Origin of the sequence: Alcanivorax sp. HI0007, from assembly GCF_001635525.1 — a bacterium.
Taxonomy (GTDB): domain Bacteria; phylum Pseudomonadota; class Gammaproteobacteria; order Pseudomonadales; family Alcanivoracaceae; genus Alcanivorax.
The window spans coordinates 1-57,044 of record NZ_LWEJ01000262.1; the positions used below are offsets into that span (position 1 = coordinate 1).

The following is a 57,044-nucleotide window of genomic DNA, read 5'->3' on the forward strand; positions in this document are numbered from 1 at the left end:
CGAGCACCATGTCCGCAGCCGAAAAACCCATCATCCTCGTCGATGGCTCCTCCTACCTGTACCGCGCCTTTCACGCCCTGCCGCCGCTCACCACCTCCAGCGGCCAACCCACCGGGGCGGTGCGCGGGGTCGCCGCCATGCTGCGCAAACTGATGAAGGACTACGACCCGGAATACATGGCGGTGATTTTCGACGCCAAGGGCAAGACCTTCCGCGACGAACTGTTCGAGGAATACAAATCCAACCGCCCGCCCATGCCCGACGACCTGCGCGAACAGGTGCAGCCCCTGCACGACCTGATTCGCGCCATGGGTCTGCCGCTGATCATCGAAGAAGGGGTGGAAGCGGACGACGTGATCGGCACCTTTGCGCGCATCTTCGGCGAACAGGGCAAACCGGTGCTGATCTCCACCGGCGACAAGGACATGGCCCAGCTGGTCACCGACCAGGTCACCCTGATCAACACCATGAACGACGCCCTCTACGACATCGACGGCGTGGTGAAGAAGTTCGGTGTGGGCCCGGAACTGATCATCGATTTCCTCGCCCTCATGGGCGACAAGGTGGACAACATCCCCGGCGTCCCCGGCGTGGGCGAGAAGACCGCCCTGGGCCTGATCCAGGGCCTGGGCTCCCTGGAAAACATCTACCAGAATCTCGACAAAGTGGCCGAACTCAGCTTCCGGGGCGCCAAGACCCTGGGCAAGAAACTGGAAGAACACAAGGAACAGGCCTTCCTCTCCTACAAGCTCGCCACCATCAAGCTGGACTGCGAACTCAGCGAAGACCTGGACGACCTGAAACTGCAAACCCCGGACGCGGAGAAACTGGCCGAGTATTACCGCACCCTGGAATTCAAGGGCTGGCTCAAGGAGCTGCTGGGCGGCAAGGACCCGGTGGCCGAAGACGCGGGCAAAGACGTGGAAATGGACGCGGATGACGATGCGCCGCCGGCTCCCACCTTCGGCCGCGACGCCTATGACATCGTCTACACCCAGGCACAGCTGGACAAGTGGATCGACAAACTGAAAAGCGCCGGCGAGTTTTCCTTCGACACCGAAACCACCAGCCTCAACTACATGAACGCGGAACTGGTGGGCTTCTGCGTGGCCGTGGACGACAAGGCCGCCTACATCCCCTTCGGCCACAACTACCCCGGCGCCCCGGACCAGCTCGACAAGCAGCTCGTCATGGATGCCTTCAAACCGCTGCTGGAAGACGACACGATCAAGAAAATCGGCCAGAACCTGAAGTACGACATGAGCGTGCTGGCCGAAGATGTGGGCATCACCCTGCGCGGCGTGGCCTACGACACCATGCTGGAATCCTACGTGCTCGATTCCGTGGCCACCCGCCACGACATGGATTCCCTGGCGCTCAAGTACCTGGGCCGCAAGACCATCAGCTTCGAAGAGATCGCCGGCAAGGGCGCCAAGCAGCTCACCTTCAACCAGGTGGGCCTGCACGAAGCCAGCCGCTATGCCGCCGAAGATGCCGACGTGACCCTGCGCCTGCACCAGACCCTGTGGCCCAAGCTGGAAAACGAAGGCCGCCTGCCCGAAGTATTCCGCGACATCGAACTGCCCCTGGTCACCGTACTCAGCCGCATCGAACGCAACGGCACCTACGTGGACGCCACCCTGCTCAAGCACCAGAGCCAGTTCCTGGCCAAGCGCATGTCGGAACTACAGGAAAAAGCCTTCGAGATCGCCGGGCAGGAATTCAACCTGGCCAGCCCCAAACAGCTGGGCGAGATCCTCTACGAGAAACTGGAAATCCCGGTCATCAAGAAGACCCCCAAGGGCGCGCCCTCAACGGCGGAACCGGTACTGCAGGAACTGGCCCTGGAATACCCCCTGCCCCAGGTGATCATGGATTACCGTGGCGTGGCCAAACTGAAAAACACCTACACCGACAAGCTGCCGGAGCTGATCAATCAGCGCACCGGCCGCGTGCACACCTCCTACCACCAGGCCGTGGCCGCCACCGGGCGCCTGTCCTCCAGTGATCCCAACCTGCAGAACATCCCGGTGCGCTCTGAAGAAGGCCGCAAGATCCGCCAGGCCTTCCTGGCCCCCAAAGGCAGAAAGATCGTCGCCTGTGACTATTCCCAGATCGAACTGCGCATCATGGCGCACCTAAGCGGCGACAAGGGCCTCACCGATGCCTTCGAAAAAGGCCTGGATATTCACCGCGCCACCGCCGCGGAAGTGTGGGGCAAAAACCTGGACGAGGTCAGCGACAACGACCGCCGCAACGCCAAGGCCATCAACTTCGGCCTGATCTACGGCATGAGCGCCTTTGGCCTGGCCAAACAGCTCGGCCTGCCACGCAAGGAAGCCCAGGACTACATCGACCTGTACTTCGAACGCTACCCGGGCGTAAAACGCTACATGGAAGAAACCCGCGCCCAGGCATCGGAACAAGGCTACGTGGAAACCCTGTTCGGCCGCCGCCTCTACCTGCCGGAAATCCGCAGCAGCAACGGCCAACGCCGCCAGGCCGCCGAACGCACCGCCATCAACGCTCCCATGCAGGGCACCGCCGCGGACATCATCAAGATGGCCATGATCAAGGTCCACGACTGGCTCGACACCACCCACTTTGACGCCAAGATGATCATGCAGGTGCACGATGAACTGGTGTTTGAAGTGGCGGAAGATCAGGTGGAGGATCTGGTCAAGGAAGTGAAAGTTCGCATGGAGTCAGCGGCGGCGTTGAAGGTGCCGCTGATTGTGGATGCGGGGATTGGGGAGAATTGGGATGAGGCGCATTGAGCGCCCAACCAATTCGCTTTCGGCAGAAACTGAAAAGGGAAAAATTATCTTAAAATGCTTTCTTCCCTCAGCCGTTATTGCTTGTAATAAATTCGTTCGAAGTCCAACGATTTATTGCGAGTCTCGGAAGACTCTCCGTCATTATTTTCTGTATCCTTGCCCAGGTATAGCTTGTTGATTTCAATGCGGAAGATTGTGTAATCGTAAAGATCAAAATCAGCACCATTGTACTCAGTGATATGTGTATTAAGTTGGTGCGCGAGCAGGCCACTCTCCGCCACAACCTCATCTCCAATAAATAGATCACCACTTGCAGTGGGGTTGGGAGCACCCTCCAGTGGAGTTATGCAGCTGGCGTCCATAAAATTCTTGATGTCAGAATGAAGTTCATATCCTTGAAATGTTAATGTCACGACATCGTACAAGGGGTCGTCTTCTGCCCCTTCTACTGGCCCACACCCTTTGACCCACACCCCATCAAGCACGGTTTCATCTGACTCAACCTTTCCCTCTTCATTGACCGGAGCCTGGTGGGCATCGCCAGACCCCGATCCACCTCCACATGCCGCAATAGCCAAAGCCCCCATCAGTACCCCAAATACCCTGCGATCCATTCCTCTCTCACCCTTATCATCCATTAACGGTGGACGTGAATCTGACGGATTCCCCTTACGGCATAAAGTCGGAAATGTCTTAAACTTGCAGAGGATATCTCTTACAGGAAAACTTAAAGAAAGTAAGGCGAAGAAGAAATTATGCGAACGGTCACGAAAAGTGCCACTCTCGGGCGTCTCCAGGAAAAGCTGGTAGTAGTTACCCAGCAAGCAATAAGCGTGACATAACTGTTTTCCTCAGTACAGACGGCGGAGAGCCTTTCCAGGAAGGCAAGCCTGTCACTATCATCCTCATAGATCATCCCCCGGCGGTTCCCTCTTGCCGTGACATGATAAAGCGCCCCCGCAAATTCCAATCTCAACGGGCTTGCCATTTTCGACTCCTGCGATCTAAGAATAAGAGAAAAAGGGGACACGCACATATATATAAGCTGTAAAAAATTGCCTGATACTTACCCGGAGGCTAAGGAGCACGGCACTGGCCGCGCAGCGTCACCGGTTAGATCAATAAGGCTGACCAACCTATACTCTGCCACCAAGAGAACCCAACGCCCACAAGGAGTCGCCCATGGCAGCGAACGATCTTCTCTGGCGGCGGCCCCGCCATTACATGGATGCCGATGACGCCCACGATCATGTGCATTGGGTCGAGCTGTTTTTCGACCTGATCCATGTGGTGACGATCTTCATTCTGGGGAACTACCTCTCCCACCATATGGATTGGCAGGGCTTCTGGGTATTTACCGGGCTGTTCCTGGCGATTTTCTATGCCTGGGCGGACAGCTCCGTCTACAACTCCCTCTATATCTCCACGGACATGCCCCATCGCGCCGCCATGGCGCTGCAGATCGTCACCATGATGTTCATCGCCGCGGCCATTCCTGATGTGTCCGGCAAGGGGTGGACTTATTTTGCGCTGGGCTACGCCCTGAACCGGGCGATCACTGCCTATCTGTACTGGCGGGCGCGCTGTGTTGGCGACGCCACCGATACGCTGGCACACGAGCAGGGACGGAATTTCTTTGTGCTGGCCGGGCTGTTCGCGCTGTCCGCGTTTTTGCCCAAACCGCTGGCCTACTGGGTGTTCGGGGCCAGCGTTGTGCTGATCCAGCTGCAGTACATGCTGCCGCGTATCGGGACACTGCGGTTCGCCCGATTCGTCCCGCGCCTCGGGCATATCTCTGAGCGCTTCGGCCTGCTGATGTTGATCCTGCTGGGGGAAGGCTTCTTCAAGTTGGTGCTGACTCTGGCCGACAAAGGGGTCTACAAAATCGGCGCCGGCACCTTCTTCAATGTGGCCATGGGCGGCCTGTCGCTCTTCGCGCTGGCCTGGGTCTATTTCGACAGCGCCGGCAACGCCAAACCGAAAAGCCGCGACATGGGTGTCCTGGTGGGATACTGGCTAGCGCACATTACCATCCTGTGGAGCGCGGTGACGATTGGCGTGGCGCTGGCCGGCGAAGTCTATGTCGGCCTATTGGAGCCCTACCCGACGGGTTACGGTGCCCTCGGCTCGGTGGGTCTCGCCGTCTTTCTCGCCGCGCTATGGATACTGCAGCGGCTCGTGGCGGAGGACAGCCATGCCTGCCGCGGTCACAGCCCGGCTCTGCGACTATTCGGTATTGTCATGGCCCTGGTCGTGCTGGCCGTGCATCCTTTCGTGCCCTCGATAATCGGCAACCTGCTCTGGGGGCTGGCGCTGTTCTCGCAAATTGCCGTGCCGCTTTATCGGGCGGCACGTGACATGCCGCATTTTGAGCGACAGTGATAGAAGGGGGGAGTACGCTCCCCCTACCGAATATCATACTTCTCCGACCACAACCGCAGATCTTCCAGAATATCCAGCGCACTGCGCCCCAGCTCGGTGAGCTCATAGGTCACGGCAATAGGCCTGTCGTTGATCACCGTTCTCAGCACCATCCCGCGGGCCTCCAGCTCCTTGAGCCGCTGGTCGATCATCTTCTTGGTGGCGCCGCCGAGCAGGCGATTCAGATCATTGAAGCGTACCGGGCCATCCTTGAGGTGATAGATCAGCGAGCCGGTCCACTTGCCGCCGATAATGCGCATGCCCCGCTCGATGGCGCAGGGTTCCATGCAGGCATCGATGACTTTTTTCCTGCCATAACCATCTGTTTCGATGCGACTTTTCATTTTTTCACCGCCCTAAGCACCAGGTTTCCAAAAGGATACTAATTGATCCACGCCAGCAGGTATAAATAGTATACCTGAAATAGATTGGTAACCAGCAACCCGCTGTCACCTTCACCTGTTTCATGGAGACCCTAATGAGCAACATCCTGATTATTAATGCCCACCACCCCTACCCGTTTGCCGAGGGCAAACTCAACGCGTCACTGGTGCAACGGGCCAGCAAGCAGCTCCAGGCCAATGGCCACCAGACCCGCATTGTGGAAGTCGACAAGGGCTGGGACGTTGAGCAGGAACTGGCCCACCACCAGTGGGCCGATGTGATCCTGCTGCAGAGCCCGGTGAACTGGATGGGAGTGCCGTGGGTGTTCAAGAAATACATGGACGAGGTGTACACCGCCGGCATGGGCGGCGCGCTGTGCAACGGCGATGGGCGCACCGAAGCCGCCCCCAAGGCCAACTACGGGGCCGGCGGCACCCTGAACGGCAAGCGCTACATGCTCTCGCTGACCTTCAATGCCCCGCAAGAAGCCTTCGACGATCCACAGGAATACCTGTTCCAGGGCAAGGGCGTCGACGACCTGCTGTTCCCAATGCACATGAATTTCCGTTTTTTCGGCATGACACCGCTGGATACCTTTGCCTGCTTCGACGTGATGAAGAATGCCCAGGCAGAAAACGATTTTGTGCGTTTCCAGCAACATCTCGACACCCACCTACCGGCAGCCTGAGGGAGCAACCATGTTGAAAAGATACGCGACTCCGGCCTTGCTGCTTGGCATGGTCCTGAACGTGACCGGTTGCACCACCGCCAGCCATACACAGCACAACGCCGCCCACGTAACCTCCCCGGATCAGTACCGGGTATTGCTGGAGAATGACCAGGTGCTGGTACTGGAAATAGTGCTCGAACCGGGCGAATCAGACCGCCCGCATGACCACCGCGATGAAACCGTCTATTTTCAGAAAGGTGGCTCCCTGCGTATTACCCTGCCCGGCGGCGACGCCATGGATGTCACCGTGCCGGATGGCCATGTGATGTGGCACGAGGCCTGGTCTCACCAGGTGACCAATACGGGAACCCAGCCAGTGATGGCGATCATTGTCGAAGAGAAGCCCTGAAGCTGGGTAACGGTTGGCGGGCCACCAGGCTCGCCAGCGCGGCCAATAAAATGCGCAGAGCAGCAGCTGAACCCGTTTTCGGATGCTGGCACCTATGATGGCTTTGCGGCCAAGCTGCGTTGCTCAACGCGTTGGGCCCTGCCCCTCAAAACGCTCTTGAACCCACGTCATCAAATAACCAGCACTCTCATCCCGGGCATCATGGCCTACGCCAGGCAGTCGAATGATCTGGATAGTCTCTCCCCGCCGGGAGCGTCGGCTCACTGCCTGCTCGCTTAGCGCGATGGGGATAAGTGTGTCTGCGGTGCCGTGGGCAATGACCATGGGCACCGCAATCGGCCCGTCGGGGCTGTTGTGGTCGAACAGCCCAGGCCAGGGTGGTGTGGCAAGAATATCCACGGCCAGGTACTCCTGCGGGGTGCGCAGGTCTGCCAGCGCCGGCAGGAAACCGGCCGGGGCGGTGAAGCAGGGGCGGATCATCCGCTGGAAGGCGTCGGCGGCATCCGGTTTGAGAATGGCCTGCAGGCTCGCTTCGGCATACACCTGATCCCAGGCGGCAAACACCATGCCCATGAAGATGCCGCCGGCGGGTTTGTCGTGGTTATAGGCAGCGATCTCGCGAAGGTTGAGCGCCGGCGCCGAGGCGGCGACACCTTTCAGTGTGAGTTCCGGGGCATAGTCTGCGGCCAGCTGCCCCACCCAGAAGGCGGTGTTGCCGCCCTGGGACGCACCCCAGACCACGAATGACGAACCCGCCCCACTCTCCGGGATCTGCTGCGCGGCCCGCACCATGTCGAGCACACTGTGGGCAGCGGTTCTGCCCACCATATAGGGATGGATGCCCGGCGTGCCCAAACCTGGATAGTCGGTAATCGCCACCACCCACCCCTGCGCCAGCATGCCGGCCACATCCGGGGTCTGCTGATACGGATCGCGGGTATGGCTGACACCGCACTCCGGGCGAATGCCGGTGGTGCCATGGGCCCAGGCCACCACCGGTCGCGGCGTGATGCTCGGCTTGTCCGGGGCAACCACGGTACCGGTCACCGCCAGTGGCTTGCCCTGTTCATCCGTGGACAGATACATGACCCGCCAGGCCCTGGCCCCTTCCGGCAAGCTGGCATAGGAGGGTGCCTGCCGGATCACGCTCCCGGGGAGCGCCTTTGGCAACGGTTGTGGCGGCTGATAAAAGGCGGAAGGCTGCTGCGGCACCGCGGCAAAATAAAGCCCTGCCGCCAGCATGACGCTGATGGCCATGACCCCCATCAACAGCAGGGCTGTCCTGCAACGCCCGGACTGCCTGAACCTGGATTTTCCTGGGGTAGTCATTGCCACTTTTCCCTGTCAGCCTGATTTATTGCGGTCGATTCCCTGACCCTGCATCCCTTTGCCACGGCACCCGCCATGCATCGACATCAGCATCGCCCTGCAAGACAAAATATCGATGACGGGATTTGAAAAGCAATAAACCCCGGCCTTGCCTACTTGCCCCTCAACAGGCTCTCCACCCCCTTGAGGCTGTCCGGCTCACGGGCCAGCTCTTTTTTTGCAAAGGCTTCGATGGCTTTTTCATGGGCGTACACATAGGCGAAGAAGTCCTGCTCTTGCTTCTGCGCGTGGGTCTTCAGGCGCAGAAACTTTTCCTGGAAGGGCCTCGTGGCGTTACGCACCAAGGTCATGGCCAGACGCCAGGGCATGACGGCCAGAGCAGCCCCCTCCGCGCGGCCTTTCACTGCCCAGCCTTTAGGCTCCAACACCGTCTGGCCGGTGCTCGCCATGTAATCCAGATAGCGTTGCAGGGTGTGCGCTTCCAGCGCCTTCAGTGCCAGCCATTTTGCCCTGCGCTCCGGGTTGCGGGTGAGTCGGGCGGCGGTATCAAACACTGCCTGTCCGTACACTTCGGATTCGTGAATGCGCTGCAAGTCGGCCTGATATTCGGGGTAGTTCATTCTCTCTCTCCTCGGCTCAGGCAGCGGCGGCCGTCGCCTTGTATTGTTGGGTGATGGCGGCAATGGCCCGATCCAGGGCGCAACCGAATTGCTCCGTGCTTTCCATGAACGGCATGTGGCCCACATTCCAGAACACCTCCGTGCGAGCCCTGGGCACACGATCCGCCAGTAGTACCGACTGAGACGCAGGCACCACCGGGTCGTGGGTGCCCACGAATAGATGGCAAGGCACGCGTATCGCATCGAGCCGATGGCCGATTTCCAACCTGCCGATGCCATTGAACAAGCAATACAGTGCCCGGGCATCCTGCGCCCGGGTATCGGCGCGAATATTGTCGAGCATGGCCTGGCTCATGGGGTGGCGCAGGAAGGCGTTGCGATCGCGGGCCAACAAACTCGCAAAGGTCTTCTGCACATAGCGGCTATGCCGGGCAATGGCGATATTGGCCGCAAACAACGGTCGCCCCCACTGGCCCTGCGCAGCCAGTTTCACCAGCAGGCCTTCCACTCCGCCCCACTGGCCACGGTGAAAACCCGCGATGCTGACCAAACCGGCCAGCAAGGGCGAGTGCTGAATGGCCAGATTCAGGGCCACGAAGCCTCCGGTGGAGTGACCCACCACGATGGCCTTACGGCCCTGCAGTAGCTGTTCCAGGGCGCCGTTCATAATCCGGTAGAACCAGTCGTCATCGACCTGATCCGGATGAAAATCCGCCGGCACAGTGGAGGGCGAATGGGCAGGCAGGCTCAAGGCATACCAGGGACGGTTGTCGCGGTAGTCCGCCGGCAGGGCAGCCCGCCAGAAGTTCACCGACGCCAACACCCCATGGATGAACACCACCGCGGGTTCACCGGGCTGCGCCAGGTGTTCATTGACGGCCAAACATGCCAGCCGATGCCCCTCGATATCGACAAATCGTTCTGTGACTTTCATGCGCGTTCCTGCCCCTTCTCATGCGTAATGGCGAAGACCCGTTTCTCCACAAGGATGGCGGTCACCGTATGGGGCAAGACTAGCGATGAAGGCAGGAGGCGTATTGAACGAAACAGCTACGATTGATGAGCCTGTTGCCAGGCGTGCAGGGCGTCCATGTAGGTCAGGCCGAAGGACTCGGCGAAGGCTCGACTCATATGCGGCAAATCACTGAAACCCGCCTGCATGGCCGCATCCATGGGATTGATCCCGTCCAGCAGCGCATCCATGGCCATTCTCAGCTTGAGCCATTTTTTGTAGCTGCGCAGGGGAATGCCTGCCTGCTCCACGAACCAGTGGGAGAAACGGCTGGGAGACAGGTTCGCCTTTTTTGCGAGCGCATCACGGTCCGGGTCCTCACCGGCGCGCAGCTGCGTGGTGATGGCATCCACGATATCCCGAAAACGGGGATCCAGCGCCGCGTCCGACTCCGCACCCACCAGCAGATCCGAAACCAGCAGGGCATGCAGATCGCTGCTCGCCGACAGCTCGCGCAGCGGCGCGGGCAGCTCACCCTCCGTCAACACCCGCCAATCCTTGCCGCTCGCCTGGCCCAGAGCCTTGAGCGGAGAGACGGTTAACGGATCAAAATAAATCGAACAGACATAACCGGAAAATAACCGGTGCTTCACCTTGGACGACAGGAACACAGCCCGGGCATGGCGCCGCCCGGAATTCCCGGCTTCAAATTCCAGCTCCCCTTCCAGGGCAATGGTGAGTTGCGACGCCCAGTGGCTGTGCGGATTATTCGGACCCACATGCCCACGAAATATGGCCACACTGTCGGAAAAAACGATATCCAGTTTCCAGTCTTTTTCCATGGCTCAGGCGATCCTGCTGTTATTCAATCGAGAGAAGGGGTGAACACCAATTCCTTACCGTCATTACGCCGCTCAAAGACGGTGGCCCGGGGTTCCCGAGCTGGACGACCAGCTTCCGTTGCCTTTTCCTTGATCCAAGCACGACAGTGCGCGCCTTAGTGACCCATCACCCGGCAAATGCAATGCATCTCAATTCTGCCATGTCTCTGTGCAAGGTGGTCAGCTTTCCTGACCAACACGTATGCCTCCTCGACTCCAACTGTTAAGGTTCATTCACCACAACAAACATCAGAACAAGAATGCCACCAGCCCCACCACACCGCATCCGCTTGCGCACCCGTGCCTGGCTGGCCAGAAGAAAACAACACCTGGCCTTCCGCCTGATCCTGTTCTGTGTCGCCCTGCGGCTGCGCTGGCTGGCATGGCGCGACCCGGCATTTCGCAAGGACTTGCAGCGACGCAACATCATGATGGTGTGGCGCACCCATGACGGGCGTATCGCTCGCTGGTTTCATTTCAGCCCCAATCGCGTTCGCAGCGGTTCCGGTTTACGTGAGCGCTGTGATATTGCCGTGCGCTTTCAGGATGCCGACTATGGGGCAACCACACTGATACAGCTGCTGGATAATCAACGACTTTTCTTTGTCGGCATGCGCCAGGGAAAGATCCGACTCAATGGCAATATCAAGGGGCTGCTCTGGTTCAGAACCGTCTCAGAGTACCTGGTGCCGGGCGGCGTACAGATATGGCGACCGCGGAAGGCTCCGCGGGAACGGCAGGGCTCGCAGTAACCAGACAATCACGGCGGAGGAAGTAGGAGTATCGCGCGATAGCCAGGAAGCTATCGCGCACCAAAAATCAGTGGCAGTGATATGGTTTTTTACCTGCATGGCACCCGTTAGCATCTGTACCACCGGAGTGGGCCAGCGCGGCACCAGAAACCATCATAACAAGAGCAATTACAGCCATTACCTTCTTCATAGTCATTACCTTCCCTTGGTTTTTTGTAGTTCGACCATACTGCATCGCACAACTTTCAGGGGCAATGACTGACCAGAATGTCAGCCTTTAACCATTTACTAGCGGAAACCTGGAAAATCCTCCCAAATCCCATAACCTTCGTACAATGAGCAAGAAACTGGAAGGCACATCTCGTTGCGCCCCTTATTGCTCCTCCTGACCAGCCAATAAACTCTCAAGCAACGCATCAATTTCCGCTTTAAGCTGCTTATCTTCAATCTTGTTCGCACTCACTTGCGCACTCTCAAGACTCTTGATTGCAGCCTCTTTCTTCCCCAGATCTACCTGCAGTTTAGCCATGGAAAGGCCGATTGATGAGAGGTGATCTTTGGCATTGATAGCCAGCGCTTTGGCCTGGGCTTTTTCGTAGATCACCAGCGCAGCCTCCAGATCTTCGGTGAAGTCAGCCAGCGTTTCCCACTGCTCGGGATGATCCTTGTCGGTATTGTCGTTACCGGTGCAAATGATTTTCAGCTGCCCGTAAAGCGACTCGAACTCCGCTTGATCGTCTTTTCTCGCAGCTTCCATCAGCTTTTCAGCCAAGCTATGAACGGCCTTGTATATTTTGGTATTGATCATTTTCTCTCAACCAATGATGAAGAAGAGCACACACGGAAATCGCCCCCAATAATGCCTTGAACCCTACGAAACGATTCGACTACGCCTCAGCTATTTCCCGCAATAAGCTTTGACCGGCCCCGACAGTTTATCCGGATGTCGCGGCGTTGCGTTGGCGAAGTGGGCATAGATCTGTTGCAGGTCGGCTTCCATGTCGTCGCTGGGGTAAATCACCACCGGGAAGGAGAAGGTCTTCACCTGGTAGTCCGCCAGCGCAAGAATGATCGGCACGTTGGCCTGTTTGGCGATGTGGTAGAAGCCCAGCTTCCATTGCTCCGCATTGCTGCGGGTGCCTTCCGGGGTGACGGCGATCAGCAGTTTGTCGCGCTGACGGAATTGCGCCACGGTCTGCTCCACCATGCCGCCGGCCTTGCCGCGCTCGATGGGCATGGCGCCAAGCCTGTGCAGCAGCCAGCCCAGCGGGCCCTTGAACAGGCTGTGCTTGATCATCACATTCACGTCTTGCTGCAAGGCCGAGCGGCTCACCAGGGCCAGGACCCCATCCCAGTTTGAGGTATGGGGACCGCCGGCAATGACTGCCCGCTGGATATCCGGGAAGGGCCCGGCCCGCCAGCCAGCAAGACGCAACAGGGTCTGCGCGATCCGCTGGCTCAATGGCGTCCGGTGTTTGCCGCCTTCCATGTGCTCGCTCATACAGTGCTCCGCTATGAAAAAGCAGGAGTATAGCGGATTCTCACCTTGCCCCGGTCTTTGTCACCTCTGGCGAGGTGACAGCGGCGGTGATATTTAGCTGGACAGGGAACGGCGCGCCCTGTAACGTAGCCAATAGCTAAAAAATTACGCTTGAATCAAGTACTACATTTCGCTGTTTTATTCGTATAACTCGTCCTGCAGTCCACAAGTCCAAGTTTCCATTTTTCAGCTACACACGCCCTCACCGGCGAAATATCATTATTTTCAGGATTAGTATTATGTCTACAGTGAAAGGTACCGTTAAGTGGTTCAACGAAGCTAAAGGTTTTGGTTTTATCGAGCAGGAAGGTGGTCCGGATGTGTTCGCACATTTCAGCGCCATCCAGGGCTCCGGCTTCAAGACCCTGGCCGAAGGTCAGCAAGTTGAGTTCACCATGACTCAAGGTCAGAAAGGTCCTCAGGCTGAGAACATCGTCGCTCTGTAAGCGATTGTTCCGGTAACAAAAAAGGGCGCCTCCTTCGGGACGCGCCCTTTTTTTATCTGCCTTACGGGCTGATTCGCGTCACGACCCTCCCGCCAACGCCACTTGCCTACCCTTCCCCGCGCTTGCGCAGAAACTCCTGCAGCATGCTGTAACTCAGCCCCCAGATACAGTAGCCCTGATAACGGCAACAGGGGAATGTCATTCTTCCCAGTGGCGTGCGTATCTGCAGCGTGGATCGGTGTGCCGGGTTGCCCAAATACGCCAGGGGAATCCAGATTCCTCGTTGTGCTTCGTGATTGAGTGACATGACGTTGTCTCCCCGCCAGGCAAACACATGGGGCGTCACCACCATGGGGCTCCAGCGGCTGTGGTGCCGTGTCAGCAGATCCGACAGCCGCGACTGATACTCGCCTTGCTGAAACAGATCCAGCCCGGTTTCTTCCAGGGTTTCGCGCATGGCGGTGTGGCGACTGGACGTATCGCTGCGCTCCAGGCGCCCACCGGGAAACGCCATATCGCCGGACCAGGGGTCACCCTCACGGCGGGCACGCTGAATGAAGAACAGCTCGCCTTCGCGAACGTTGGCGCCACGGTAGATGAGCGCCACCGAGGCGCGGGTAACATGACGCCGGAACGGCAATTTGTGCGGACGATATTTTTCCAGCCAGCGCAGGGATGGCATAACGGCTCACGACAGCAATGACTCCACGCAGAGTACCATCAGTAGGATGCCTCTGCCGTTGGAGATTCTCTGTTTTCCACCCCTCTCTTTCAGTAACGTAGCGGCCTGAAAGTCGGCACGGTTACTCGGGGCTGGAGGTGGCGCCGACCTGACTTTTGCCGCTGGCGCCTTGCTCGCAAAGCGAAGGTTTCAGCAGGCGCCAGGATTCATTCGCCCCTTCGCCTTGTGAACAAGGCTCCAACGAAAAACGGTGCACTGTTGCCAGCGCACCGTTGCGTTCGACGGACAGGGATTGATTACTGCTTCAGATCAAAGCGATCCAGCTCCATCACCTTGGTCCAGGCCGCCACGAAGTCGTTGACCAGCTTCTCCTGACCATCGGCGCAGGCATAGACCTCGGCAAGGGCACGCAGCACCGAGTTGGAACCGAACACCAAATCCACCCGGGTGCCGGTCCACTTCACCTTGCCGCTGTCGCGATCACGGCCTTCGAACGCCTCTTCATCGCTGGAGGTGGCTTTCCACTCCGTGTCCATGTCGAGCAGGTTGACGAAGAAGTCGTTGCTCAGCGTGCCCGGCTTGTCGGTGAACACACCGTGCTGGCTGCCGTCGTGATTGGCGCCCAGTACACGCAGGCCACCCACCAGTGCGGTCATCTCCGGTGCCGTCAGCGTGAGCAACTGGGCCCGGTCCACCAGCAGGTGTTCCGCACCGATGCTGAACTTGCCTTTCTGGTAGTTGCGGAAACCATCTGCTGCGGGCTCCAGGGGCTCGAAGGAGGCCACATCGGTCTGCTCCTCAGTGGCATCGGTCCGTCCCGGATGGAAGGGTACGGTCACATCGTGGCCAGCCTCTTTCGCCGCCTTCTCGATACCCACACCCCCGGCCAGCACGATCAGGTCTGCCAGCGAGATCGCCTTGTTGCCGCTGTTGAAGTCACTCTGGATGCCTTCCAGAGTCTTCAGCACCTTGGCCAGTTGCTGCGGCTGATTCACTTCCCAGTCCTTCTGCGGGGCCAGCCTAATGCGGGCACCGTTGGCGCCGCCACGCTTGTCGCCGCCACGGAAGGTGGAGGCAGAGGCCCAGGCGGTGGACACCAGTTCGGACACGGACAATCCACTCTCCAGGATCTTGCCCTTGAGTGCGGCAACGTCCTGATCATTGACCAGTTCATGATCCACCGGCGGCACCGGATCCTGCCAGATCAGCTCCTCGCTGGGCACTTCCGGGCCCAGGTAGCGGGCACGGGGACCCATGTCACGGTGGGTGAGCTTGAACCAGGCACGGGCGAATACCTCGGCGAATTCCTCCGGGTTCTCGTAGAAGCGACGGGAAATCTTTTCGTAGTCCGGATCAAAACGCAGCGACAGGTCCGTGGTCAGCATCATCGGCTTGTGCTTTTTGGTTTTATCCTGGGCGTACGGAATGACTTCATCCGCATCCTTGGCCACCCACTGCTTGGCACCGGCCGGGCTGGTGGTCAGCTCCCATTCATACCCAAACAGGTTTTCGAAAAAGTAATTACTCCACTGGGTTGGCGTCTGGCTCCAGGTCACCTCCGGGCCGCCACCCATGGTGTCGTCGCCCTTGCCGGTACCCACCGGGTTGTGCCAGCCCATGCCCTGTTCCGCCAGGCCTGCAGCTTCCGGATCGGGACCAATCTTGTCCGGGTCGCCGGCACCATGGGCCTTGCCGAAGGTGTGCCCGCCGGCAATCAGGGCCACGGTTTCCTCGTCGTCCATGGCCATGCGGGAAAAGGTTTCGCGGATATCATGGGCAGCGGCTTTCGGATCCGGGTTGCCATCCGGACCTTCCGGATTCACGTAGATCAGGCCCATCTGTACCGCGGCCAGGGGGTTTTCCAGGTCCCGTTTGCCGGAATAACGCTTGTCGCCATCCAGCCAGCCTTTTTCCGCCCCCCAGTACACATCCAGGTCCGGCTCCCAGGTGTCTTCACGACCACCGGCAAAACCGAACGTCTTGAAGCCCATGGATTCCAGCGCCACGTTACCGGCGAGAATCATCAGGTCCGCCCAGGAAATCTTGCGACCGTATTTCTGCTTGATCGGCCACAGCAAGCGGCGCGCCTTATCCAGGTTCACGTTATCCGGCCAGCTGTTCAGGGGGGCAAACCGTTGCTGGCCACGACCGCCGCCGCCGCGACCATCACCGATACGGTAGGTGCCGGCACTGTGCCAGGCCATCCGGATAAATAGACCACCATAGTGACCAAAGTCCGCCGGCCACCAGTCCTGGGAATCTGTCATGAGCGCATCCAGATCTTTCTTTACTGCATCAAGATCCAGACTGTTGAATGCTTTGGCGTAATCGAAGTCCTCATCCATGGGATTGGACTTGGAGGAATGCTGATTGAGGAGGTCCAGACGCAGCTGGTTGGGCCACCAGTCCTGGTTTGTGGTGCCACCCCCTGCCGCGTGTTTAATCGGGCATTTACTCTCTGTCATAGCGCTCTCCTTCCTTATGGGTGGGTTCGGCGTATTTATTACTCTGTTGTAGTCCCTTAGAGGTCATCTTGACCAGTTTAGTTTGCCAAATACGGTGATAGTTTTTATTAAACGCGACAGTGTTTGCGTCAATATCACGTCAAAAAACACACTCCCCGACCCAAATTCCCCAGGAGCATCACATTCACGACAGTTACACAAATAGTAGCATATGGACTAAGATGGCTGCTGGACTATAAAAGGGAAACGGAACCAATGAAAAACCTACACTTGCTTGCCATGACCGGCGCATTGTCACTTGCTGTCCTGTCAACACCAGCTCTGGCTGAGACCAACCCTGGCGGTTTTTACGCTGGTGTATCGCTTGGTTACCAAAGCACGGATATGGACTGGAAAACCGAACGAACCTTCGAGCCCAACGGCAACCTGATTGCGCCATTTTCTGATCCCACCGAATCACTGGATGACTCAGATACCAGCTATGGCCTTTTTACCGGTTATAACTGGGTAGTCGGACAGGGGAAATGGGTGATGGGTGCTGAATTCTCGGCGCTGATGAGCGATGCCAGCGACGAAATCCGCAACCGGATTCCCGGGCTGGGAGACCCCGACTCCAACCCGACCAGTTTTTCCGAGGTCGAGACTGATGATCTGGCGCTGGGCCTGAGCTTTCGCGGCGGCTACATGGTGAATAACAACACCATGGTTTACAGCAGCCTGGGCGTATCCCAGCTTGAAGTCGAAACGACAAGCACCTGCCCCGCCGATACCAACGTTTGCAACCCGGCAGACGGTCTCCAGCGTTTCAGTGATGACGAGCGCATGACCGGCTGGACCCTGGGTTTCGGGGCGGAACACTTCCTGTCGGATAACCTGGTGCTGAGAGCAGAGTACCGACACGCCGATTATGGTGACTTCGACTTCACCGCTATTCCTGCTCAGAGCGGTTCGAGTTTCGGTGCTGATGCGACGATTGAAGTCGTTCGGCAAACCCTCGAAGTCGGCGCTGCCTACAAGTTCTAAACGTCGCCTTGCTCATTTTTTGTCACACCCGGGGGCCCTCCATGGATAAGGACGGGCCCCTCTCCCCTGTCATTGCGGATTTATCACATCACAGGACCACCTTTGCTATGCTGCCAATATCGCATTGGCAAAGGGATCCCCATGGAATCGACCACGCCCGACCAGCCCCAGACACTCGGTGAAACCACCCGCATGCTGTGGAACGCCCGTGGACGCTACAAGCGGGTACTGGCCACCGCGGCCGGCCTGCAGAAAGTGGTCTGGAAACACCGCAAGGTGCTAGGCAGTGGCGACGAGCAGGCGCTGTACCCGCTCCATGAGGAAGTGGCGGACAGCCTGGCAACCCTGTTCCGGGATAACGGCGGCGCCTGGATCAAGTTTGCCCAGTTTCTCAGTTGCCGCCCGGACCTGCTGCCTGCCCCCTATATCGATGCCTTTGCCCATCTGCGCGAAAACGCCCCCAAGGCTCACTTCGATGACATCCAGCCCTGGCTGAAAGCCCAGCTGGGGCATGACTGGGCGGACTCCTTCAGTGCCTTCAATATCATTCCCATGGCCGCCGCTTCCATCGCCCAGGTGCATAACGCCACCCTGAAATCCGGCGCCCAGGTGGCGGTCAAACTGCAGCAACCCCGGGTCAGCCAGGAATTTGCCGAAGATGCCGCGGCCTTGCGTTTGCTGGCGAAGGCCCTGAAGCCACTGCTGCGGGAAGTGGATGTGGAGCAGATCATCAACCAGCTCATCACCACCACCGAGCGGGAGCTGGATTTCCGCCAGGAAATGGCCCACATGCGGGATTTCAGCGAACTGCCCCACCTGCCCGGCATCAAGGTGCCAAGGGTTTATCCCACCCTGTGTAGTGCACAGATGCTGGTGACGGAGTGGATCGAGGGGCAGAGCCTTTCCACAGTGTTGCGCGAGGATGAAGCGCGGGCCATTCCCCTGCTGGAGCGCTTGCAGGCGAGCATGATGCAGCAGGTGCTGGAGTTCGGTCTGTTTCATGCGGACCCGCACCCGGGCAACTTTATCGTGACGCCGGAGGGCGACCTGGCGGTGCTGGATTTCGGTGCCGTGGAGCAGGTAGCCGCCGCAGATCGCCAGCATTACACCGCATTGCTGATGCGCTTGCTGGGCATGGGCGATGGCCCCTTGCTGCCGCTGTTCGAAGCGGCCGGCTTTGGCGGGCTCAGCGAGGAACGACTGGAAAAATTGTCCGCCGCACTGGTCTCCGCCCGTCAGGATAGCGACACCACCCTGGCCGATAACCTGCGCACCCTGCTGGACGAATTCCGCCGCCTGCGGCTGGTGATGCCGGATGCCTTCGTGGCCATGGTGCGGGTGCTGATTACCGTGGGCGGGCTGATGACCCGCTATCAGATTCCGTTTTCCTGGGGAGGTTTTGGCGCCCGTTAAGCCGAGCGCCATGGTGCAGTTCCTGAGGCGAACGGCACCAATACGCCGCCGACGTTACTTGATCATCTTCTTGAGCATGTTCACCTTGTCCTTGTAAGGGGCGTAGCGAAACTTGATATCGAACAGGGTGGTGGCCTTGAGGATGCTGCGCTTGTGGGAGAAGGCATCGAACGAGTTCTTGCCGTGATAGGCGCCCATACCGCTTTCCCCCACACCACCAAACGGCAGGTTCGGGTTGGCCACATGCATCACGGTATTGTTGATACATCCGCCACCGAACTGGGTGCTATCGAGCACCTGGCGCTCCACCTGATCACTACTGGTAAACAGATACAGCGCCAACGGATATTCCGGCAATTTCTTCAGGTTGCCGATCAGCTCTTCCAGGCTTTGGTAGGTCAACATGGGTAACACTGGCCCGAAGATTTCTTCCTGCATGATGGCATCGTCCATGGAGATATCTTTCAACAGCGTCGGCGCAATATAGCGCTGTCCCGCATCGGTCTGGCCACCCGCCAGCACCCGGGCCTTATCGATCAGTGCGGCCACCCGCTGGAAATGCCGGTCGTTGATCATACGGCCCAGATCCGGATTCTGGCTCGACGCATCCCCATAAAAATCCCGCAGCGTCTTCACCATTTCCTTTTCAAAGGCATCGCGGATATCCGCATGGACATGAACATGGTCCGGCGCGATACAGGTCTGACCCACGTTGAGCATCTTGCCGGCGATAATCCGACGCGCCGCCACTTTTAGGTTGGCATCCTTGTGCACGATGGTCGGGCTCTTGCCACCCAGCTCCAGGGTGACCTTGGTGAGATGCTTCGCTGCTGCCGCCATGACGATACGGCCGACACGGGGACTGCCGGTAAAGAAAATATGATCGAAGCGCTCTTCCAGCAGCACATTGGTCACTTCGGTGCTGCCCTTGAATACCGCCACGTATTCCTCGCTGAAGCATTCCTTCATCATTTTCTCAATCACATTCGCCACGGTGGGGTTCAGTGATGACGGCTTGAGAATGGCCGTGTTACCCGCCGCGATGGAACCGATCAGAGGCTGCACCAGCAACAGGAAGGGGTAGTTGTACGGCCCCATCAAAAAGGTCACGCCCTGGGGGGTGGACTCGATGCGGCTACGACCGGGCTGGGCCCACATTGATGTGCCGACTTTTTTTGGCTTCATCCAGCTTTTCAGGTGCTTGAGGGTGTGCTTGAGATCTTCGATCGCTGTAGTGATCTCGATATAGGCCTCGAAGGGCGGGCGGCCAATATCCACCTTGAGCGCTTCCTGAATCTCTTCCTGATACTGGACAATGGCGTCCTTCAGTTTGCTCAGCTGACGCACGCGAAAGTCATAGCTGCGGGTTGCGCCGGTCTCGAAAAACCGTCGCTGTCGATCCACCGCGACGCCAGCCCAGCTTTGTGACTGCTTCAGGTTTTCACTGTCCAATACCGCACCCATGGCGCACCTCCTCATTATTCGTTTAACCGCAAGGGTTGGGAAAACGAGTGTTCCATGGGTGACGCCCAGGCTCTAGACAAAGCGGGCAAAGCACCTGACCAAAACAATCAGAAAGTGGCGAAAACCGCTATTTTTTTCTTTTACTTAAACAAACGGGACATACATGTCCCGCTGCCATATATACCTTATGATTTTTTGTCGGAGCCATGCTTGCATGGCTCCTGCAACGACAGAAAAGGTTACGCCAACCAGTCCACAATACGGTCCATGGCGGTGGTGCAGTTGCCACAATATTGCCGCAGAAAATCATCGCCCAGCGATGCTTCCGCCGTCACCTTGGCTGCGCCATCCAGGGCCGCCTGGCCATCAAAATCCACAAAGGCCTGACGCAAGGTCAGTTCTCCCGCCGGGCGACCAAAGGCGTCGCCCGGCAAGGTGGCCACACCGGTATCTTCCAGCAAGGCTTCACACAGCGCCGCGCTGTCATGAATCCCCCGCTGGTGTAAGCGCTCTGCCAGCGGACTGAAATCCGGGAACAGGTAAAAGGCGCCATCGGGCATGGCAAGATCCAGCCCGGCCCGCTGATAGGCAGCCACTTGGTAAGCCGCCAATCCTTTCAGAATACGCCGTGATTGAAACAGGTAGTCATCAATGTCAGCGCCACCCTGAAAAGCACTCACTGCCGCATGCTGGATCGGCGCGGCCACCGAGGTATAGGTTTCGCTGGCCACGGTGGCCATGGCATCGCGCAGCCAGGACAGATTGGGCGGGAAAGCAAAGGCCCCCAGACGCCATCCTCCCGCACCACACCACTTGCTCAGGCCGTCACTGATGATGGTGCCTTCCGGGTAGTAACGGGCGATGGAGCGGTGCTGACCGTCGTAGCGGGTGCGCCCGTAAATTTCATCGCTGAGAAGAATCAGTCGATGACGGCGGGCCACCTCGGCAATTTCCTGCAACTCATCGTCGGTAAAGGTATAGCCGTGGGGATTGGCCGGATAATTGAGGATCACCAGGCGTGGACGACCCGGGTCACGCTGACACAGGGCATCCAGGCTATCGGCACTGAGCTTCCAGTGATTGTGCCGGTGGGTCGGCAGCCAGTGCACGCGGCGACCGATGATGCTGGCCTGGGGCGCGTAGGACACCCAGCTCGGCGTGGGGATCACCAGGTCACCGTAGTAGACCAGCTGCAGGATGAACATAAGCTCCTTGGAGCCCGGCCCGATCATGATGTCTTCGCCCCGGAAGGCCACATCGTGCTCCCGGTCCAGATGACTGGCGATGGCTTCCTGCAACGCCGGCAAGCCTTTCACCGGCAGATAATCCTTCTCACCGGCAAACTGACGTAACGCGTCCACCACCGAGGGAGGCACCGGAAACGGCGACTGCCCCAGCCCCAGCTTGTAGACCTGTCGCCCCTGTTGTCGCAGGGCATTGCTGCGCTCATTGATGGCCAGGGTGGCAGACACCCCCAGACCACGGACATTCAGGTTGAGGTGTACATCGGGCTGGAACGGCATGATCAAAATCCCCCTGAACAAGACAGCGTTCTTTCGACCCTACCGGGTTGTCACCGGGCTGCAAAGTGCGCAGACCCGGTGACGGCAGGCACAACGGTGACAGATAAACCGCGGGTCACACCTTCAGGTATTTTGCCGCCTTGGCATCCGCCTTTTTCGCCAGCGGTTTCAGCTCGGCGATTTTTTTACAGACCGCGTCGCACTCTTCCTTGCTGAGCGCATGGCCCTCTACCGCCTTGTGCAACTGGTGCATGTAGTTGTCCAGGATCGTCAGTACCGACAGATGCACCAGTGGAGCAATGGACGTCTTTTTCTGTGTGATCTGCTGTTTGCGGTGGGCCTGCTCCCAGCGTTTTTCGAATTCCTTGTGGCTCAATGTCATGACAACCTCCCTGTTCAGAATGTGAGTTTATTGACGCTGATGCTGTTCAGCCCCAGCTCGCCGCCGCTGATGCCCTCCAGGGCCACCGGCAGGCTGATGTCGTTGAGCGATACCTTGCCCAGGGTCGCACCGAGTTTGGCATCACTGAGCGTCATGCTGCCCACGTTCAGATGCACCGTAGGGGTCACCGCAATACTCACCTTGAGGATGCCCAGATCCACCCCCAGGGATTTATCCGAGGCCGTGGCATCCACATTGAATGCCTGGCTGGTGGCCGCTGGCATGGTCACAGACGGGATGCTGATGTTTTCCAGGCTGGCACCGGGCAGAGTGAGTTGTTCGGTGGGCGCGGCACGATTCACCCGCATCGCTTCGCCGTTGGCGCCCGGTACCGACAGGGAACTGAGCGACAGCTCACCGATACCCATACCGGACACGGACAACCCGGCGCTGGGCAGGCCCAGTTTATCCAGGCGAATACCTGACAGGTCCAGGTTGCCTAGGTTGAGCTGGTCGATGCGTTTCATCTGCGCCACCAGACCGGGGATATCAATGGCCGGAATCTGCAGGTCGATATTGCCCAGGTCCGGCACCGTGATGGTGCCCAGATCCACCGGGATATCCAGGCTGCCCATATCCTCGCTGCCATCCCAGCTGCCCAGCCAGCCCAGATCAATTTTCCAATCGAGCCGGAAACCCAGCTCGACAAGGGTACGTACCTGATTGAGCACGGCTCTGGCGCTATCGACCGAGGCCTGGGTGTTTTCCACGTGCAGGTTGCCAATGCTGGCGCTACCCAGAGTGACCTTGTCCACGCGCAGGTTATTGAGCGTGCCGTCTTGCACGCTGACCTGATCGATGGCGATCTTGCGGGAAACCTGGGCGCCGAGTACGCCCAGACGAGTGAGAAGATCCCGGGAAACCGGGAGAGAATCCAGCAGATTATCTGCGGACAACCGTTCCTTGAGTGACATGTTTGCCTCCTGGCAGAGTTGGATACGCACACTCCGGTGTGCGCACCCAACTCTAACCAAAATGGCATTTATTGCATATAAAGCGTACGTGCCAATTTATCCGCCCACGCCCGCTGCATTCACCGGGGGCGGCACCTCCACGGCCTCCACAGCCTCATTGGGCGCCTCCCCGACGGGCAGATAGTTTTCCGATTCCGGATTACGCCAGTCCGGGCATTCCGCCGCTGCCTGCAGATCCTCCTGGGCGGCCGCAAACGCCTGAACGGGCTGGGACGCAGGAGGGAGGTGATGGTAGTCGCTCTGTGGCACCTGGATGGCATTGAACCAGCCATTGGGAATCCAGTTGAAATCCGGATTCGGCAGGATCTTGCCATTGAAATGTCCCCCTCGGGAAAAGGCGCGGAGAACATCGTAGGTGGAATTCATGCAGTTGCGACCGAACAGCTGATAAGGCTGAGCACTGACCCAGGCCATGACACGCAGTGCCGCATCCGGATCAGGCCATACCTGGTGAGTCATGGTCAGATATTTGAAATAATTATACTCGGCTCCCTGATGCACCATGTTGGCAAAGACCTGGGTGGCCTGCCGTTCGCCCGGCACCCGGCGTGACCAGAAACCGTTCATGCCGTTCCCGTTGCTCCAGCCGTCACCTTCCACGGCTCCCACCATCCACTGCCCGTCCGGCAGTTCAAACCCCCAGCCCACATGCCCCAGCAATGGCTGGCCGGCCAGATCCGGACGTTTTGGGCACAGTACGACAATTGCATTGGCTTGACTCATTACGTTCCCTCGCGATGGTTATGATGCTGTTTTGCCGTTCTTCCTGAACGGTAAAGCCCGGCGCCACCCCAATGGGCACGCGCAGACCAAAAAAGACTATAATCGCAACCTTCTTACAACGGAATATGTGTGCGGACTGATCATGCCCTCTTTCGATATCGTCTCTGAAATTGATGAAGTAGCCCTGCGCCACGCGGTGGAAAACGCCAACCGTGACCTGGCCAATCGTTTCGACTTCCGTGGCGTGGAAGCCAGCATTGAACAGAATGGTCTGGATGTGACCCTGAAAACCCAATCGGACTTTCAGGTGCAGCAGCTGGAAGAGTTGTTTGCCAAGGCGGCCGTGAAACAGGGCATCAGCGTCGCCGGCGCTGACCGTCCGGAGAAGCCCGAGCACAGCGGCAAGACCTTCTCGCTGACCCTGACCTTCCGCCAGGGCATCGACCAGCCCCTCGCCAAGCAGATCGTCAAGATGATCAAGGACAGCAAGCTCAAGGTGCAGGCCTCCATTCAAGGTGACCAGGTGCGGGTGAACGGCAAGAAACGGGATGACCTGCAAGCGGTGATAGCGCTGCTGCGCGAATCCAAAATTGAAACGCCGCTGCAGTTCAATAATTTTAGAGACTAAGTACTATTTGCAGGAGCTATGCTGCCATGGCGAATGGGGTGTTGGGCACGTTCGCCATGCAAGCCTAGCTCCTGCAGAGGCTGGCGAAAGGCTCGCTGGTTCCAGGATCAATAACAATAATAAGGAGACATCATGTCCGCTACTTCGCACCCGGCGGTGCCACGCCTCAACCTGCTCTGGTTCACCGTGCTCGCCGCCCCCATGATGATCGGCATCGCCATCGCCCTGATGATCGGCTTCGGCCAGTACCAGGCGCCCATGGAGCTGGTCCCCACCGACACTCTGCGCATGGGCGCTATCGGCGCCATGGCGCTGACGCTGGTGGTAGCCCGACCGCTGCGCAATCTGCTGATGTCACCGGAAGCCATGGCACGGCGCCCCCTGCAAGGCCTTCCTGCCAGCAGCGATGATGAGACTGCCGCCATGAAAGTGCAGACCAGCATGTTCATCCTGCTGGGACTGCTCGATGTTGTTGCCATGCTCGTCATCGCCTTCTGCCTGATGCAGGCCGATGCCCATCTGGCCATCCTCAATGGCATCTTCAGCCTGGTGCTGGCAATCATCGCCCGACCGGATTTTGCCTCTTTGATCGCTCAGACCCGCCAGCAACTGCCACGCTGAGCCGATACCGCGGCCTGGCACCTCGCGCGCCGGCCCCGGGCCGGTTCGCTATTGAACACTCCGCGACATGAATTGTTAATGAACACTGTTTAACAAATAGCCTCGCCACCGGTACAACGAATCCCATGATCCATAACAAGGAGAACCATCATGGGTTTCAGGAACGGATTGACCCGATTGTTTGCCGGCCTGGCGCTGCTGCTGGGCAGCATGTTGACCACCCCGGCCCTGGCCGCGGGGCTGATGACGCCAACCAACAGCGGCCTGCCACCACTGCAAATTCGCGAACAGCATGTCACCGTGGACGTGGAAGACGGCTACGCCATCACCGAGGTGGAGCAGGTCTTCCACAATCCCAATGACCAGGACCTGGAAGCCTACTACCGCTTCCCGGTCCCGGAGCGCGGCACCGTGGCCGAGTTCACTGTGTGGATCGACGGCAAGCCTGTAATCGGCGAGGTGCTGGAAAAACAGCAGGCCCGCCAAGTCTATGAAAAGGAAAAAGCCGCTGGCCGCGAAGCCGGACTCACCGAGAAGGACAGCTACAAGGCCTTCAATGTGCGGGTGCAACCGGTACGCGCCGGCCAGGACACCCGGGTGCGGCTGGTCTACATGCAGCCGGCCTTTGTGGATACCGGCATCGGTCGCTATGTGTACCCGCTGGAAGAAGGCGGGGTGGACGAACAAAAGCTGGCGTTCTGGACCGCCAACGACAGTGTCGAGGAACATTTCAGTTTCACCCTCAACCTGCGCAGCGGCTACCCGGTGGACGCCCTGCGCCTGCCCAAACATCCCCAGGCACAGATCCAGCAACTGGGCCCGCAACACTGGCAGGTAAAACTGGATAATCGCACCGCAACCGTTGTCAGCGAGGAAGACGACAACAGCCAAAGCACCAACTTCGCCCCTCCCGCTGCCAATGGCCAGCCGGCCAATGCCTTTACCCTGAATCAGGACATCGTCGTCTACTGGCGCCACCAGCAAGACCTGCCCGGCAGCGTGGATCTGGTTGCCTACAAGGCCCCGGGGAAAGACCGCGGCACCTTCATGCTCAGCATCACCCCCGGTGACGACCTGCCGCCAATCACCACCGGCAGCGACTGGGTGTTCGTGCTGGATATCTCCGGTTCCATGAATGCCAAACTTGCCACCCTGGCCGACGGCGTCAGCCAGGCCCTGGGCAAACTGCGCGGCGGAGACCGTTTCCGTATCGTGCTGTTTGATGACCGCGCCGAAGAACTCACTAATGGCTTCGTGGATGCCACCCCGGACAGCATTCGTCGCTACACGCAGAAAGTCATGCAGCTGCAATCCCGTGGCGGCACCAACCTGTTCGGCGGCCTGAGCCTGGCCCTGAAACCCCTGGACGCAGACCGTCCCACCGGCATCGTGCTGGTCACCGATGGCGTGGCCAACGTGGGCAAGACCCAACAAAAAGATTTTATCGACTTGCTGAAAAACCATGACGTTCGGCTATTCACCTTTGTCATGGGTAACAGCGCCAACCGCCCCATGCTCACCGCCATGACGGATGCCAGCAACGGCTTTGCCCTCAGCGTCTCCAACAGCGACGACATCGCCGGACAGATTCTGAACGCCACCGCCAAGCTCACCCACCAGGCCATGAATGATGTGGAGATAGACATCGATGGTGTGCGCACCGCCGACCTGCAACCGCAGCGCATCGGCAGCATCTACCACGGCCGCCAGATCGTCCTGCTCGGCCATTACTGGGGCGATGGTCCGGCGAATGTCACCCTGCGCGCCAACGTGGCCGGCCAGGACATGCAACGGGAGATCAATTATTTCGGTGAAGAAAAGGATCTGCAGCAGGGCATCGTCGACCTGGGCCTGGAATACGGCCTGGTCACCAACTACACCTCCATGGTGGTGCTGCGCGACGAAGTCTTTGAGGAGTACGGCATCGAACGTCGCAATGCCAAACGCCGGGAAATCGAAAAACTCGCCAAGGCCCAGCGGCAGGCCAACGCGCCCACCAGCAACCGCGTGGACCAGGCACAGCCCATGTACACCACGAACCGTCCCTCCTACAGCGGCGGCAGCGGCAGTGGCGGCGCCTTCGGCATCGGTACCCTACTGCCCTTCCTGATCCTGCTGGTCGGCGGCGGGCTGCGCCGGCGCCAATGAATCAACTGATGACAGCAACCCTTTCCGGGCAGGGTCTCCCCTGTCCGGAATTTTTTATGGCCGCAAACCCCCACGGCTTTCCAAATGTAGGGTGCACTGAGCCTAGGGCGAACTGCACCATAAAGCGCCGAATCGGTGCAGTTCGCCCTAGGCTCAGTGCACCCTACACGGTCGGTGGCCGCTTCCGTTTCCTCTAAGCGGCGATGAACCTCTTTACTCCTGCCGACCCTCGATCGCCGACAACAGCACCCCGGCGGCAATCCCCTGGCGTTTGTCCAACCGACCGTCCCGGTCGGCACTGAAATCCACATCCAGTTTGAGAATGAAAGGGTTAAATCGCTGTCGATATTCCGCCACGGGCTTGTCGGCCACACTGGCGTGGTAATGCTGCGGAAAGAAGAACGCCAGAAATTCGATATAGCGGCGCACCAGCGCCTTGAGCATGGAGTCTTCTTCCAGGGTGCCAATTTCCCGACCCTCGCTATCCAGGAAGGTCCAGTGATCGCGCAGGAAGGAAGACTTGAAACCCGACCGCCGCAACGTACCCACATGCTCATTGCCTTGCGAATCATGCACGTCGTAGGCGCCAGCAAAATCAAAAATACTGCGTGTGGAAATCCGCAGCAGCTCCTGCTCCTGGGTGTCATCCGCATACAGGCGAATATCCTCGCGGATGCGGAAGCGCTTCATGTTGGAATATAGCGCCAGCTCGCCCGTGTCCGTGTAGAGATGAAAGGCATCACCAAACAGCCGGAAGAATTTGCGGCGGATGGTATAACGGGGATGCTGAAAGCGCACAGCGTGCGTCATGGCCTGCTCTCCTTGGCAAGTCTCTGAATGGGACGTTACGGTTTCTGCTAAACGATGCGGACTGAGTCTCTTAGTGGCGATACAAGCAGGGTTTGTTCCCGCACAATAACCGGGCATCGTGGCAAGATTGACCGAAACAGCACTGACTCTGACATTCAAGGCGACACCATGGATCCGGCATTCTGGCATCAGAAATGGCACAACGGGGAACTGGGCTTTCACCTGCCCCAGGTCCATCCACTCTTGCAACGGTATCTGGTCGAGCTGTCACTGAAAGCCGGGCAGACCCTTTTTCTGCCCTTGTGTGGCAAGACACTGGATATTGGCTATCTGCTGGAGCAGGGCTACAGCGTGATCGGCGCGGAGCTGTCCGGGAAAGCCGTCACCGACCTGTTCGCGTCCCTGAACCGCCAACCGGAGATCTCCCCCTGGCAAGGTGGCAACCGTTACCGGCAGGGTGACCTGACCGTCTTTCAGGGCGACATTTTTCTGCTGACGCCCGATGATCTTCCCGCCGTGGATGCGATCTATGACCGCGCCGCCCTGATCGCCCTGCCGGACACACTGCGCGCACGGTATGCCCGCCATCTGCAGACGCTGACCCACAGGACGCGGCAGTTACTGATCACGCTGGAATATGATCAACAGCAGATGGCGGGGCCGCCGTTTTCGGTGGACCAGGAGGAAGTGGAAACGCGGTACGGCGATCACTACCGGGTAACCTCACTCTCCCGAAAAATGATTCTCGACCACGAACCGGTTTTCCGGGAGAAAGGGCTATCGGCGTTATACGAAAATGCGTTTCTGCTGGACTGATTTTTTCGTAGAGGGCCGGCGTGCTCGAGACCCGCAAGCCGGCTCGCCTTGCAGGAGCTATGCTCCCATTGCGCTCCCAAGCCTTCGCCATGCAAGCATAGCTCCTGCAAAAGACACTCTTCGCAAAATGGCAGAGCACGCACCTCTCGGCCCTCTTTGGAAAAATATTTCCTGATCTGGCCGCACTCACGATCAAATCACCAGGGCAACACGCTGCCGTCGGAGTGCCAGAAGGTGCCGCTGTTTTCCAGGTTCAGTTCATCCATGCGGGCAATCAGGTTGGCCGCTGCTTCGTCCACGGTCAGATTACCGCTGTTGCCGGTCATATCGGTCTGTACCCAACCGGGGTGCAAGATTGCCACGGCAATGCCGCGATCGTGCAGGTCCAGCGCCAGGGATTTACCCGCCGCGTTGAGGCCCGCCTTGCTGATGCGGTAGCCGTATTTCTTGCCGGAGGTATTATCGGCGATGGACCCCATCCGCGAGGTCATCAATCCCACCTTGCTGCCCTCACGCAGATTGCCCAGCAATGCCACGGTCACCCGCAGCGGGCCCAGGGTGTTGACCTTGAACTGGTCCAGAAGCTGCTCAAAGTCCATCTGGTCCACTGTCTCACTGAGCATGATGCCGGCGTTGTTGTAGAGAATATCCACCGGAGTATCGCCCAGGGCACTGGTCAGGTTGCTGACCCCGTCTGCGGTGCTCACATCCACCCCGTCAATGACCTCCACCCCACTGTCTATCAGCGCCGTGGACGCCTGACGGCATACCGCCAGCACCCTTTCCCCACGGGCCTTCCAGTGCCGGGCCAGTGCAAGGCCGATGCCCCGGTTTGCGCCGGTAATTACAATTGTCTTCGCCATATCTGCCTCCTTTCCGTTGATATCCCAGCCACTTAGCGGGCACCCCATTCAAGCACTTCTGTTGTGCATTACAAAACACTGCAATACCAGATACAAAACGACATTTTTAGCCAACATTGGCACCGCAATGAATTTTATATAGTGCGCGCATGGGTGGATCGCGATGATACGCCTGTCATACACACTTTGTGTTCATGGAAGATTAAGGGGGAAGTACCCATGCTACATCTTTTGAAAATCCTGCTGATGAGCTCCCTGCTCGTCACCCTTGCCGCCTGCGGCGGCGGCGGTGGTGGCAGCAACCCGACCAACGATAACGGCAACACCAGCGAAGAAACCGGCAACACTGGCGGTGAAGACGAGGGTGATACCGACGGTGGCGACACCGGGGGGGAAGACGGTGGCGACGATGAGACCCCGCCGCTCACCGACGAAGAGAGCCAACAGCTTCTGACGCTGATCGACACCAACAACCACTTTACCGTTTCCGTCTGCCCGCAGACCCTGCTCGGCACCCAGCTGGGTGGCGCCATTGATGTGCTGGCCTGCGAAAACGAAGCGCTGACCAACATCTCCCTGGGCAACGACAACGTGCTGGGCCTGCTCTGCGCCAACACGGTTGCCGCCACTGACACCGACCTGCTCGGCAGTGTGAGCGAACCCACTTTCCTGCCGACCTGCCTGGAAGAAAGCGTTCCTTATCTGATCGACACCCTGGGCGGCGTCCTGGATAGCAGCGGCCCCATCGGCCAGCAGCTGTGTGCCGGCGCTGAAAACCCGCTTGAGTGTGTGGTAGTTGCCCTTAGCACCGTTCCGGACAGCACCCTGGCCGGCGTACTGGGCTACCTGGGCTGCGACAACGCGCTCAATCCCCAGCTCTGCCTGACCCAGGTCGCGGACAACCTGGCCATGGGCGAACCCCTGATCGGCACCGTGAACAGCCTGTCCCTGGCCCTGTGCCCCATTGCCACCAAGGCCGAGGAATTCGCGCCGGATCAATGCTTCACCGAAGTGCTCGGCGGCGTGGGCTCCATCCTCAACCTGACCGGCGGTCTGGGCGAACTGTGCCCGGAAGGCGCGGACCCGTTCACCTGCCTGCTGGCGGCTGGCGAAAACCTGGGCCCCATCGGCGAACTGCTGGGTCAAAGCCCGCTGGATCCGAGCATCCTGGAAGACCTGCTGGCTGGCCTGGCCGAGCCGGGCAACATGGAATTGCTGAGCGAACTGCCCGCCATGCTGGAACAGATCCCGGTACTGGGTGAACAACTGGCCGGCCTGCTGGGTAACGGCGGCGACCTGTTCGACACCCTCGGTGACCTGCAATCCCTGCCTGACCTGCTGACGCAAATCCCGGTACTGGGCGACATCCTCAATGGCGCAGCCGGTGGTGGCAGCGGTGGCCTGCCCACCGACGCCCTGAGCCTGGAAGCCCTGATGGGCGCCCTGGAAGGCGAGCAACTGGCCATGGTGACCGACCTGCTGGCCAACGTGCCGGTACTGGGCGATGTGGTCAACCAGCTGCTGGGTGCTGTGTCCTGTGACGCCGCCAACCCGCTGGACTGCCTGACCGACTCCGCCGACCAGCTGGAGCAGTTCACCGCCCTGCTGGAGCAGGTTCCGGTACTGGGTGACGTGCTCAACGAACTGCTGGCCGCCCTCACCGGCGCTGGCACCGGTGGCGAGCTGCCGGGCACCGACATGCTCAACGAGATTCCGGTACTGGGTGATCTGCTCAACCAGATCCTGACCACCCTGCAGGGCGGCGCTGGCGGCGACATGCTGACCCCGGACCTGGCCATGCTGGAACAGATTCCGGTTCTCGGCGAGCTGCTGAGCAGCCTGCTGGGCGGTCTGATGAGCGGTGATCCTGCCTCCCTGCTGGACGGCATCCTGGACCAGAACGGCAACCTGCTGGATACCGTCTCCGCCCTGGTGGAAGAACTGCCGCTGGTAGGCGATCTGGTCGGTAACCTGCTGGTATCCCTGCTGGGTGAAAGCGAAGCCAGCAACCTGCTGGCCCCGCTGAATGATGCCCTGACCACCATCCCGGTACTGGGTCCGGTACTGGGTGGCCTGCTGGGTCTGCTCGGCTAATACGCTACCAAGCCTCACAAAAAACGCCCCTTTAACGGGGCGTTTTTTGTTTCTGCCCCGCCTCCCCCTTTTCTGTCACCGCGTCTTTGCTACAGTGGACATCCACTTTAAAGAGCCTGTTTGAGGTCTATACGCAACCGCGTTGCTACTCAAAATGGCGCCAGGCAAGGCGCGGACCGCAGGGCCTGACGGGTCAAGTTCAAGGTTCGCAACACAGTATGGCGCCATTTTGAGCAACAACCCGAAGGGCCGGGCCCCTTTTTCCGCCAGCCCGCGATTGCGCTTTCTCATGTAGAGTGACTACACGGCACAATCGCAATCACGACCTGACGAAAAAATTGACTCCGGCGCGGCTGCGTATAGACCTCAAACAGGCTCTTCAACAAAGGATGCCCATCATGACCATTGCAGTCGGCGATACCCTTCCCACCCTGACCATCAAGACCAACGGCGCCAAAGGCCCGGAAGACCTGAACACCGGGGATTTTTTCAAGGGCCGCAAAGTGGTCCTGTTCGCGGTACCCGGCGCCTTCACCCCAGGCTGTTCCAACACCCACATGCCCGGTTTCGTGATCAACGCCGATGCCATTCTGGAAAAAGCCGATGCCATCGCCTGCATGGCGGTCAATGACGCCTTCGTCATGGATGCCTGGCAGAAAGACCAGAACGCCGAGCACATCACCATGCTGGCGGACGGCAACGCGGAATTCGCCAAAGCCCTGGGCCTGGAACTGGATGCCACCGGTGGCGGCATGGGCATCCGCAGCAAACGCTTCGCCCTGATCGCCAATGACGGCGTGGTGGAATACCTGGGTGTGGATGAAAAAGGCGTGGAAAAAAGCAGCGCCGAAACCGTGCTTGGCAAACTCTGAGACGAACAACGCAAGATAATGTGTAGGGTGCACTGAGCCCAGGCGAACTGCACCATCAAGCGTTGGGCTGGTGCAGTTCGCCTGGGCTCAGTGCACCCTACGTTCAGGCCCGATCTTTCCCCTCATCACCCGGTTACCGCTGATACGGCACCACTTCATAAGGGTTTCCACCCAGCGCCGCCGAGATATCCGCAATGGCTTTCTGGCCACGGACACTGTTGCCCGCCGCATCCAGTGGCGGGGAAATGGCCGCGAGGCCGAACTTGCCCGGCGACACCGCAATAATGCCACCGCCCACCCCACTCTTGGCGGGCAGGCCGGTGGCATACAGCCACTTGCCGGCATCGTCATACAAACCGGCGGTGGCCATGACCGCCAGCACCTCGGGGACATTGGCCGCTGTTATCACTGCCTTGCCGGTCACCGGATTCACCCCGCCGTTAGCCAGGCTCGCCGCCATCACTGCCAGGTCCCGGGCATTCACACCCACTGAACACTGGCGGGTATAAATATCCGTGGCCTGCACCGGATCGCCCTGCAGATGGCCGTAGGCATGCATCAGATGCGCGATGGCCTGATTGCGCTGATTGGTGGCCGCCTCAGAGGCATAGATGTCGTCCTGCACGGTGAGCTTCCGACCGGCAAAATCGTTATAAAACCCGAGAATCTTTTTCCATACCGTATCGGCATTGCGCCCCTGCACCATGCTGGTGGCGGTAATCGCCCCGGCGTTGACCAGCGGATTCATCTCCGCTCCCCGATACTGCTCGATGGCATGGATGGAATTGAACGGCTGCCCGGTAGCATCCACCCCCATGGTATCCGGTAACGCCGCCACGCCCTTCTCTTCCATCACCAACGCCATGGTGAACACCTTGGAGATGGACTGGATGGACACCTGGGACGTTACATCACCAACGTCATGGACCTGACCATCCACCGTCACCAGCACAATGCCGAAAATGTCTGAATCCACCTTGGCCAGGGCCGGGATGTAATCCGCGTTGGCGCCTTCGTCCAGTCCTTGATAACGCTCATGGGCCTGCGTCAGTGCCGCGCGAATCGCCTCCGCCGACGGTAACTCACCGGTCAGCGCCAGGCCCGACACCAACAGGCCACCGACCAACACCATCCCGCTCAGCACTCTCTTCCCTGCAACCCATCCCATGCTCTCTCTCCCTTGCACCAACCAACTTGAACAATGCCACCTTGAATAGGGATGCTATACGGGTGGCCAGCAACCTGACCAGCACCTATCCGCCACGGGTTCACATCAGCGCCACAGGTTTTGTGCTAACAATACGTTATGAACGGCAAGGACAGAGCACCATGAGCATCCTGCAACTGCCCCATGCGAAACCCGAAGCCATCCTCATCGACTGGCACGCTACCCTGGTGGACACCCACGATGCCATGTACCACGCCGTGGACGATGTGTTGCCCCACCTCAAGGAGCTGGACCTGTGGGACCGACTGCTGGACCCGGATGATTCCAAGACCATCGAAGACGCCAAGCTGCTCATTTATGTGAAGGACCATAAACGCCTGCATCCCAAGATCGTTGCCCAGCGAAAAATTTCCCGCACCGATATTTTCGAAGTGTTGTTCGGCAGCGATCAGGATGCCAAGGGCCGTGCCCACCAGGCCTTCGACGAGGCCTATAAAAAATACGTGGACGAAGTTTTCCCCCTGGAAGACGACATCCGCCAGCAGCTGGAACGTATCCGTGCACTGGGCATCAAGGTCGGCCTGATCTCCAATCGCAAACGGGACTTTCTGGAACACGAACTGGCCCTGGTGGATGGCACCGGCTGGGAAGACCTGTTCGATGTGGTGGTGTGCGGTAGCGACGTGAGCAAGCGCAAGCCATCCCCGGAAATGCTGCTACTGGCCATGGAAAAACTGGGCCTTCCCCCCTCGGAAAGCTGCTGGTACGTGGGCGACAGCACCACCGACGTGATCGCCGCCAAGGAAGCCGGTGTTACCTCCATTTTCTACAACGGCGCCGGCTGGGATCAGGCCTGGCTGGACAAGATCTTCCCCAACACCATCAAGCACCCTCATCGCCCGGACGCCGTGGTCGGCAGCATTGCCGAGCTCACCAGCCTGGCCCGCCACCTGCTGGCCCAGCACAAGCGCGTGGAGCGTGCCCGCTAGCCCTCCCGTAGGAGCGTCGCCCGCGGCGCGATTCCCAACGAAGGGAACCCGTTGCCATTCCCGTTGGAGCCTTGCTCGCAAGGCGAAGGAGCCGGGAGAGGGATCAAGGAGTTCGCCTTGCGAGCAAGGCGCCAAAGGGAAGCATTCCGCCTGACCCATCCGTCGTGCTAAAACCCGGATTCGGTCAGCGCCGTAAAACAACAATTGGCCCCTTCGCACAGATTATTAATGGTACGATCGTGCATCTTTTTAGCCGGGAGAGACTCATGGCCAGCAACCCCCTCCACGCCTTCTGCGACGACGCCCTCGGGCACGACGACGCCACCGCCCTGGCCGAGCGATTGCGCCAGGGTCAGGTCAGCAACCGGGAGGTCACCGAGGCGGCCATCGCCCGGCTACAGCGCGTGGAGCCCATCCTGAAAGGGCTCACCCTGGACACCTTCGACGCCGCCCGCCAGCGCGCCGACAGCAAACGCTTCAGCGGCTTCTTCGCCGGTGTGCCCAGCCTGATCAAGGACAACCTGGACCTGCGCGGCCTGCCCACCGGCCACGGCAGCCGCGCCCTGGGTCAGGCACCACTGAAGAAAACCAGCGGCATCGCCAAACAGTACCTGGCCCAGGGTTTCAACCTGCTGGGCAAGAGCACCCTGCCCGCCTTTGGCTTCACCGCCAGTACCGAACAGGTGGGCGTGTCCGCCACCCGCAACCCCTGGCACAGCGACTACTCCGCCGGCGGGTCTTCCGGGGGCAGCGCCGCCCTGGTAGCCGCCGGCGCCGTGCCCATCGCCCATGGCAACGACGGGGGTGGCTCCATCCGTATTCCCGCCGCCTGCTGTGGCCTGGTGGGTCTGAAAGGCACCCGCGGGCGCCTGATCGACCAGGAGGCCGCCAAGGTGCTGCCGGTGAATATCGTCAACGATGGCGTACTCACCCGCAGCGTCCGCGACACCGCCCACTTCTTTATGGAAGCGGAACGCTACTACCGCAACCGCAAGCTCAAACCCATCGGCCAGGTCACCGGCCCGGGCAAGCAGCGGCTGCGCGTGGGCATGATGATCGACTCCGTCACCGGCGACGCCACCTGCCCGCAGACCCGCCGCGCCGTAGAGGACACCGCCCGCCTGCTGGAAAGTCTGGGACACACCGTGGAAGAGGCCCATATCGACCTGCCCGCCCGGTTCGTGGAAGATTTCCTGCTCTACTGGGCCATGCTTGGCTTCCTGGTCAGCAAGGGCGGCAAGGCCCTGTTCCCCCAGGGTTTTGATGCCGGCCAGCTGGACCCGCTCACCCGTGGCCTGGCCGACTATTACCAGCAACGTTTTCTGAAAACCCCGGGCATGCTGCGCCAGCTGCGTCTGGCCCGGCAGCGCTACGCCGCCGCCTTTGCGCAATACGATGTGATCCTCAGCCCGGTACTGGCCCACACCACCCCGCAAATCGGCTACCTGGGCACCGACCTGCCCTTCGACACCCAACTGGAACGGCTGCTGCGCTACACCACCTTCACCCCCGCCAACAACGCCTCCGGCGGCCCCGGCATCTCCCTGCCCCTGGGCCAGACGGCCGATGGCCTGCCCATCGGCGTGCAGTTCTCCGCCGCCAACGGCGAAGAGGCCCTGCTATTGGGTCTGGCCTTCGAACTGGAAGAGGCCCACCCCTTCCAATCTCTGGGTAGGGTGCACTGAGCCTCAGGCGCACTGCACCATCACCCCGCCCAGGCCCCACACGACAGGTAATCGCTGGAAGAACCAAACTCAGCGACTCACGTCATAGTGGCCGCCCACCGCCTTTTGCTATGGTCGCTACGTTGATCTAACAAGGAATCCGGATCATGGAAAACCAGACCATCAGCGGCGGCGTGGTCCACGCGCTACCGGATGACCTTCGCCAAGCCCTCCAGGCGGATAGCGCCATGCTGGCACAATGGCAAGACATCACCCCGCTGGCCCGCAACGAATGGATCTGCTGGATTGAAGATGCCAAGAGAGAGGCAACCCGGCAGGGGCGCATCACCCGCGCCCGGGAAAACCTCACCGCCGGCAAACGACGCCCCTGCTGCTGGCCGGGCTGCCCCCACCGCGAACGCACCGGCAAGGCCTGACTGGCCGTTGGAGCTATGCTTGCATGGCGAACCCGACACCCATCGCTTGCAGGCAAGCCCCTACAGATCGGCGATTACGAGCCACATCACCGAAACTGGCTCGGCGACACCCCGTACCATTTTTTGAACGCCCGGGAAAACGCACTCACCTCGGAAAACCCCAACAGAAACGCCATCTGTGTCACCGTCATCCCCGGGGTGCGCAGGTGGCGTTCCACCAGAGTCTTGCGGGTATCCTCCAGCAACTGTTTCCAGCTCAGCCCCTCGTCTGCCAGCCGCCGCTGCAGGCTGCGGGTGCTCATGCAGCATTCCGTCGCCGCATCCGCCTGGGCGGGCTCGCCATCCGGTAAACGCTGCTCGATCCACAGTGCCAACCGGCTGGCCAAGGCCGCCTGCTCACTGGCTGCCAGGCGCTGGGCCAGGGTGGCATCCAGCATGGCGGCCAGCTGCACATCACTGGCCGCCAACATGTGTTGGGCGTTGTCCTTGTCGAACGCCAGGCTGTAGTGATCCGCCACCGACACCTGACAACGAAAATAGCGGGCCATGGCCTGGCGTAACCCCGGCTCCAGCCACTCCGGCGCGCACACCGCCACCGGGTTATGGTCACGATGAATACGAATCCGCAGCAGGCGAACAATGGTGGCCATGACAAAGACAATGGCCTGGGGGTGGGGCTGGTGATCGGTATTGGAGGTAAAGCGCAGGGCCACACTGTGGTCATCGGCGATCAGGTCCGTGGTCACCAGATCGCTGATCAGGCGATGAAAGCGGGTAATGCGGTTGAGCACGCTGTACAGATCGCCCCCCGCCGCCACCGCCAGCCCCAGGGCGCCGAAGGTGTTGTACTGGGCATGGCGGGCCACCTCGATGGCCATGCCCGGATCGCCCAGCTCCTGCAGGCAATCATCCAGCAGCGCCGTGGACACCGCCGCATCCAGCCGGGCCTCCGGGTCCTGCACCATCTGCGGGTCCAGCCCGTGGCGGCGCAGAATGGCATCGCCGTCCAGTCCCCGCTCGTGCAACAAGTGCACAAGCGGCCCCATCAGCAGCGCTGCCGCCTGTTTTTTTTCTGACATTGGCGTCCCCGGTCAAACGGTTGGCGGGCAAAGCCGAGTTTTTCTGGCCAGCCTTACCTAAAGTCGTTGCCATCGAGAAATGGAGGTTTCCCATGGCAACTGCACCTGCCCGCGGCAAGTCCGCGACAGACAAGAAGATTCAACGCGACATCATCGCTATCAGTGATGATATACGGCAACGGCACGGCTGGCTCAAGCACCAGAACGCCATCGGCTTCGGCATCTTTGCCCTGGCGATTGCCGGTTGCACCCTCAACGCCGTGCTTTACCTGCAAGGCATCATGCCCGCCTGGGCGGTGATCCTGCTGACTGCCTTCTGGACGTCACTGCTCCATGAACTGGAGCACGACCTGATCCACTGGATGTACTTCAAGAACAACAAGCTGGTTCATCACCTGATGATGCTCGGCGTGTACCTGTGGCGCCCTACTACCATCAACCCCTGGGTGCGTCGCCACCTGCACTTCCATCACCACAAGCATTCCGGCAGCGAGACCGACCTGGAAGAGCGCGGTATCACCAATGGCGAGAAGTGGGGCCTCAAGCGCCTGATCATGGTGGGCGACAATATGCTGGCCGTCTATCTGCGTGCGGTGAAATACCTGACCGAACCCCTGAAGCTCTACCGCCGCGGCGTTATCACCCGCAAGGACCTGAAGAACTTCCGTCTCATCGGCCTGGTGAGCTACAACCCCTTGGGCGTGATCGTCCACGCCATCTGGCACTTCTTCGTGCTCTACCACCTGCTCAATGGCGCCGCCTGGCTGGCCGGCATCAGCATCCCGTGGCCGGAAGTGGTTACCGCCCAGTTCACCTGGATCACTCCGCTGGTAGTGGTGCTGATCGCCCCCAACATGCTGCGCACCTTCTGCCTGCACTTCATCTCGTCCAATATGCATTACTACGGCGACAACGAACCGGGCAAGATCACCGAACAATGCCAGGTGCTGAACGTCTGGTGGCTGTGGCCCCTGCAGGCCTTCTGCTTCAACTTTGGCAGCACCCACGCCATCCACCACTTCGTGGTCCGCGACCCCTTCTATGTACGGCAGATGACTGCCAAGCGGGCCCATGTGGTGTTGAAGGAGAATGGGGTGAGATTCAATGATCTTGGCACCTTCCGACGGGCCAACCGGATGCACGACAAACCGCAAGCCGCCTGAATAGTGACGACTTACCAACATAAAGCCCGCCGAGTGCGGGCTTTTTTGTTTTCAGCGGAAAGGCTGTCTCTCGACCCTGGGTTACTTTACAAGCTCATGACTATCAAGCATTTTGTTTATATTGTGTCTTAAATACCGACTCAAGAGTTCAAAGGAACGTTCCTTTGAACTCAGTGTAAGAAGTTTGCCATAGTTGGCTACTGCATTGTTATTGCGGTTTTTTTGATAATTCATTGGGTCTGGTTTCAGAATTATAAGGAACCGGATTATACGGAACGTTCTAGTTAATACGCTGTTATGCAAAAGGATTTAACTTATGAATCAGGATGAAGTGACCGCGATATTTGAAAATATTCAAAACTCTAGCGCTGGATTTGGAGCAGCTGAAATAATAGCGGCTGCCTCTGTGGTGATAGCACTCTCAGCCCTAATTGTAGCAATTTTAGAGTCTCGAGCTTCACGAAAACACAATAAACTAAGCGTGGCACCGAAACTTCATTTTACCAAATCAACAGACAAACAAGCTCGTATCAAAATCCTTCTATGTAACTTTGGCTTGGGCCCTGGCTTGCTTACTAGTTTTTCAGTTACTGCAAATGGAGTGAGTGTCGTATTTCCTAAACGAAAGGAAATTGTTCCTTTGCTGAAAGGAGCTGGATTCGAAATTGATAAAACTGACTCCATCATGTACATGCCTGACAAAGGTGAGTCATTTAAGGAAGGTAATGAGGTTCGTATCTTTGAGTTTATAGCCAACCAATCGTGTAGCCACAGTGTAATTGAATCTGCAGTAGAGCAGCTTACAGTAGTCGCTGAATTTGAAACGCTATATGGCGAAAAGATAGTCTGTAGATTTCCTAATGCATAACGATTACCGGCAGTCGGACAGCCAAAAATCCGCACCTTATATGCTACTCGCTGGCTCTAAAACATTAGCACGAAAGGCGCTCGGCTCCGGCTTCCGCTGCGGTTGGCGTTAGACGCAAATAAAAGAGGTACTGGTGAGCATATCGAAAGAGTTATTTGAAATAGCTTCTGCCCTCCGACAGTTCGAAGAGTTTTCATCTCCAGAATTGGATGAGCTAAAAGCTGCTGCTGAAGATATTGGGAAGGCATGGTCAGGGTCCTGGCTAGGCTATCACTCGAAGGTGTACTACGGGGATTTCCAGGAGCCGCCTCCTGGTGCTGCCTTTAGTCAAGAATGGGGGATGCAGAATGCCTTTTCGATGGGTAGTCGCGGAGATTGGAGAGAGTACAACTATGATGACGTTGTGTCTCTCATTAAACATGAAGCGGGTGAGCCTGATCTATCTGAGATATCTGAGAAGGCCGATAAAGCAAAGAAGGCGTTCGAAGATGCCAAGGCGAAGACTCAGTCGCTTGTGTACGCCAATATCGATCCAGAAACAGATAAGTTTACTAAGCGACTTGTGGATCAAATAGAGTCCAATAAGATTCTAACACAGACGGACGTAATTAAACACCTTCGTCCAAACGGAAAGATGATTTCCCGGGACATGATCGCAATTGAAAAGGGGTTAGTTACGCCGCCACATATTTCAGTTATTTCAAGAGTTTTTGCGTTGAAACAGCCATTTCTGGCATGTGGAAATCTCAAAGAAACAGTTATAAAGCTTGCGAGCCATATTCAAAATCTGGAGAACAGAAATTCTGTAGAGGAAAGGATTGGCACAAATGTTTTTATCGGACATGGGCGGTCTCCCTACTGGAGGGAATTAAAGGATTTCGTGAGTGATAGATTGAGCTTGCCATGGGACGAATTCAATAGAGTTCCGGTTGCGGGTGTAACTAACATCGCCCGGCTAGCACAAATGCTTGACCAAGCATGCATAGCATTTCTTGTAATGACTGCAGAGGATGAGCAGATCGATGGCAACTTACACGCAAGAATGAATGTAATCCATGAAGTGGGACTATTTCAGGGGCGACTTGGATTTGGTAGGGCGATTGTGCTCTTAGAAGAAGGTTGTAATGAGTTCAGCAATATTCAGGGGCTTGGCCAAATTCGATTTCCTAAAGGGAACATCTCTGCAATTTTTGAGGATATAAGGCAAGTATTAGAGCGGGAAGGTATCGTCGAGTAATAGTCTAACAAGCGGCTTTCGTCGGACGCATCCCCGCTAGCGCTCCGGTACTCCGCAAAGCCGAGCGTCAGAGAATACTAAGTCAGACACCACAGAATGAAATCAATCGGAGTTAAGGTATGCCTTACCTACACAATTACCGGCTTTTCGTAAGCCATGCCTGGCGTTACAGCGAACGGTATGACCGAGCGATCAATTTTTTAAACGCAGCTCCTAACTTTTCGTGGACAAACTACTCGGTTCCCATTGACAAGAGATTTGAGCAAATGTCAGTCCGTGCACTTGAAGAAGAGCTTCGTCAGCAGATTCGTCCCGCCCAGTGCGTAGTTGTAATCGCGGGAATGTACGCTGCCCATAGTGATTGGATCCAGTTTGAAATTGACTTTGCTCAATCGCTCGGCAAACCCATTCTTGGAATTATTCCATGGGGTGCAGAACGGACACCGATAAGTGTGTCATTGGCAGCAAATAAGATGGTTGGCTGGAACGCTAATACCATCGTTTCGGGCATCAGGGAGATAACCCCTTGAAATCTATAAATTTTGATTATCCTGCACTATACAAAGCTGCAAATGATTTGTCCGAGAAATCTCAAAATTGGTATCACCGACTCCTAAAATCGGAATACTGCCTTTTGATCTTAGCCGCAGTTATTTCGATGGTGGCCGATCCTAGTAGAGAAATTCAGTCAATACATACAATAGTATTTATTGCACTTGCAGCGTTGTTGCTTTATCGCTTCAAGACTAAACCGGAGCAAGATTGGTATAAGGGGCGGGCACTTGCAGAGTCAATTAAAACCTCAACTTGGCGTTACTGTATCAGATCGGCACCGTTTGAGAATGTAACTGATGTTCGAATAATTAGAGCTGAATTCAGAAACCATCTACGCGAAATCTTACGAGCCAACCGATACATAGGAGACCGTATCCCTCCAGATTCGGCCGCAGATGATCAGATCACTGGTTCTATGGATGACATTAGAGCGCTATCGATTGAGGAACGTAAGCAATTTTACATGGAAAACCGCATTAAGGAGCAGCGAGGTTGGTACACAAAGAAAGCGAGAGACAATAAAAAAGCTGCAACGCGTTGGGTCCTCGTGTGTACGGCAACCTATGGAGCTGCGATTGTCCTGCTAGTGCTCCGCCCCTCATTCCCAGAATGGCAGTTTTGGCCATTCGAGCCACTAATAGTCTTAGCGTCGTCAATTATCGGCTGGATGCAAATAAAGAAGTTCAATGAATTGGCCTCAGCTTATACGCTGACCGCACATGAAATCGGGATAATCCAAGGGCGCCTCGAAGAAATAGAATCTGAAGAAGATCTATCAGAATTTATTAATGAAGCAGAGCTCGCTTTCTCTCGTGAGCATACACAATGGGTCGCACGGCAAAATGCACTTTAACCAGCGCAGTCACGGTAACGCCCGCTAGATTGCGCTTTCGGCTCCATTCCGTAGTTGCGCATGCTGCAAACGTTAATGTCCCTAGTTCTCCAAGAAAACTAGACCCCCCCTTGAGAAACAGACTTGAAACGGCCCAACACCATGAACATCATCAATATCGCAGACACCGTCATGAACCGCGCCGCCCGCTATCACGATCACCGCGTCGAGGGCCTGGAGCACATCCCGGCCAGCGGGCCGGCCCTGATTGTGGTGAATCATTCCCTGGCCACCTATGACAGCGGCCTGCTGGCTGCCGCTGTGCGGGAACGCCTGGGTCGTGATGTGTGGCTGCTGGGTGATCGCTATATCTTCAAGATTCCGGTGGTCCGGGATCTGGCATCCGCCTACGGTTTCGTTGAGGGTTCACAGCACAACGCGGAAAGTCTGTTGCGCGATGGCGAGCTGGTGTTGGTGGCGCCGGGGGGCATGCGTGAAGCGCTGCGGCCCAGTAGCCAGAAGTACCAGCTGAATATCCGTGACCGGAAAGGGTTTGCGCGGCTGGCCATGCGTACCGGCGCGCCGGTGGTGCTGTCCGCCTGCCCGGCGGCGGACGACATTTATCATGTGATCGCGAACCCGGTGACCGACTGGGTGTACAACCGCTACAGGCTGGCCGCCCCGGTTATCCTTGGCAAGTTCGGCACCCCCATTCCCAGGCCCGCCAAACTGGTTCATTACCTGAATGCACCAATGTCACCGCCCGGCAATTGTAGCGACGATGACCCTAATGCCGTTGATGCCTTTCATGCCGCACTGGAGCGCCGTTTGCAGGAAATGCTGACGGAACATGCCAGCACCTGAAGGACACAACCAATGAAAAGCGCGGAAACTTTCTGGGACAAGGCCGCCGCCCGCTATGCCAAAAGTCCGATTCGGGACGAAGCCAGCTACCAGAAAAAACTGGCCATCACCCGGGAGTACTTCCAACCGGATTGGTCTGTTTTGGAATTCGGTTGTGGCACTGGCGGCACAGCCATCCTCCATTCGCCTTATGTGCGGGACATTCTTGCCACGGATATTTCCAAAAATATGCTGGAGATCGCGCAAACCAAAGCTGCTGATGCCGGCATTGGCAATATCCGCTTCCAGCAGGGCACGCTGGACAGCCTGCCGCTGGCCCCCGGGAGTTTTGATGCCGTGCTGGGATTGAATATCTTACATCTGCTGGAAGACCCCGACGCCGCCATCGGCCGAGTCAGCAGTCTGCTGAAACCCGGCGGTATTTTCGTTGCCAACACGGTACTTGCCGCCGATATGAAGCTGCACTGGCGACTGCTTATCCCGTTAATGCAGGCGCTTGGTTTTGCGCCCCATGTCAGTCGCTTCGACAGGGACGAGTTGTTCGCCATGCTGGCTCGGGCTGGCTTTGATATCGACCATGAATGGCAGCCGGACAGCCTGTCTGTCTTTATTGTGGCCAGAAAGCGCGCCTGACTGTTTCGTCAGTTTTCATTCCCCTCCCGGAAAAACGACGGCGCTACGCCGGTCCAGCGTTTGAAGGCGCGGCGGAAGTTGGCGGTGTCGCCGTAGCCCAGGGTGTAAGCCAGTTCCTGAATGGTCATGTGCTGGCTTTTCAGGTATTCCATGGCCAGGGCGTGGCGGACTTCGTCGAGGATTTCCTGGAACGAGGTGCCTTCATCCAGCAACCGGCGGTGCAGGGTTCGCGGGGTCATGTGCAGGATGCGGGCGGTGACGGTGAGTGAGGGAAAGTTCACCTGTTTGGCCAGCATCAGTCGGCGCACCCGTGCTGATACGGACGCATCCGATACCAGGTTCTGCAATTCCCGTTCGCAGAGTTTTTCCGCATGTTCGAAGGCGGCAGGGTCGGCGGTTCTCAGGGGCTGGTCCACCACTTCCAGCGGCAGGGACAGGCCGGTCCAGTTCTGGTTGTAGCGTACCGGGCAGCGGAACAGGGAGCGGACCAGTTCCCGGTCGAAGGCTTCGTCAAAGGTAAAGCTGGCCTCAGCCACCTGACAGTTGCCCAGGGTAATGAAGTCGAGCACGTTCTTTACCGCCACCACCACGGCCCCGAGCAGGAAGGGCCCCAGCTCACCCAGCGGCAGCAATTCCCGTATCTGCAGATTCAGGTAGTTGCCCTCCACCTGATGGCTGACCATGACCAGGTTGATACGCAGGGGAATAAACCGCTCCAGTAATTCCACCACCTGGCGGACAGAACCACTGTTCATGGCTGCATAGCCGACCATGCCATGATTATTGATGCGCAGCCGCTCGCCCACCATCAGACCCAGGGCGGATTCTCCGGTGATCGCTTCCGCTTCCAGAAACAGGGCTCGGACCACCTCCCAGGGAACGCTGGTATCGGCCTGTTCAAGATCGGCCAGCGACAGCTCATGGGAAGCCAACCAGGGAGCAACGTCGATCCCCATCTCCGTGAGCTGGTCTGCCACCTGGCGGAGATAGTTGATGGACAGTGCCCATTCCATCGGCTGGTTCATGGCTGGCAAGATCCGAAAATTCGCATTGTCAAAAAATGACCCCCATCTGTCTACAGACAACCTACCCCAGCACCGGTCGCATATCTAGCATCGATCTCCACTGCTCAAACCCCGAGCACGACAACGGTACAGGAAGGTAACAAAGCACAATAAAACCTTACGTATTGGCTGCCTTTCATCAGGGAGAACATCATGCGATATGCAAAACAATTTATTATTTTTCTCGTGGTTTCCACGGTCCTTTTCGCCAACAGCACTCACGCCAGCATTGGCAACAAACGCACACTCTGCGTTTTCGATCTGGTCGGTGCCAACGGTGATTTCTACGGCATCATGAAGGATTTCAAGACCGCCGCGCTCGGCTGGGGCGTGGACATTGAATTGAAGCCCTATACCGACGAGAAAATTGCCGCCGAAGATTTGAAGGCGAAGCAATGCGATGGCGCCCTGCTTACCGGCATCCGTGGCCGTCAGTTCATCAGCTATACCGGCAGCATGGATTCCATCGGCGCCATCCCCGACTACGATGCTATGCGCATGGTGGTGACGATCCTGGCCAGCGGTAACCCCAAGGTAAACCCACATCTGGTGTCCGGCCCCTATGAGTTTGGCGGCCTGGTACCCATGGGCGCAGCCTATCTGTTCGTGAAGGACAACAGCATCGATACGGTGGAAGAACTGGCGGGAAAATCCATTGCGGTGCTGGAATACGATGTGGCCGAGGCGAACATGGCCAAGCGTGTGGGCATGTCACCGGTGATGTCGGATATCACCAACTTCTCCACCCGTTTCAACAACGGTTCCGTGGATACCTGCTTCGCTCCCATCTTCGGTTATTCCGCCCTAGAACTGTACAAGGGCATGCAGCCGGACGGCGGCATCATTGATCTGGTGCTCGGCCAATTGAGTGCACAGCTGATTCTTCGCAAGGATCTTTTCCCCGCAGATTTTGCCGATCAATCCCGCAAGTATCTGGCCGGCCAGTTTGATCGTGCCATGCGCATCATCAACAACGCCGACGGCGAAGTGAATGAAAAGTGGTGGATCAATATTTCTGATGAAGAAACTACTCGTTACGACGAAATGTTTCGCCAGGCCCGTATCGATCTGGCCAACCAGGGCGTTTACAACAAGGACATGATGAGCCTGCTGCGCAAGGTGCGCTGCAAGGGCAATCCGTCCCGAGCGGAATGCGTCAATCCCGTCGAATGATCTGATCGATTATTTCTTTTCTTTCAACGTCATCTTGCAGTGATCTGCACAGCATTATGCGAGGCATTATCATGTTGGAAAAAATCAATCCTGATACCTTGTTGCGTTTGAAAAAATGGGGCTACCTGGCCTGCTGGATGCTCTTTCTTCCCATGGTGCCGTTTTCCGCGCTGGTGGGTCGTGAGCAGGGCACCCAGAATCTCTGGGCCTGGATGATTCTGGCGGTGTTCTTCATTCTGGTGCCGGTGGTGGATTACCTGGTCGGCAAGGACCCGGTGAACCCGGATGAAGAAAAACAGGTCCCCGAACTGTCCCAGGACAAGAGCTACCGCTCCCTGCCCCTGCTGCTGGCCGTGGCCTGGCTGGGCCTGTTGTTCTATGCCGGCCATGTGTTCGTCAGCAATGACTATTCCTCGGCCGGCATGCTCGGCTGGATCATGTCCATCGGCCTGCTTGGCGGCATGATCGCTATCAACCTGGGTCACGAGCTGATTCACAAGGACCCCAAGGTGGAAAACTGGATGGGCGGCCTGTTGTTGTCGTCGGTGACCTACGGCGGCTTCAAGGTGGAGCATGTGCGTGGTCACCATGTGCATGTGTCCACCCCGGATGATGCGTCTTCCAGCCGCTATAACCAGTCTCTGTATGATTTTCTGCCCAAGGCGTTTGTGCGCAATTTCAAGAATGCGTGGAAACTGGAAAAGCAGTACCTGGAACGCAAGGGCAAGAACAACATCAGCATTCATAACGAGCTGATTTGGTGGTACGGCATCTCCTTCCTGTTTGCGGTAGCCTTCGGTGTCCTGTGGGGTTGGCAAGGAGTGCTGTTTTTTGTCGGCCAGAGTTTCTTTGCGGCTCTGGCGCTGGAGATCGTCAACTACATCGAACACTACGGCCTGCATCGTCGCCAACTGCAGACCGGTCGCTATGAACGGGTCACCCCGGCACACAGCTGGAACTCGAATTTCCTTGTGACCAATTTGGTGCTGTTCCAACTGCAACGCCACAGCGACCACCACGCCTATGCCAAGCGTCGTTACCAGGTGCTGCGCCACTATGACGAGAGCCCGCAACTGCCAGCTGGTTATTCCGCCATGATGTTGCTGGCCATGGTGCCGCCATTGTGGAAAGCCGTGATGAACCCGCGGGTGGAAGCCTACTACCAAGGCGAGCTGGATCAGCTGTTCCGCGAAGGCCCGCGCATCAACAATATTGCCTGATTTCGGTACCGGTGAGTGGCCTTGCGCCGCTCACCGGTGTTTTCGCACTGCATCACAGTCCGGTGTTTTACCGACACATTGCCACCGCTTTCCCCTCCCTTCGAAAAGCATTAACGCCTTTTTTCAACACGGTAGCGCCCTTTGACCGGCCACGCCAAATGCCTACACTGCCAGAGTCAGGATCTTGTCGAAATCGACGCGGCACATTCGATCATGAAGTAGACCACCCGGAACAAAAGGAGTCGCACTCATGACCTCGAAAAAAACGGCACTACCAAAAACCACCTCCCACAATGAGTGGGAAGCGTCTCTACAGGCCCTGCTTGACAGGGAGAAGGCATTGACCCGAATGCAGGACGAGCTGGCTGCCGAACGCCGTCGGTTACCGATGGTGCCCGTGGAAGAAAACTACACCTTCACCGGGCCGCATGGTGAGGTGGGTCTGGTGGATCTGTTTGAGGGACGCCGGCAACTGATTGTCTATTGCGCAATGCTTGAGCCCGGCGCCACCCCCTTTGAGGGTTGCTCAATGGTGATGGACAACATTGGCCACAATCTTGCCCACGTCAACGCCAGGGATACGACGTTCGTGTTCACCTCCCCGGCACCGCAACACGAGATCCTGGCACTGCAAAAGCGTATGCACTGGCAGGCGCCCTGGTATACCGACCATCAGCGTCGTTTCGCGGATGCGTTCGGCGCCGGCAAGGGGTTTGCCATCAACGTGTTTATTCGCGACGACGACAACCTGGTCTACCGCACCTACTTCAGTACCGACCGTGGCGGAGAACTGTTCGATACCCATTTCCGGCTGCTGGATATCACCCCGTACGGCCGCCAGGAACAGTGGGAAGATTCGCCCGGTGGCTGGCCACAAAGCGAGCCCTACCAATGGTGGCGTATGCACGATGACTACTAGTTGATAAGCATGCTGGCGGATATGGACTTAGACATGGCGTTCGCCAACTGCTATCTCCACGTTGAGACGAAACGCATCGCCCGGGCCAGGCAGGGTGAGTTAACCATGTGCAATACGGACAACGCTATTGCCCGACAACTTCCCACACAAGGGTTGAAACTCCCGTTATAACCCTTATCTTCACGCACCCCGGCCTTTCTGCTTGCCGGATTATTTGAGCAACAGACTCGACTTGATGCACTGCGTCAGTTTTTTTGCCGTCTGGCCCGATGGCGGCTGTTCGAGTGCCCAGGTCGCCAACAGGAGATGATGACACTGAACGCCTTTTAGCAAGGCGGTTTCTGAACGGTGGATTAGATCGCGGAGGTGATTTGATGTCAGCGCAGAACCTGACTTGCCCGGCCCCGATACAGGCCGACCCCTACCCCACCCGGCTGCACCAGCAACCGGAACACCCCTGGCACGAGCGCCGGGAGAATACGGTCAAAGGCCGCCACTTGCCCGGTCCACTGACCGAACAACAGCTGGATCATTTCGAGGAAAACGGCTTTCTTTTCGAGCCCGGTTTTCTGCCGCCTGAGGAGGTAGCCTCTCTGACCGAGGCCATGAGTGAGCTGCTCAATCGTGAGGACTACCGGGGCAAGCCGTTCACTATCACCGAGCCGGATAGCCATGAGATCCGGTCCGTGTTTGCCGTGCATTTCCTGCACCGGGCCTTTCAACACCTGGCCCGCGATCCGCGACTGACCCAACGGGTGGAGCAGATTCTCGGTGGCGGCCACTATGTGCACCAGTCCCGGATCAACTACAAACCCGGCTTCAAGGGCAAGGGGTTCAACTGGCATTCCGATTTTGAAACCTGGCATGCGGAAGACGGCATGCCGGCCATGCATGCGGTAAGTGCCTCCATCATCCTGACGGATAATCACTCCTTCAATGGACCGCTGATGCTGATCCCCGGGTCCCACAAACACTTTATTCCCTGTGTAGGCCCCACACCGGATGAGCACCACAAGCAATCACTGAAAACCCAGCAGATCGGCGTCCCCTCGGAGCAGACGCTGGCAGCCATGATCAGTCGCCATGGTATCGACGCCCCCACCGGCCCGGCTGGCAGCCTGCTGCTGTTCGACTGCAACACCCTGCACGGCTCCAACGCCAACATGTCGCCGGACCCGCGCAGCAATGTGTTCTTCGTGTTCAACCGGCGTGACAACGCCTGCCATAAACCTTATGCAGCCAAAAAACGGCGCCCGCGTTTTCTTGGGCATGAGCCGGATCGGCTTTGGCAAGCGGACGATAGTTAACAGTGAATAGTGAACAGTTAACAGCGAAAACAAAAAAGGCCGCACCCCGATTTGGGCGCGGCCTTTTTCATTTCAGTTGGAGTGACGCTCTCTCGCGCGCTGTTAACTATTCACTGTTAACTGTTAACTGCCTTACTCCTTGTGGCGAAAAAACCGCTGGATACTGGAAAAGTCTTTTTCAGAGTAGCCATGGTTCCCATGGGCGGCGTAGAGGCTTTTTGCCAGGTTTCCCATGGGGGTGGCGGACTGAGTGCTCAGGGCGGCTTGCAGTGCCAGGCCCAGATCCTTGTTCATCAGCTTCACGGCGAAGCCGCCTTCATAGTCTTTCGATGAAGGGACATTTTCCATGACACCGGGCCAGGGGTTGTACTTGTCCAGGGACCAGTTATCGCCGGAACTGGCTTTCATGATCTCGGACAGTACCGCCGGGTCCAGGCCGTGGTCCGCGCCCATCTGCAGGGCTTCCGCGGTGCCGATCATGTGGATGGCCAGCAGCATGTTGTTGCAGATTTTCGCCAGCTGGCCGGCACCGTTGTCGCCGGCACGGAACACCTGGGCGCCCATGCATTCCAGCACCGGGCGGGCCCGTTCGATGGCGTCGCTTTCACCGCCACAGATAAAAGTCAGGGTGCCCGCCTTTGCCCCGCCCACGCCACCGGAGACCGGGGCGTCGATCATCACCCTGCCCTGCTCTCGGGCAATGCCTGCCACATCCCGCGCAGTGTCCGCATCGATGGTGGAGCAGTCGATAATCAGGGCGCTTTTATCGATGTGTTGCAGCACGCCCCCGTCTTCTCTATCCCGGGCGCCAAGGTACAAGCCACGAACCGCCGCCGCCGAGGGCAGCATGCTCACGATCACGTCCGCTCCCTGCACCGCTTCAGCGGCACTCTCGGCAGCCTTGACGCCATCATTCACTGCAGCCGCCAACAAGGCGGGCACCAGATCAAATGCCGCTACCTCATGTCCGGCCTTGACCAGATTGGCGGCCATGGGACCACCCATATGACCGACACCGAAGAATCCGATTTTCATGGTTGTCTCTCCCTGCCGCTTTCCCGAGCGGATATTTTTGTGCGTTTAGAAAGGGGTCGGACGTCTGACGTCAGAAGCCAGACGCTAAACCCACTTACCCATTTCTTTGTCGTCCGACGTCTGACCTCCGACGTCAGACCTTTCCCCAGCACAACCGGATCGCCTGCAGGCAGACTCCTACGGCATGCACGTTCAAAGGAAAGAAAGATCCTTCAACACATTGCGCGCGATAATCACGCGCATGATTTCGTTGGTGCCTTCCAGAATCTGGTGCACCCGCGTATCACGCACGTAGCGCTCCAGCGGGTACTCACTGATATAGCCATAACCACCATGCAGTTGCAGGGCCTGGTTGCAGACGTTGAAACACAGGTCCGTGGCCAGGCGTTTGGCCATGGCGCACAGCATGCTTTTATCGCTGTGATTCTGATCCAGTTTCCAGGCGGCCAGGCGCACCATTTGTTGTGCTGCCACTAACTCCGTAGCCATGTCGGCCAGGGTGAATTGCACGGTCTGGAAATCACCGATGGCCTGCCCGAACTGTTTGCGTTCCTGCACGTATTGCTGGGCCTGGCGCAGAGCCGCCTGGGCCGCACCCAGCGAGCAGCTGGCGATATTGATGCGGCCACCATCCAGCCCGGCCATGGCGATTCGGAAGCCCTGCCCTTCTTCACCGATCAGGCAATCGGCAGAAATTCGTGCGTCTTCCAGAATCACCGCCCGGGTGGGCTGGCTTTTCCAGCCCATCTTGGCTTCGTTGCGCCCATAGCTGATGCCGGGGGTATTCGCGGGCACCGCAAAGCAGGAAATGCCGCCGGCTCCGGGCCCACCGGTGCGCGCCATCAATACCAGCACATCGGTATCGCCGGCGCCGGAGATGAAGGCTTTGGCGCCATTCAGCACATAGTCATCGCCGTCTTTTTTCGCGGACGTGCTTAACGAGGCCGCATCGGAACCGGCCCCCGGTTCGGTAAGGCAGTAGGACGCCAGCTTTTCCCCACTCATCAGGTCCGCCGCCCAGCGCGCCCGGATGGCATCGCTGCCAAACCGGGTGAGCATCCAGGTGGCCATGTTGTGGATGGTGATGAAAGCCGTGGTCGAGGTGCAGCCCTGGGAAAGTTGCTCGAAGATCAGCGCCGCATCCAGTCGGCTCAGCCCCATGCCGCCGTGCTCTTCATCGCAGTACAGGGAACAGAACCCCAATGCCCCGGCTTCGCGAATGGCGTCTTTGGGAAAGAGGCTGTTTGCATCCCATTCTGCGGCGAAAGGCGCCAGCGCTTTTTCAGAAAACTGTCTGGCCGTTTCGCGGAAGGCGATTTGTTCTTCGCTAAAAGAAAAGTCCACGCGTTGATCCTTTCAAGACCGTTTCATCATTCAAGACCCTGCCCCGGGAGCGTCGCTGGCGGCGGGATAACCTGACGCTGGAATCGCGCCGCCAGCGACGCTCCTACGGAGAATCCCGTCACTTCAAATTGATACTCATGTTTGGCCCGGCCGCCGGAATATCGGAATCGAACCAGCGACTGGTGACGGTCTTGGTTTCTGTGTAGAAGCGCACGGCCTGTTTGCCGTAGGCGTGCTGGTCACCGTAGAACGAGCCTTTCCAGCCGGTAAAGCTGAAGAACGGCAGCGGCACCGGAATCGGCACATTGATACCCACCTGCCCCACTTCCACTTCATGCTGGTATTTGCGCGCCGCGGCGCCGCAGGCGGTGAAGATGGAGGTGCCGTTGCCGTAGGGGCTGTTGTTGACCAGCTCCAACGCCTCTTCCAGGGTATCCACGGTGACGCAGCAGAGTACCGGGCCGAAGATTTCTTCCCGGTAGATGGACATGTCCGGGGTCACACCGGAAAACAGGGTGGGTCCCACCCAGTTGCCATCCGGCAGGCCGTCCACGGTGCACTCGGAACCATCCAGCAAACAGTTGGCGCCCTCTTCCTTGCCCTGCTTGATCAGGGTGAGCACACGCTGTTTGGCCTGGGGACTGATCTGCGGGCCGTAGGCGGCATCGGGATCGTTCCAGGCGCCGGGGCGAATCTTGGCGAACTCGTCTTTCAGCTCATCAATCCAGGCTTTGGAGTCGCCCACGAACACCGCCACACTGATGGCCATGCAGCGCTGCCCCGCCGCCCCGCAGGAGGAGCCCACCAGGCTGCTGATCACCTGTTCTTTTTTCGCATCAGGCATGATCACCATATGGTTCTTGGCACCGGCAAAACATTGGGCCCGTTTCAAATGCTCGGTGGCCGTGCGGTACACGTGCTGCCCCACCGGCACCGAACCCACAAAGGACACCGCCTTGATATCGGGATGGGTCAGCAGGGTATCCACCTGCTCCTTGCCGCCATGGACCACCTGAAGCAGACCCGGCGCTGCACCGGCTTGCTGGAACAGCTCCGCCAGCCGGTTGGGGGTCATGGGATCCTGCTCGGAAGGCTTGAGCACGAAGGTGTTACCGGCGGCGATGGCCAGGGGGAACATCCACAGGGGAATCATGGCCGGGAAGTTAAAGGGGGTGATGCCGGCACAGACTCCCAGCGGCTGGGTCCAGGAGTGGCTGTCGATGCTGCGCGCCACATTGCCCATGGTCTCGCCCATCATCAGCGAAGCGATATTGGCGGCCTGCTCGGCCACTTCGATACCGCGCCACACATCGCCCTTGGCATCCTCGAAGGTCTTGCCGGTTTCCTGACTGAGGATCTCGGCAATCTCTTCCTGGTGCTCCTTGAGCAGGGCCTGGTAACGCAGCATCAACCGCGCCCGCTCAGACACCGGCACTTCCTTCCAGTCGGCAAAGGCCGCCTTGGCGGAAGCGATGGCCTGCTCCATTTCGCCGGCGGTGGCTGCCGGGGCTTCGCACAGCACCTCTTGCGTGGCCGGATTGGTAACCGGTATCCACTGGTCGGTCTGGCTGGCGACGAATTCGCCATTGATCAGCATGGGGAGTTGACGAGCCATGGGGTCTCCATTCTTGTTTGGGCTGGCGAGCCAGCGTGAAGCGAGTCTGCGCGTTAAGGAACTTCTGAATACGTTGTAGCACAGCCTCCGGCGGATAGAGATAGCCACTTTTGACCCATGATGGACTATATTGCTGCTTATGAGATCTTCAACCGACCCCGACAACCACCCGGCGGAAACCTCCCGCTGGCCGCTGCCCGCCAGTGGCCAGCGCACCGTGGTGCCCCCGGCGGTGCTGGCCACCATGACGGCGCACCCACTCTGTCGCGGCTGCCTGCCCCATGGCGTCGGCTACTACCCCCATGCCAGCGGACACCGCATGTACCGGGCGAATCCCGCGGATGATCTGCTGATTTACTGCGTCTCAGGCCAGGGCCAGCTGCAGGTCGAGGGCCAGACATTGGCGGTAACCGCCGGGGATCTGTTACTGCTGCCGGAAGGGCTTCCCCATCGCTATCAGGCGGACGACAGTGATCCCTGGAGTATTTACTGGGTGCATTTAGGGGGGGATGAGGTCGCAGGGTATTTTGACGAAATTGCCGGGGAGGGCGTGGAGCGTCAGCGGGTAACGGTGGGGGTACATTCACGATTGGCAGAGGAATTTCAGGCCCTGCTCGCCGCCGCCACCCGGGTACAGCCGGAGCACCTGGTCTACGCCGCCAACCTGTTGCGCAGCCTGCTGGCCTTTGCGGCCCTGATGCGCCGCCAGTACACCACCCGCCACGCCTCCCTGGACATCAACCGGGTCAACAGCTACCTGCAGACCGCCCTCACCCGCCGTCTCAATCTGGACGAGCTGGTGAGCGCCACCAGTACGCTGTCGCGCTACCATTTTATCCGCGAATACAAACGCCAAACCGGGCAAACTCCCATGCAGGCCTTTCAACGCATCAAGGTCAGCCATGCCTGCTATCTGCTGGATATCAGCAACGACACCCTGGCGCAGATTGCCGCCCGGCTGGGCTATGATGACCCCTATTATTTTTCGCGATTGTTTAAAAAAGTGATGGGCGTTTCGCCACAACGTTACCGTCGTGAGCGGGGGCATTAGGGCCATAGTGAGCCAGAATATAAAGTACGTTAACCGCAGGACACACGACGGTTACTCATTCTTTAGCACGCCAGCGGATATGTACGGTGCACTGAGCCTAAGGCGAACTGCACCATCAAACGCCGGACCGGTGCAGTTCGCCTTAGGCTCAGTGCACCCTACGGTAATTGGTGAGTAGTCGTTTAATGGTTCGGCTGGGTGTTATTTGAAAAGCTGACGGTGCTGCCTCGCAGATACTGCTGGATTCGCGACGCAAGCATCGCTTCCCATATTTATTTTTTTAATTTTATTTTCAAAAATCAGGCGCGGCTTAACCAGGTCATGGTCATCACGTCGGGGTGATTTTCACACTGAAAAACATAGGCGCAGCCGTAATCACCGAACCAGAAGGGCAGGGTGTCGGTGGAATCCAGCTGCATGATAAATTGCATTTTTTTCTGGCAACAGGGGCAGGTCGGGTAGTCCACATTCTGCACCCAGTGCGGCCAGCCCAGCAGCTTGTCGCCGGCCCGCGGGGCAGGGCGGTGGGCATGGAGCAGGGCGAGGGTGCCGTCGGGGAGATCATCATTGATGGCCACGGTTTCCTGCTGACCGGGAAAATCGTTGTGGCGACTCCAGCCGGTGAGCGACTGTTCGGGGAAGGCATCAGGAATGGTCACCGGCAAGGCGTCGAAGCCGCCGGTCTGATCCCGGGGAATCACCCGGGTGAGTGAGGCTTCGGAGAAGGGCAGATGGGCCTGGCAAAGCACCTCGCATTCTTCTTCCATGTTGGTGCAGTAGAACACCTGTAATACCCCGTCACCGAACGGCTGACCCGCCTCCGCCGGCAAATCCCCGGAATCCAGCTGCACGAACAACTGCATGGGCTGATGGCAATGGGCACAACAGGGCCAGGACTCGTCGGGCCTCAACAGGGGCAAGCCCCCGAATTTCGAACGCGCGCCGGGCACAGCAGGGCCTGTCCGGGGCCGCCAGGCACTCCGGGACAAGGGGGCAAGCTTGAGTTTGATTTCTTCAGGCAGCATCACACGTCCTCGCAAGGTCGTTTTAGCTTGCCCAGAGTGCGGGACCAAGGCAACGAATAGCCTTCACAAATCTGCTGCCAGGGCGGTTTTGCTGACTGAGTGGAATGCAAAAAAATACAGTTGGCAGTTGATAGTGGACAGTTGACAGCGGCGCGAGCCCGGTTTGTCGATTTTAAAACACTTGAGGCCGCGCCCAAGCTTTAAGCGCGGCCTGCTGCGCTACAATTAACAGCCAATCAAGACCGCGTAGCTGTCAACTGTCCACTATCAACTGTCAACTGCCTTCAAACTGCCCCATCTGCCATTGCCCGAACGCCTGTTGCGCCTGTTCCAGCTGCTCGATCAGCCGTTGGCGTTTGCCCGGTTCGAATTTACGGCTGGCCAGGGATAGCAGGGTCTTGTGCAGGCGCTGGCGCTCCTTGCGGTCCATGTGATCGAGCCAGTGTTCACCGGCCTCATTGACCACCAGCACGTCGCGACCGGCGTGGTTGCGCTGGCTGACTTCGTAGCTGTGCACCAGGGCACGGCCCAGGACCACATAGGCGAACTGGGGGTCTTTCAGGGGGCCGTAGACCGCTTCCCGGAAGCCGCCACTGAGCGGGCCCAGTTTCAGGCGGGTGAGTTTGTCGCTGTAGTAATAGCTGCCGGCGGCGCCGAGCAGACCACCGATCAGCGCGCCGGTGCCAAGGGAATGCCCCAGAGTCACCGCATCCAGGCCCGCGCCGCCCACCGCACCGGCACCGAAGCCGGCGGCGGCCAGCTGGGTCTTGCTGATGCCCCAGAGCTGGCGGGTACGCTCACTGAACAGGTCACCATCGTCCGGGGTGAGCAGGTCGCTTTCCTGCCGTTGCAGGCGACGGTGCTGATAAAGATCTTCCACCGACCGGCGCAGGCGCTGCTCCCGTTCGCGCTGCCAGTGATGCCACCGCTGGCGCAATTTGGGCAGCAGCGGTTTGGCCGGTTCGTGCTCACCCAGGCGGGCACTTTCCTGATGGCCGAGCATGTCGATCAGGGCATCGGCGATATGTTCCAGGGCCTGGCTGTCGCGGCCAAATTTGAG

55 protein-coding genes (1 of these 55 running past the window's edge) are annotated in these 57,044 nt (G+C 58.4%); 29 read left to right on the forward strand and 26 right to left on the reverse strand.

Annotated features, from left to right (window positions below; translation table 11 throughout):
• Nucleotides 1-8 precede the first annotated feature (8 nt).
• Nucleotides 9-2,777, forward strand: coding sequence for a DNA polymerase I (polA, locus tag A3714_RS15325; protein WP_062815252.1), 2,769 nt, complete (start codon nt 9-11; stop codon nt 2,775-2,777).
• 74 nt (nt 2,778-2,851) lie between these two features.
• On the opposite strand, the gene A3714_RS15330 is transcribed toward polA, so the two are convergent.
• Nucleotides 2,852-3,391 carry a hypothetical protein gene (locus tag A3714_RS15330; RefSeq protein ID WP_063527101.1) on the reverse strand — a complete coding sequence of 180 codons (540 nt, stop codon included), beginning with the start codon at nt 3,389-3,391 and terminating at the stop codon, nt 2,852-2,854.
• 568 nt (nt 3,392-3,959) lie between these two features.
• On the opposite strand from A3714_RS15330, the gene A3714_RS15340 reads away from it, so the two are divergent.
• Nucleotides 3,960-5,159: a low temperature requirement protein A gene (locus A3714_RS15340; protein WP_063508520.1), complete on the forward strand. Its 1,200-nt coding sequence runs from the start codon at nt 3,960-3,962 to the stop codon at nt 5,157-5,159.
• Between the two features lie 23 nt (nt 5,160-5,182).
• Here the strand turns inward: A3714_RS15340 and A3714_RS15345 are convergent, their stop codons facing one another.
• On the reverse strand, nt 5,183-5,542 hold the full coding sequence (locus A3714_RS15345; protein WP_062815248.1) for a helix-turn-helix domain-containing protein: 360 nt from the start codon (nt 5,540-5,542) through the stop codon (nt 5,183-5,185).
• 134 nt (nt 5,543-5,676) lie between these two features.
• Between A3714_RS15345 and A3714_RS15350 the strand changes: the two genes are divergently transcribed.
• Nucleotides 5,677-6,270, forward strand: a complete 594-nt coding sequence (locus A3714_RS15350) for an NAD(P)H-dependent oxidoreductase (protein ID WP_082810732.1) — start codon at nt 5,677-5,679, stop codon at nt 6,268-6,270.
• A gap of 10 nt (nt 6,271-6,280) precedes the next feature.
• Entirely contained in the window at nt 6,281-6,661 is a 381-nt protein-coding gene (locus A3714_RS15355; RefSeq protein ID WP_062815246.1) for a hypothetical protein, read from the forward strand.
• 123 nt (nt 6,662-6,784) lie between these two features.
• Here the strand turns inward: A3714_RS15355 and A3714_RS15360 are convergent, their stop codons facing one another.
• The 4 genes from A3714_RS15360 to A3714_RS15375 all read right to left on the reverse strand — a co-directional run bounded on the left by A3714_RS15360 (nt 6,785) and on the right by A3714_RS15375 (nt 10,404).
• Entirely contained in the window at nt 6,785-7,990 is a 1,206-nt protein-coding gene (locus tag A3714_RS15360) for a lipase family protein (RefSeq protein ID WP_082810731.1), read from the reverse strand.
• Between the two features lie 152 nt (nt 7,991-8,142).
• A complete protein-coding gene (locus tag A3714_RS15365; protein ID WP_062815244.1) occupies nt 8,143-8,610 on the reverse strand; it encodes a hypothetical protein in 468 nt (155 codons plus the stop codon).
• Between the two features lie 16 nt (nt 8,611-8,626).
• Complete coding sequence (locus A3714_RS15370) at nt 8,627-9,544, reverse strand: alpha/beta fold hydrolase (RefSeq protein ID WP_062815243.1); 918 nt, start codon at nt 9,542-9,544, stop codon at nt 8,627-8,629.
• A gap of 116 nt (nt 9,545-9,660) precedes the next feature.
• Nucleotides 9,661-10,404, reverse strand: a complete 744-nt coding sequence (locus tag A3714_RS15375) for an AraC family transcriptional regulator (protein WP_062815242.1) — start codon at nt 10,402-10,404, stop codon at nt 9,661-9,663.
• A 299-nt stretch (nt 10,405-10,703) separates the two neighbouring features.
• On the opposite strand from A3714_RS15375, the gene A3714_RS15380 reads away from it, so the two are divergent.
• Entirely contained in the window at nt 10,704-11,195 is a 492-nt protein-coding gene (locus A3714_RS15380; protein ID WP_156478218.1) for a hypothetical protein, read from the forward strand.
• Nucleotides 11,196-11,262: 67 nt separating this feature from the next.
• On the opposite strand, the gene A3714_RS18425 is transcribed toward A3714_RS15380, so the two are convergent.
• The 3 genes from A3714_RS18425 to A3714_RS15390 form a co-directional block, all read right to left on the reverse strand.
• On the reverse strand, nt 11,263-11,430 hold the full coding sequence (locus A3714_RS18425) for a YHYH domain-containing protein (RefSeq protein WP_363322854.1): 168 nt from the start codon (nt 11,428-11,430) through the stop codon (nt 11,263-11,265).
• A 138-nt stretch (nt 11,431-11,568) separates the two neighbouring features.
• Nucleotides 11,569-12,003 (reverse strand): hypothetical protein, encoded by a 435-nt coding sequence (locus A3714_RS15385; protein ID WP_062815240.1) that lies wholly within the window; start codon nt 12,001-12,003, stop codon nt 11,569-11,571.
• 90 nt (nt 12,004-12,093) lie between these two features.
• Nucleotides 12,094-12,696 (reverse strand): lysophospholipid acyltransferase family protein, encoded by a 603-nt coding sequence (locus tag A3714_RS15390; RefSeq protein WP_062815239.1) that lies wholly within the window; start codon nt 12,694-12,696, stop codon nt 12,094-12,096.
• 278 nt (nt 12,697-12,974) lie between these two features.
• Between A3714_RS15390 and A3714_RS15395 the strand changes: the two genes are divergently transcribed.
• Nucleotides 12,975-13,181 carry a cold-shock protein gene (locus tag A3714_RS15395; RefSeq protein ID WP_062815238.1) on the forward strand — a complete coding sequence of 69 codons (207 nt, stop codon included), beginning with the start codon at nt 12,975-12,977 and terminating at the stop codon, nt 13,179-13,181.
• A 106-nt stretch (nt 13,182-13,287) separates the two neighbouring features.
• Here the strand turns inward: A3714_RS15395 and A3714_RS15400 are convergent, their stop codons facing one another.
• Nucleotides 13,288-13,863, reverse strand: coding sequence for a CoA pyrophosphatase (locus tag A3714_RS15400; protein WP_063508521.1), 576 nt, complete (start codon nt 13,861-13,863; stop codon nt 13,288-13,290).
• Between the two features lie 296 nt (nt 13,864-14,159).
• Nucleotides 14,160-16,328, reverse strand: a complete 2,169-nt coding sequence (gene katG / locus A3714_RS15405; RefSeq protein WP_063525788.1) for a catalase/peroxidase HPI — start codon at nt 16,326-16,328, stop codon at nt 14,160-14,162.
• Nucleotides 16,329-16,583: 255 nt separating this feature from the next.
• On the opposite strand from katG, the gene A3714_RS15410 reads away from it, so the two are divergent.
• Complete coding sequence (locus A3714_RS15410; RefSeq protein WP_063527100.1) at nt 16,584-17,351, forward strand: outer membrane protein; 768 nt, start codon at nt 16,584-16,586, stop codon at nt 17,349-17,351.
• Between the two features lie 141 nt (nt 17,352-17,492).
• The gene (locus tag A3714_RS15415; protein ID WP_082844727.1) at nt 17,493-18,764 is read left to right on the forward strand and encodes an AarF/ABC1/UbiB kinase family protein; all 1,272 of its coding nucleotides are present in this window, start codon (nt 17,493-17,495) and stop codon (nt 18,762-18,764) included.
• A 54-nt stretch (nt 18,765-18,818) separates the two neighbouring features.
• On the opposite strand, the gene A3714_RS15420 is transcribed toward A3714_RS15415, so the two are convergent.
• The 5 genes from A3714_RS15420 to A3714_RS15440 form a co-directional block, all read right to left on the reverse strand.
• On the reverse strand, nt 18,819-20,228 hold the full coding sequence (locus A3714_RS15420) for an aldehyde dehydrogenase (RefSeq protein ID WP_063509187.1): 1,410 nt from the start codon (nt 20,226-20,228) through the stop codon (nt 18,819-18,821).
• 239 nt (nt 20,229-20,467) lie between these two features.
• A complete protein-coding gene (locus A3714_RS15425; RefSeq protein WP_063509188.1) occupies nt 20,468-21,751 on the reverse strand; it encodes a pyridoxal phosphate-dependent aminotransferase in 1,284 nt (427 codons plus the stop codon).
• Nucleotides 21,752-21,866: 115 nt separating this feature from the next.
• A complete protein-coding gene (locus A3714_RS15430; RefSeq protein ID WP_062815231.1) occupies nt 21,867-22,133 on the reverse strand; it encodes a hypothetical protein in 267 nt (88 codons plus the stop codon).
• Nucleotides 22,134-22,147: 14 nt separating this feature from the next.
• Nucleotides 22,148-23,107 (reverse strand): hypothetical protein, encoded by a 960-nt coding sequence (locus A3714_RS15435; RefSeq protein WP_062815230.1) that lies wholly within the window; start codon nt 23,105-23,107, stop codon nt 22,148-22,150.
• A 96-nt stretch (nt 23,108-23,203) separates the two neighbouring features.
• Nucleotides 23,204-23,890, reverse strand: a complete 687-nt coding sequence (locus tag A3714_RS15440; protein ID WP_062815229.1) for a hypothetical protein — start codon at nt 23,888-23,890, stop codon at nt 23,204-23,206.
• Nucleotides 23,891-24,032: 142 nt separating this feature from the next.
• Here A3714_RS15440 and A3714_RS15445 point away from each other — a divergent pair, with 142 nt between their 5' ends.
• The 3 genes from A3714_RS15445 to A3714_RS15455 all read left to right on the forward strand — a co-directional run bounded on the left by A3714_RS15445 (nt 24,033) and on the right by A3714_RS15455 (nt 27,287).
• Nucleotides 24,033-24,518 (forward strand): YajQ family cyclic di-GMP-binding protein, encoded by a 486-nt coding sequence (locus tag A3714_RS15445; RefSeq protein ID WP_062815490.1) that lies wholly within the window; start codon nt 24,033-24,035, stop codon nt 24,516-24,518.
• Between the two features lie 132 nt (nt 24,519-24,650).
• Nucleotides 24,651-25,139 carry a hypothetical protein gene (locus A3714_RS15450; protein ID WP_062815228.1) on the forward strand — a complete coding sequence of 163 codons (489 nt, stop codon included), beginning with the start codon at nt 24,651-24,653 and terminating at the stop codon, nt 25,137-25,139.
• 150 nt (nt 25,140-25,289) lie between these two features.
• Nucleotides 25,290-27,287 (forward strand): VIT and VWA domain-containing protein, encoded by a 1,998-nt coding sequence (locus tag A3714_RS15455; RefSeq protein WP_062815227.1) that lies wholly within the window; start codon nt 25,290-25,292, stop codon nt 27,285-27,287.
• Nucleotides 27,288-27,500: 213 nt separating this feature from the next.
• On the opposite strand, the gene A3714_RS15460 is transcribed toward A3714_RS15455, so the two are convergent.
• Nucleotides 27,501-28,097, reverse strand: a complete 597-nt coding sequence (locus tag A3714_RS15460) for a hypothetical protein (RefSeq protein ID WP_062815226.1) — start codon at nt 28,095-28,097, stop codon at nt 27,501-27,503.
• Nucleotides 28,098-28,265: 168 nt separating this feature from the next.
• On the opposite strand from A3714_RS15460, the gene tmpT reads away from it, so the two are divergent.
• Entirely contained in the window at nt 28,266-28,913 is a 648-nt protein-coding gene (gene tmpT / locus A3714_RS15465) for a thiopurine S-methyltransferase (protein ID WP_062815225.1), read from the forward strand.
• 197 nt (nt 28,914-29,110) lie between these two features.
• On the opposite strand, the gene A3714_RS15470 is transcribed toward tmpT, so the two are convergent.
• Entirely contained in the window at nt 29,111-29,776 is a 666-nt protein-coding gene (locus A3714_RS15470) for an SDR family oxidoreductase (protein ID WP_062815224.1), read from the reverse strand.
• A gap of 219 nt (nt 29,777-29,995) precedes the next feature.
• Here A3714_RS15470 and A3714_RS15475 point away from each other — a divergent pair, with 219 nt between their 5' ends.
• A complete protein-coding gene (locus tag A3714_RS15475; RefSeq protein ID WP_062815223.1) occupies nt 29,996-31,870 on the forward strand; it encodes a hypothetical protein in 1,875 nt (624 codons plus the stop codon).
• A gap of 398 nt (nt 31,871-32,268) precedes the next feature.
• On the forward strand, nt 32,269-32,742 hold the full coding sequence (locus tag A3714_RS15480; RefSeq protein ID WP_063508778.1) for a peroxiredoxin: 474 nt from the start codon (nt 32,269-32,271) through the stop codon (nt 32,740-32,742).
• Between the two features lie 133 nt (nt 32,743-32,875).
• On the opposite strand, the gene glsA is transcribed toward A3714_RS15480, so the two are convergent.
• Complete coding sequence (glsA, locus tag A3714_RS15485; RefSeq protein ID WP_063508779.1) at nt 32,876-33,910, reverse strand: glutaminase A; 1,035 nt, start codon at nt 33,908-33,910, stop codon at nt 32,876-32,878.
• A 161-nt stretch (nt 33,911-34,071) separates the two neighbouring features.
• On the opposite strand from glsA, the gene A3714_RS15490 reads away from it, so the two are divergent.
• The 3 genes from A3714_RS15490 to A3714_RS15500 all read left to right on the forward strand — a co-directional run bounded on the left by A3714_RS15490 (nt 34,072) and on the right by A3714_RS15500 (nt 37,000).
• On the forward strand, nt 34,072-34,899 hold the full coding sequence (locus A3714_RS15490) for an HAD family hydrolase (RefSeq protein WP_062815220.1): 828 nt from the start codon (nt 34,072-34,074) through the stop codon (nt 34,897-34,899).
• Between the two features lie 266 nt (nt 34,900-35,165).
• Nucleotides 35,166-36,584 (forward strand): amidase, encoded by a 1,419-nt coding sequence (locus A3714_RS15495; protein ID WP_062815219.1) that lies wholly within the window; start codon nt 35,166-35,168, stop codon nt 36,582-36,584.
• Between the two features lie 146 nt (nt 36,585-36,730).
• Nucleotides 36,731-37,000: a YdeI/OmpD-associated family protein gene (locus A3714_RS15500; RefSeq protein WP_062815218.1), complete on the forward strand. Its 270-nt coding sequence runs from the start codon at nt 36,731-36,733 to the stop codon at nt 36,998-37,000.
• 86 nt (nt 37,001-37,086) lie between these two features.
• Here A3714_RS15500 and A3714_RS15505 read toward each other — a convergent pair whose 3' ends face one another.
• Entirely contained in the window at nt 37,087-38,079 is a 993-nt protein-coding gene (locus A3714_RS15505) for an AraC family transcriptional regulator (protein ID WP_062815217.1), read from the reverse strand.
• A 92-nt stretch (nt 38,080-38,171) separates the two neighbouring features.
• On the opposite strand from A3714_RS15505, the gene A3714_RS15510 reads away from it, so the two are divergent.
• The 7 genes from A3714_RS15510 to A3714_RS15540 all read left to right on the forward strand — a co-directional run bounded on the left by A3714_RS15510 (nt 38,172) and on the right by A3714_RS15540 (nt 44,231).
• A complete protein-coding gene (locus A3714_RS15510; RefSeq protein ID WP_062815216.1) occupies nt 38,172-39,242 on the forward strand; it encodes a fatty acid desaturase in 1,071 nt (356 codons plus the stop codon).
• Between the two features lie 316 nt (nt 39,243-39,558).
• Nucleotides 39,559-40,110 (forward strand): hypothetical protein, encoded by a 552-nt coding sequence (locus tag A3714_RS15515; protein WP_062815215.1) that lies wholly within the window; start codon nt 39,559-39,561, stop codon nt 40,108-40,110.
• 133 nt (nt 40,111-40,243) lie between these two features.
• The gene (locus A3714_RS18120; protein ID WP_062815214.1) at nt 40,244-41,347 is read left to right on the forward strand and encodes a TIR domain-containing protein; all 1,104 of its coding nucleotides are present in this window, start codon (nt 40,244-40,246) and stop codon (nt 41,345-41,347) included.
• A 119-nt stretch (nt 41,348-41,466) separates the two neighbouring features.
• A complete protein-coding gene (locus A3714_RS15525; protein ID WP_062815213.1) occupies nt 41,467-41,877 on the forward strand; it encodes a TIR domain-containing protein in 411 nt (136 codons plus the stop codon).
• Nucleotides 41,874-42,755 carry a DUF4231 domain-containing protein gene (locus A3714_RS15530; protein ID WP_062815212.1) on the forward strand — a complete coding sequence of 294 codons (882 nt, stop codon included), beginning with the start codon at nt 41,874-41,876 and terminating at the stop codon, nt 42,753-42,755. The genes A3714_RS15525 and A3714_RS15530 overlap by 4 nt, the downstream gene beginning before the upstream one ends.
• A 123-nt stretch (nt 42,756-42,878) precedes the next feature.
• The gene (locus A3714_RS15535; RefSeq protein WP_062815211.1) at nt 42,879-43,598 is read left to right on the forward strand and encodes a lysophospholipid acyltransferase family protein; all 720 of its coding nucleotides are present in this window, start codon (nt 42,879-42,881) and stop codon (nt 43,596-43,598) included.
• A 12-nt stretch (nt 43,599-43,610) separates the two neighbouring features.
• Complete coding sequence (locus A3714_RS15540; RefSeq protein WP_062815210.1) at nt 43,611-44,231, forward strand: class I SAM-dependent methyltransferase; 621 nt, start codon at nt 43,611-43,613, stop codon at nt 44,229-44,231.
• A gap of 8 nt (nt 44,232-44,239) precedes the next feature.
• On the opposite strand, the gene A3714_RS15545 is transcribed toward A3714_RS15540, so the two are convergent.
• Complete coding sequence (locus A3714_RS15545; RefSeq protein WP_103917222.1) at nt 44,240-45,256, reverse strand: AraC family transcriptional regulator; 1,017 nt, start codon at nt 45,254-45,256, stop codon at nt 44,240-44,242.
• Nucleotides 45,257-45,448: 192 nt separating this feature from the next.
• Here A3714_RS15545 and A3714_RS15550 point away from each other — a divergent pair, with 192 nt between their 5' ends.
• The 4 genes from A3714_RS15550 to thpD all read left to right on the forward strand — a co-directional run bounded on the left by A3714_RS15550 (nt 45,449) and on the right by thpD (nt 49,914).
• On the forward strand, nt 45,449-46,468 hold the full coding sequence (locus A3714_RS15550) for a putative solute-binding protein (RefSeq protein WP_035245912.1): 1,020 nt from the start codon (nt 45,449-45,451) through the stop codon (nt 46,466-46,468).
• A 71-nt stretch (nt 46,469-46,539) separates the two neighbouring features.
• On the forward strand, nt 46,540-47,688 hold the full coding sequence (locus A3714_RS15555) for an alkane 1-monooxygenase (protein WP_035245910.1): 1,149 nt from the start codon (nt 46,540-46,542) through the stop codon (nt 47,686-47,688).
• Between the two features lie 250 nt (nt 47,689-47,938).
• Nucleotides 47,939-48,607, forward strand: coding sequence for a DUF899 family protein (locus A3714_RS15560; RefSeq protein WP_062815209.1), 669 nt, complete (start codon nt 47,939-47,941; stop codon nt 48,605-48,607).
• A 374-nt stretch (nt 48,608-48,981) separates the two neighbouring features.
• A complete protein-coding gene (gene thpD / locus A3714_RS15565) occupies nt 48,982-49,914 on the forward strand; it encodes an ectoine hydroxylase (RefSeq protein WP_062815208.1) in 933 nt (310 codons plus the stop codon).
• A gap of 132 nt (nt 49,915-50,046) precedes the next feature.
• Here thpD and mmsB read toward each other — a convergent pair whose 3' ends face one another.
• From mmsB to A3714_RS15580, 3 genes are all read right to left on the reverse strand, one after another.
• The gene (gene mmsB, locus A3714_RS15570; protein ID WP_062815207.1) at nt 50,047-50,949 is read right to left on the reverse strand and encodes a 3-hydroxyisobutyrate dehydrogenase; all 903 of its coding nucleotides are present in this window, start codon (nt 50,947-50,949) and stop codon (nt 50,047-50,049) included.
• Between the two features lie 192 nt (nt 50,950-51,141).
• Nucleotides 51,142-52,293 (reverse strand): acyl-CoA dehydrogenase family protein, encoded by a 1,152-nt coding sequence (locus A3714_RS15575; RefSeq protein WP_063525753.1) that lies wholly within the window; start codon nt 52,291-52,293, stop codon nt 51,142-51,144.
• A 118-nt stretch (nt 52,294-52,411) separates the two neighbouring features.
• Nucleotides 52,412-53,908: a CoA-acylating methylmalonate-semialdehyde dehydrogenase gene (locus A3714_RS15580; protein ID WP_063508932.1), complete on the reverse strand. Its 1,497-nt coding sequence runs from the start codon at nt 53,906-53,908 to the stop codon at nt 52,412-52,414.
• A 139-nt stretch (nt 53,909-54,047) separates the two neighbouring features.
• Between A3714_RS15580 and A3714_RS15585 the strand changes: the two genes are divergently transcribed.
• Nucleotides 54,048-54,959, forward strand: coding sequence for an AraC family transcriptional regulator (locus A3714_RS15585; protein ID WP_063525752.1), 912 nt, complete (start codon nt 54,048-54,050; stop codon nt 54,957-54,959).
• A 299-nt stretch (nt 54,960-55,258) separates the two neighbouring features.
• Here A3714_RS15585 and A3714_RS15590 read toward each other — a convergent pair whose 3' ends face one another.
• Nucleotides 55,259-55,984: a DUF1963 domain-containing protein gene (locus A3714_RS15590; RefSeq protein ID WP_063525751.1), complete on the reverse strand. Its 726-nt coding sequence runs from the start codon at nt 55,982-55,984 to the stop codon at nt 55,259-55,261.
• A 274-nt stretch (nt 55,985-56,258) separates the two neighbouring features.
• Nucleotides 56,259-57,044, reverse strand: the 3' portion of a protein-coding gene (locus A3714_RS15595; protein ID WP_063525750.1) for a GTPase/DUF3482 domain-containing protein. 645 nt of this gene lie beyond the right edge of the window; 786 of the gene's 1,431 nt are visible here — the last part of the coding sequence; the start codon falls outside the window, past its right edge; the stop codon is at nt 56,259-56,261.

Bases quoted from the DNA above. Each gene is read 5' to 3' on its own strand.
- A3714_RS15415 (WP_082844727.1), top strand. From the start codon at position 17,493: ATGGAATCGACCACGCCCGACCAGCCCCAGACACTCGGTGAAACCACC.
- A3714_RS15385 (WP_062815240.1), bottom strand. From the start codon at position 12,003: ATGATCAATACCAAAATATACAAGGCCGTTCATAGCTTGGCTGAAAAG.
- A3714_RS15430 (WP_062815231.1), bottom strand. From the start codon at position 22,133: ATGACATTGAGCCACAAGGAATTCGAAAAACGCTGGGAGCAGGCCCAC.
- A3714_RS15350 (WP_082810732.1), top strand. From the start codon at position 5,677: ATGAGCAACATCCTGATTATTAATGCCCACCACCCCTACCCGTTTGCC.
- A3714_RS15460 (WP_062815226.1), bottom strand. From the start codon at position 28,097: ATGACGCACGCTGTGCGCTTTCAGCATCCCCGTTATACCATCCGCCGC.
- A3714_RS15510 (WP_062815216.1), top strand. From the start codon at position 38,172: ATGGCAACTGCACCTGCCCGCGGCAAGTCCGCGACAGACAAGAAGATT.
- A3714_RS15355 (WP_062815246.1), top strand. From the start codon at position 6,281: ATGTTGAAAAGATACGCGACTCCGGCCTTGCTGCTTGGCATGGTCCTG.
- A3714_RS15590 (WP_063525751.1), bottom strand. From the start codon at position 55,984: ATGCTGCCTGAAGAAATCAAACTCAAGCTTGCCCCCTTGTCCCGGAGT.
- mmsB (WP_062815207.1), bottom strand. From the start codon at position 50,949: ATGAAAATCGGATTCTTCGGTGTCGGTCATATGGGTGGTCCCATGGCC.
- A3714_RS15475 (WP_062815223.1), top strand. From the start codon at position 29,996: ATGCTACATCTTTTGAAAATCCTGCTGATGAGCTCCCTGCTCGTCACC.
- A3714_RS15550 (WP_035245912.1), top strand. From the start codon at position 45,449: ATGCGATATGCAAAACAATTTATTATTTTTCTCGTGGTTTCCACGGTC.
- A3714_RS15395 (WP_062815238.1), top strand. From the start codon at position 12,975: ATGTCTACAGTGAAAGGTACCGTTAAGTGGTTCAACGAAGCTAAAGGT.
- A3714_RS15425 (WP_063509188.1), bottom strand. From the start codon at position 21,751: ATGCCGTTCCAGCCCGATGTACACCTCAACCTGAATGTCCGTGGTCTG.
- A3714_RS15455 (WP_062815227.1), top strand. From the start codon at position 25,290: ATGGGTTTCAGGAACGGATTGACCCGATTGTTTGCCGGCCTGGCGCTG.
- A3714_RS15435 (WP_062815230.1), bottom strand. From the start codon at position 23,107: ATGTCACTCAAGGAACGGTTGTCCGCAGATAATCTGCTGGATTCTCTC.
- A3714_RS15330 (WP_063527101.1), bottom strand. From the start codon at position 3,391: ATGGATCGCAGGGTATTTGGGGTACTGATGGGGGCTTTGGCTATTGCG.
- A3714_RS15400 (WP_063508521.1), bottom strand. From the start codon at position 13,863: ATGCCATCCCTGCGCTGGCTGGAAAAATATCGTCCGCACAAATTGCCG.
- A3714_RS15410 (WP_063527100.1), top strand. From the start codon at position 16,584: ATGAAAAACCTACACTTGCTTGCCATGACCGGCGCATTGTCACTTGCT.
- tmpT (WP_062815225.1), top strand. From the start codon at position 28,266: ATGGATCCGGCATTCTGGCATCAGAAATGGCACAACGGGGAACTGGGC.
- polA (WP_062815252.1), top strand. From the start codon at position 9: ATGTCCGCAGCCGAAAAACCCATCATCCTCGTCGATGGCTCCTCCTAC.
- A3714_RS15450 (WP_062815228.1), top strand. From the start codon at position 24,651: ATGTCCGCTACTTCGCACCCGGCGGTGCCACGCCTCAACCTGCTCTGG.
- A3714_RS15560 (WP_062815209.1), top strand. From the start codon at position 47,939: ATGACCTCGAAAAAAACGGCACTACCAAAAACCACCTCCCACAATGAG.
- A3714_RS15365 (WP_062815244.1), bottom strand. From the start codon at position 8,610: ATGAACTACCCCGAATATCAGGCCGACTTGCAGCGCATTCACGAATCC.
- A3714_RS15380 (WP_156478218.1), top strand. From the start codon at position 10,704: ATGCCACCAGCCCCACCACACCGCATCCGCTTGCGCACCCGTGCCTGG.
- A3714_RS15580 (WP_063508932.1), bottom strand. From the start codon at position 53,908: ATGGCTCGTCAACTCCCCATGCTGATCAATGGCGAATTCGTCGCCAGC.
- A3714_RS15585 (WP_063525752.1), top strand. From the start codon at position 54,048: ATGAGATCTTCAACCGACCCCGACAACCACCCGGCGGAAACCTCCCGC.
- A3714_RS15490 (WP_062815220.1), top strand. From the start codon at position 34,072: ATGAGCATCCTGCAACTGCCCCATGCGAAACCCGAAGCCATCCTCATC.
- katG (WP_063525788.1), bottom strand. From the start codon at position 16,328: ATGACAGAGAGTAAATGCCCGATTAAACACGCGGCAGGGGGTGGCACC.
- A3714_RS15420 (WP_063509187.1), bottom strand. From the start codon at position 20,228: ATGGGTGCGGTATTGGACAGTGAAAACCTGAAGCAGTCACAAAGCTGG.
- A3714_RS15480 (WP_063508778.1), top strand. From the start codon at position 32,269: ATGACCATTGCAGTCGGCGATACCCTTCCCACCCTGACCATCAAGACC.
- A3714_RS15515 (WP_062815215.1), top strand. From the start codon at position 39,559: ATGAATCAGGATGAAGTGACCGCGATATTTGAAAATATTCAAAACTCT.
- A3714_RS15375 (WP_062815242.1), bottom strand. From the start codon at position 10,404: ATGGAAAAAGACTGGAAACTGGATATCGTTTTTTCCGACAGTGTGGCC.
- A3714_RS15440 (WP_062815229.1), bottom strand. From the start codon at position 23,890: ATGAGTCAAGCCAATGCAATTGTCGTACTGTGCCCAAAACGTCCGGAT.
- A3714_RS15345 (WP_062815248.1), bottom strand. From the start codon at position 5,542: ATGAAAAGTCGCATCGAAACAGATGGTTATGGCAGGAAAAAAGTCATC.
- A3714_RS15505 (WP_062815217.1), bottom strand. From the start codon at position 38,079: ATGTCAGAAAAAAAACAGGCGGCAGCGCTGCTGATGGGGCCGCTTGTG.
- A3714_RS15360 (WP_082810731.1), bottom strand. From the start codon at position 7,990: ATGACTACCCCAGGAAAATCCAGGTTCAGGCAGTCCGGGCGTTGCAGG.
- A3714_RS15370 (WP_062815243.1), bottom strand. From the start codon at position 9,544: ATGAAAGTCACAGAACGATTTGTCGATATCGAGGGGCATCGGCTGGCA.
- A3714_RS15545 (WP_103917222.1), bottom strand. From the start codon at position 45,256: ATGAACCAGCCGATGGAATGGGCACTGTCCATCAACTATCTCCGCCAG.
- A3714_RS15525 (WP_062815213.1), top strand. From the start codon at position 41,467: ATGCCTTACCTACACAATTACCGGCTTTTCGTAAGCCATGCCTGGCGT.
- A3714_RS15470 (WP_062815224.1), bottom strand. From the start codon at position 29,776: ATGGCGAAGACAATTGTAATTACCGGCGCAAACCGGGGCATCGGCCTT.
- A3714_RS15555 (WP_035245910.1), top strand. From the start codon at position 46,540: ATGTTGGAAAAAATCAATCCTGATACCTTGTTGCGTTTGAAAAAATGG.
- A3714_RS15340 (WP_063508520.1), top strand. From the start codon at position 3,960: ATGGCAGCGAACGATCTTCTCTGGCGGCGGCCCCGCCATTACATGGAT.
- A3714_RS15500 (WP_062815218.1), top strand. From the start codon at position 36,731: ATGGAAAACCAGACCATCAGCGGCGGCGTGGTCCACGCGCTACCGGAT.
- A3714_RS15495 (WP_062815219.1), top strand. From the start codon at position 35,166: ATGGCCAGCAACCCCCTCCACGCCTTCTGCGACGACGCCCTCGGGCAC.
- thpD (WP_062815208.1), top strand. From the start codon at position 48,982: ATGTCAGCGCAGAACCTGACTTGCCCGGCCCCGATACAGGCCGACCCC.
- A3714_RS15540 (WP_062815210.1), top strand. From the start codon at position 43,611: ATGAAAAGCGCGGAAACTTTCTGGGACAAGGCCGCCGCCCGCTATGCC.
- glsA (WP_063508779.1), bottom strand. From the start codon at position 33,910: ATGGGATGGGTTGCAGGGAAGAGAGTGCTGAGCGGGATGGTGTTGGTC.
- A3714_RS18425 (WP_363322854.1), bottom strand. From the start codon at position 11,430: ATGCAGTATGGTCGAACTACAAAAAACCAAGGGAAGGTAATGACTATG.
- A3714_RS15390 (WP_062815239.1), bottom strand. From the start codon at position 12,696: ATGAGCGAGCACATGGAAGGCGGCAAACACCGGACGCCATTGAGCCAG.
- A3714_RS15445 (WP_062815490.1), top strand. From the start codon at position 24,033: ATGCCCTCTTTCGATATCGTCTCTGAAATTGATGAAGTAGCCCTGCGC.